The organism is Massilia sp. CFBP9012, assembly GCF_034045115.1.
In the GTDB taxonomy this organism is placed as follows: Bacteria; Pseudomonadota; Gammaproteobacteria; order Burkholderiales; family Burkholderiaceae_D; genus Telluria.
Genome location: NZ_JAXCWM010000004.1, coordinates 1 through 57152, shown reverse-complemented (window position 1 = coordinate 57152; position 57152 = coordinate 1). Strand labels below are relative to the sequence as shown.

53 protein-coding genes and 1 pseudogene (1 of these 54 running past the window's edge) are annotated in these 57152 nt (G+C 68.0%); 22 read left to right on the top strand and 32 right to left on the bottom strand.

The features are described 5' to 3' along the window. Window positions 1–275, top strand: partial view of a serine/threonine-protein kinase gene (locus SOM61_RS07380; RefSeq protein WP_320473475.1) — the 3' portion only. 1132 nt of this gene lie to the left of the window's left edge; the window shows 275 of its 1407 coding nt (coding positions 1133–1407); its start codon lies beyond the left edge, outside the window; the stop codon is at window positions 273–275. A 1-nt stretch (window position 276) separates the two neighbouring features. Here the strand turns inward: SOM61_RS07380 and tagF are convergent, their stop codons facing one another. The 20 genes from tagF to SOM61_RS07280 all read right to left on the bottom strand — a co-directional run bounded on the left by tagF (window position 277) and on the right by SOM61_RS07280 (window position 26362). Continuing rightward, a complete protein-coding gene (tagF, locus tag SOM61_RS07375) occupies window positions 277–882 on the bottom strand; it encodes a type VI secretion system-associated protein TagF (protein ID WP_320473474.1) in 606 nt (201 codons plus the stop codon). Further along, window positions 879–4376, bottom strand: coding sequence for a type VI secretion system membrane subunit TssM (tssM, locus tag SOM61_RS07370; protein WP_320473473.1), 3498 nt, complete (start codon window positions 4374–4376; stop codon window positions 879–881). The genes tagF and tssM overlap by 4 nt, the downstream gene beginning before the upstream one ends. A 7-nt stretch (window positions 4377–4383) precedes the next feature. Further along, the gene (gene icmH, locus SOM61_RS07365) at window positions 4384–5733 is read right to left on the bottom strand and encodes a type IVB secretion system protein IcmH/DotU (RefSeq protein ID WP_320473472.1); all 1350 of its coding nucleotides are present in this window, start codon (window positions 5731–5733) and stop codon (window positions 4384–4386) included. A 1-nt stretch (window position 5734) separates the two neighbouring features. After that, entirely contained in the window at window positions 5735–7075 is a 1341-nt protein-coding gene (gene tssK / locus SOM61_RS07360; protein WP_320473471.1) for a type VI secretion system baseplate subunit TssK, read from the bottom strand. Then, window positions 7072–8421, bottom strand: coding sequence for a type VI secretion system-associated FHA domain protein TagH (tagH, locus tag SOM61_RS07355; RefSeq protein ID WP_320473470.1), 1350 nt, complete (start codon window positions 8419–8421; stop codon window positions 7072–7074). The genes tssK and tagH overlap by 4 nt, the downstream gene beginning before the upstream one ends. Window positions 8422–8515: 94 nt before the next feature. Then, window positions 8516–10498, bottom strand: a complete 1983-nt coding sequence (locus SOM61_RS07350) for a type VI secretion system Vgr family protein (protein WP_320473469.1) — start codon at window positions 10496–10498, stop codon at window positions 8516–8518. Window positions 10499–10657: 159 nt separating this feature from the next. Next, window positions 10658–11617, bottom strand: a complete 960-nt coding sequence (locus SOM61_RS07345) for a hypothetical protein (RefSeq protein ID WP_320473468.1) — start codon at window positions 11615–11617, stop codon at window positions 10658–10660. 162 nt (window positions 11618–11779) lie between these two features. Next, complete coding sequence (locus SOM61_RS07340) at window positions 11780–12952, bottom strand: hypothetical protein (RefSeq protein WP_320473467.1); 1173 nt, start codon at window positions 12950–12952, stop codon at window positions 11780–11782. Between the two features lie 66 nt (window positions 12953–13018). Then, the gene (locus SOM61_RS07335) at window positions 13019–14182 is read right to left on the bottom strand and encodes a hypothetical protein (protein WP_320473466.1); all 1164 of its coding nucleotides are present in this window, start codon (window positions 14180–14182) and stop codon (window positions 13019–13021) included. 3 nt (window positions 14183–14185) lie between these two features. Further along, on the bottom strand, window positions 14186–16939 hold the full coding sequence (gene tssH / locus SOM61_RS07330) for a type VI secretion system ATPase TssH (protein WP_320473465.1): 2754 nt from the start codon (window positions 16937–16939) through the stop codon (window positions 14186–14188). 19 nt (window positions 16940–16958) lie between these two features. Further along, the gene (tssG, locus tag SOM61_RS07325) at window positions 16959–17975 is read right to left on the bottom strand and encodes a type VI secretion system baseplate subunit TssG (protein ID WP_320473464.1); all 1017 of its coding nucleotides are present in this window, start codon (window positions 17973–17975) and stop codon (window positions 16959–16961) included. Next, complete coding sequence (tssF, locus tag SOM61_RS07320; RefSeq protein WP_320473463.1) at window positions 17960–19846, bottom strand: type VI secretion system baseplate subunit TssF; 1887 nt, start codon at window positions 19844–19846, stop codon at window positions 17960–17962. Before tssF ends, tssG begins: the two co-directional genes overlap by 16 nt. Continuing rightward, window positions 19843–20349: a type VI secretion system baseplate subunit TssE gene (gene tssE, locus SOM61_RS07315; protein ID WP_109344718.1), complete on the bottom strand. Its 507-nt coding sequence runs from the start codon at window positions 20347–20349 to the stop codon at window positions 19843–19845. The genes tssF and tssE overlap by 4 nt, the downstream gene beginning before the upstream one ends. Window positions 20350–20355: 6 nt before the next feature. Beyond that, window positions 20356–20847, bottom strand: coding sequence for an Hcp family type VI secretion system effector (locus SOM61_RS07310; RefSeq protein WP_109344719.1), 492 nt, complete (start codon window positions 20845–20847; stop codon window positions 20356–20358). Between the two features lie 110 nt (window positions 20848–20957). Further along, complete coding sequence (tssC, locus tag SOM61_RS07305) at window positions 20958–22463, bottom strand: type VI secretion system contractile sheath large subunit (RefSeq protein ID WP_320473462.1); 1506 nt, start codon at window positions 22461–22463, stop codon at window positions 20958–20960. Window positions 22464–22466: 3 nt separating this feature from the next. After that, window positions 22467–23009 (bottom strand): type VI secretion system contractile sheath small subunit, encoded by a 543-nt coding sequence (tssB, locus tag SOM61_RS07300; protein WP_320473461.1) that lies wholly within the window; start codon window positions 23007–23009, stop codon window positions 22467–22469. Window positions 23010–23104: 95 nt separating this feature from the next. Then, complete coding sequence (gene tssA / locus SOM61_RS07295; RefSeq protein ID WP_320473460.1) at window positions 23105–24130, bottom strand: type VI secretion system protein TssA; 1026 nt, start codon at window positions 24128–24130, stop codon at window positions 23105–23107. 68 nt (window positions 24131–24198) lie between these two features. Further along, window positions 24199–25059, bottom strand: a complete 861-nt coding sequence (locus SOM61_RS07290; protein ID WP_320473459.1) for a PP2C family protein-serine/threonine phosphatase — start codon at window positions 25057–25059, stop codon at window positions 24199–24201. Next, window positions 25041–25760, bottom strand: coding sequence for an anti-sigma factor (locus tag SOM61_RS07285; RefSeq protein ID WP_320473458.1), 720 nt, complete (start codon window positions 25758–25760; stop codon window positions 25041–25043). Before SOM61_RS07285 ends, SOM61_RS07290 begins: the two co-directional genes overlap by 19 nt. Further along, window positions 25757–26362: a sigma-70 family RNA polymerase sigma factor gene (locus SOM61_RS07280; protein ID WP_320473457.1), complete on the bottom strand. Its 606-nt coding sequence runs from the start codon at window positions 26360–26362 to the stop codon at window positions 25757–25759. The genes SOM61_RS07285 and SOM61_RS07280 overlap by 4 nt, the downstream gene beginning before the upstream one ends. Window positions 26363–26644: 282 nt before the next feature. Between SOM61_RS07280 and SOM61_RS07275 the strand changes: the two genes are divergently transcribed. Then, a complete protein-coding gene (locus tag SOM61_RS07275) occupies window positions 26645–27403 on the top strand; it encodes an RNA polymerase sigma factor (protein WP_320473456.1) in 759 nt (252 codons plus the stop codon). On the opposite strand, the gene SOM61_RS07270 is transcribed toward SOM61_RS07275, so the two are convergent. The 3 genes from SOM61_RS07270 to SOM61_RS07260 form a co-directional block, all read right to left on the bottom strand. Beyond that, complete coding sequence (locus SOM61_RS07270) at window positions 27360–28331, bottom strand: LysR family transcriptional regulator (protein ID WP_320473455.1); 972 nt, start codon at window positions 28329–28331, stop codon at window positions 27360–27362. The two genes, SOM61_RS07275 and SOM61_RS07270, sit on opposite strands and share 44 nt — an antisense overlap. A gap of 85 nt (window positions 28332–28416) precedes the next feature. Further along, a complete protein-coding gene (locus SOM61_RS07265; RefSeq protein WP_320473454.1) occupies window positions 28417–29208 on the bottom strand; it encodes an SDR family oxidoreductase in 792 nt (263 codons plus the stop codon). Then, a complete protein-coding gene (locus tag SOM61_RS07260; protein ID WP_320473453.1) occupies window positions 29205–29540 on the bottom strand; it encodes a nuclear transport factor 2 family protein in 336 nt (111 codons plus the stop codon). The genes SOM61_RS07265 and SOM61_RS07260 overlap by 4 nt, the downstream gene beginning before the upstream one ends. 119 nt (window positions 29541–29659) lie before the next feature. On the opposite strand from SOM61_RS07260, the gene SOM61_RS07255 reads away from it, so the two are divergent. Continuing rightward, a complete protein-coding gene (locus tag SOM61_RS07255; protein WP_320473452.1) occupies window positions 29660–30583 on the top strand; it encodes a LysR family transcriptional regulator in 924 nt (307 codons plus the stop codon). Between the two features lie 10 nt (window positions 30584–30593). On the opposite strand, the gene SOM61_RS07250 is transcribed toward SOM61_RS07255, so the two are convergent. After that, window positions 30594–31376 (bottom strand): alpha/beta fold hydrolase, encoded by a 783-nt coding sequence (locus SOM61_RS07250; RefSeq protein WP_320473451.1) that lies wholly within the window; start codon window positions 31374–31376, stop codon window positions 30594–30596. A 196-nt stretch (window positions 31377–31572) separates the two neighbouring features. Further along, window positions 31573–32670: an NAD(P)/FAD-dependent oxidoreductase gene (locus tag SOM61_RS07245; RefSeq protein ID WP_320473450.1), complete on the bottom strand. Its 1098-nt coding sequence runs from the start codon at window positions 32668–32670 to the stop codon at window positions 31573–31575. Between the two features lie 335 nt (window positions 32671–33005). Between SOM61_RS07245 and SOM61_RS07240 the strand changes: the two genes are divergently transcribed. The 9 genes from SOM61_RS07240 (at window position 33006) to SOM61_RS07200 (ending at window position 42198) form a co-directional block, all read left to right on the top strand. Then, window positions 33006–33683 (top strand): WbqC family protein, encoded by a 678-nt coding sequence (locus SOM61_RS07240; protein WP_320473449.1) that lies wholly within the window; start codon window positions 33006–33008, stop codon window positions 33681–33683. A 1-nt stretch (window position 33684) separates the two neighbouring features. Continuing rightward, entirely contained in the window at window positions 33685–34647 is a 963-nt protein-coding gene (locus tag SOM61_RS07235) for a glycoside hydrolase family protein (RefSeq protein ID WP_320473448.1), read from the top strand. A 4-nt stretch (window positions 34648–34651) separates the two neighbouring features. Continuing rightward, window positions 34652–35608: a glycoside hydrolase family protein gene (locus tag SOM61_RS07230; RefSeq protein WP_320473447.1), complete on the top strand. Its 957-nt coding sequence runs from the start codon at window positions 34652–34654 to the stop codon at window positions 35606–35608. Beyond that, a complete protein-coding gene (locus SOM61_RS07225) occupies window positions 35605–36042 on the top strand; it encodes a GNAT family N-acetyltransferase (RefSeq protein ID WP_320473446.1) in 438 nt (145 codons plus the stop codon). Before SOM61_RS07230 ends, SOM61_RS07225 begins: the two co-directional genes overlap by 4 nt. Continuing rightward, window positions 36039–36791 (top strand): class I SAM-dependent methyltransferase, encoded by a 753-nt coding sequence (locus tag SOM61_RS07220; RefSeq protein ID WP_320473445.1) that lies wholly within the window; start codon window positions 36039–36041, stop codon window positions 36789–36791. The genes SOM61_RS07225 and SOM61_RS07220 overlap by 4 nt, the downstream gene beginning before the upstream one ends. Before the next feature lie 9 nt (window positions 36792–36800). Beyond that, the gene (locus SOM61_RS07215; protein WP_320473444.1) at window positions 36801–39002 is read left to right on the top strand and encodes a tetratricopeptide repeat protein; all 2202 of its coding nucleotides are present in this window, start codon (window positions 36801–36803) and stop codon (window positions 39000–39002) included. Beyond that, window positions 38999–40186 (top strand): DegT/DnrJ/EryC1/StrS family aminotransferase, encoded by a 1188-nt coding sequence (locus SOM61_RS07210; protein WP_320473443.1) that lies wholly within the window; start codon window positions 38999–39001, stop codon window positions 40184–40186. The genes SOM61_RS07215 and SOM61_RS07210 overlap by 4 nt, the downstream gene beginning before the upstream one ends. 197 nt (window positions 40187–40383) lie before the next feature. Then, a complete protein-coding gene (locus SOM61_RS07205) occupies window positions 40384–41235 on the top strand; it encodes a flagellin N-terminal helical domain-containing protein (RefSeq protein ID WP_320473442.1) in 852 nt (283 codons plus the stop codon). Window positions 41236–41322: 87 nt separating this feature from the next. Beyond that, window positions 41323–42198: a hypothetical protein gene (locus SOM61_RS07200; RefSeq protein ID WP_320473441.1), complete on the top strand. Its 876-nt coding sequence runs from the start codon at window positions 41323–41325 to the stop codon at window positions 42196–42198. Here the strand turns inward: SOM61_RS07200 and SOM61_RS07195 are convergent. From SOM61_RS07195 to SOM61_RS07165, 7 genes are read right to left on the bottom strand one after another with little or no spacing between them, the layout of a single operon-like run. Next, window positions 42195–44297: a flagellar biosynthesis protein FlhA gene (locus SOM61_RS07195; protein ID WP_320473440.1), complete on the bottom strand. Its 2103-nt coding sequence runs from the start codon at window positions 44295–44297 to the stop codon at window positions 42195–42197. The two genes, SOM61_RS07200 and SOM61_RS07195, sit on opposite strands and share 4 nt — an antisense overlap. Beyond that, the gene (gene flhB, locus SOM61_RS07190; protein ID WP_320473439.1) at window positions 44294–45430 is read right to left on the bottom strand and encodes a flagellar type III secretion system protein FlhB; all 1137 of its coding nucleotides are present in this window, start codon (window positions 45428–45430) and stop codon (window positions 44294–44296) included. The genes SOM61_RS07195 and flhB overlap by 4 nt, the downstream gene beginning before the upstream one ends. Then, a complete protein-coding gene (gene fliR, locus SOM61_RS07185; RefSeq protein WP_320473438.1) occupies window positions 45420–46211 on the bottom strand; it encodes a flagellar biosynthetic protein FliR in 792 nt (263 codons plus the stop codon). Before fliR ends, flhB begins: the two co-directional genes overlap by 11 nt. Beyond that, window positions 46212–46481, bottom strand: coding sequence for a flagellar biosynthesis protein FliQ (gene fliQ / locus SOM61_RS07180; protein ID WP_320473437.1), 270 nt, complete (start codon window positions 46479–46481; stop codon window positions 46212–46214). Between the two features lie 21 nt (window positions 46482–46502). Continuing rightward, a complete protein-coding gene (gene fliP / locus SOM61_RS07175; protein WP_320473436.1) occupies window positions 46503–47264 on the bottom strand; it encodes a flagellar type III secretion system pore protein FliP in 762 nt (253 codons plus the stop codon). Continuing rightward, entirely contained in the window at window positions 47261–47611 is a 351-nt protein-coding gene (locus SOM61_RS07170) for a FliM/FliN family flagellar motor switch protein (protein ID WP_123069102.1), read from the bottom strand. The genes fliP and SOM61_RS07170 overlap by 4 nt, the downstream gene beginning before the upstream one ends. 5 nt (window positions 47612–47616) lie before the next feature. Beyond that, entirely contained in the window at window positions 47617–48537 is a 921-nt protein-coding gene (locus tag SOM61_RS07165) for a FliM/FliN family flagellar motor C-terminal domain-containing protein (protein ID WP_320473435.1), read from the bottom strand. Between the two features lie 329 nt (window positions 48538–48866). On the opposite strand from SOM61_RS07165, the gene fliE reads away from it, so the two are divergent. The 10 genes and pseudogenes from fliE to SOM61_RS07115 all read left to right on the top strand — a co-directional run. Continuing rightward, window positions 48867–49220, top strand: coding sequence for a flagellar hook-basal body complex protein FliE (fliE, locus tag SOM61_RS07160; protein ID WP_320473434.1), 354 nt, complete (start codon window positions 48867–48869; stop codon window positions 49218–49220). 22 nt (window positions 49221–49242) lie between these two features. Further along, window positions 49243–50943, top strand: a complete 1701-nt coding sequence (fliF, locus tag SOM61_RS07155) for a flagellar basal-body MS-ring/collar protein FliF (RefSeq protein ID WP_320473433.1) — start codon at window positions 49243–49245, stop codon at window positions 50941–50943. Next, on the top strand, window positions 50927–51952 hold the full coding sequence (locus tag SOM61_RS07150) for a FliG C-terminal domain-containing protein (protein WP_123070441.1): 1026 nt from the start codon (window positions 50927–50929) through the stop codon (window positions 51950–51952). The genes fliF and SOM61_RS07150 overlap by 17 nt, the downstream gene beginning before the upstream one ends. After that, entirely contained in the window at window positions 51949–52623 is a 675-nt protein-coding gene (gene fliH / locus SOM61_RS07145; protein ID WP_320473432.1) for a flagellar assembly protein FliH, read from the top strand. The genes SOM61_RS07150 and fliH overlap by 4 nt, the downstream gene beginning before the upstream one ends. Beyond that, entirely contained in the window at window positions 52620–53936 is a 1317-nt protein-coding gene (gene fliI, locus SOM61_RS07140; protein WP_320473431.1) for a flagellar protein export ATPase FliI, read from the top strand. The genes fliH and fliI overlap by 4 nt, the downstream gene beginning before the upstream one ends. Next, on the top strand, window positions 53933–54424 hold the full coding sequence (locus tag SOM61_RS07135; RefSeq protein WP_320473430.1) for a flagellar export protein FliJ: 492 nt from the start codon (window positions 53933–53935) through the stop codon (window positions 54422–54424). The genes fliI and SOM61_RS07135 overlap by 4 nt, the downstream gene beginning before the upstream one ends. 32 nt (window positions 54425–54456) lie before the next feature. Next, entirely contained in the window at window positions 54457–55851 is a 1395-nt protein-coding gene (gene fliD, locus SOM61_RS07130) for a flagellar filament capping protein FliD (protein ID WP_320473429.1), read from the top strand. 15 nt (window positions 55852–55866) lie between these two features. Next, window positions 55867–56256: a flagellar export chaperone FliS gene (gene fliS, locus SOM61_RS07125; protein WP_320473428.1), complete on the top strand. Its 390-nt coding sequence runs from the start codon at window positions 55867–55869 to the stop codon at window positions 56254–56256. Next, window positions 56249–56566, top strand: coding sequence for a hypothetical protein (locus SOM61_RS07120; RefSeq protein ID WP_320473427.1), 318 nt, complete (start codon window positions 56249–56251; stop codon window positions 56564–56566). Before fliS ends, SOM61_RS07120 begins: the two co-directional genes overlap by 8 nt. Before the next feature lie 8 nt (window positions 56567–56574). After that, window positions 56575–57152: pseudogene (locus SOM61_RS07115) on the top strand (hypothetical protein); the annotation flags it as partial.

Here is a 57152-nt window from a genome sequence, read left to right as displayed (position 1 = left end):
AGAGCACGCCGGAGTCCGGTGCGGACGGCCCGGTACAGGCGCCTCAGGAAACCGGGAATATCGCGCCTGCGCCTCTGGATCCCGCTTTCGGCAGCGCGCTCGCGCATCTGCTGGCGCTGGAGATCGGGCCGATCGCCGCCATCGTCGTCAAGCGCGCGCTGCCCCGGGCCGCCGATCGCCCGGCGCTGGTCGACCTGGTGGCGGGGCAGATCGAGGCGCCCGTTGCGCGCGCGCGTTTCCTCGATGCGGCGCGCGCTCTGGCCGACGCGCCCTGAGTCAGTCGCACGCCTGCGCGAGCATCGCGCCCAGGGTCGGCGCATCAGGCAAGGCATGGAGCAGCATCAGCAGCGGTTCCACCCCAGGCTCGCCCTCGGTCCAGAACACGGCCCGGCACGCACGGGCTTCGGGAAACGCCGATGCAGCCCCGGATGTCTCTCGCGGCGGTCCACCCACGCGCACCAGGGCCGGCTCGAGCTCCTCCAGCGCCAGGTCGCCCCACATCGCGCACACGGCCAGGTCGGCCAGCCGGTCGAACCAGTCCATGCCTGCTGTCGCCAGGTCGAGCAGGCAGGCCGCCGCGTGGTCGTGCGGCGCCGCCAGCGTCAGCGGAAAATGGCGCCCGACCCGGTCGAGGCTCGGCAGCAGCACGCCGGCCATCCCGGCTCGGCCGCACACGCCGGGGGCCAGCACGAAGCGCCATAGCGGCGCGTGCAGGTAGCGCTCGGGCCAGGCCGCGCCAAGGCGCAGGCGGCCTTCGCGTATCCCCTGCTGCAGCCAGGTGTCCCAGGCCGCGATGAAGTCCGGCGGCAGGCGGCGCTGGACGAAGTCGCCATGGCTGGCCAGCTTGCCGAACAGGCCCGGCGCGGCCAGCTTGCCTTTCACAGCGCAGCCGGGCAGCCAAAGCCTGTGACCTCGCGCCGGAACGGATTGATCACGCTGCCCGCGGTCAGCTCCCAGCTCGCCTTACGGCCGTCCAGGCTCAGGCCGAGGCGGTAGCGCTCGGGCTGCAGCGGCTCGAGCACGCCACGGTCGACCGTGCGCAGCCAGGCCCAGGGACCGTCGCTGCGCAGGTCGGCCTGGGTTCCCGGCGCCGACAGCCGCACCTGGCCATTGCCTTTGCCGCTGGGGAGCAGCAGGGATACCGCCTGGCCGTCGGCGGCCACTTGCTGGCCGTCGATCTCGAGCCGGGCCCCAGACAGGGCAGTATCGGCCGAGAGTGGCCGCAGCGTGAAACGCAAGGTGGGCTGGCGCGCCCCGCCGGCGAAGAACATGTCGCGCAGGCGCGCGCCGCGCTGGAAGGCGTCGAGCGCTCCCTGCGAGGCGCCGGCCAGGTCACCGGCCGCGCGCCAGCGCCAGCGCGCGCCGCCCATGTCGACGAAGGTGGCCAGGTGGCGCGTGAAGAAATCGTCCATCAGGCCGCCGGGCGCGAAGAACTTGCCGAAATCGTCGGCGGTGGCGTCCCGCGCGCTGGCGCGGTCGAGCGGATAGCGCCCGGCGATGGCGTCGCGGCAGAACTGCGCCGGTCCGGCATTCCACAGCGCGTTCAGGCGCGCGCGCTCGCCGCCCTGGGCCAGGCCGGCGCCGGCGTCGTGGACGCCCTTGAACATGGCCGGCAGCGGCGCCGATTGCCCTTCCCCGGCGCGCTTGAGGCGCACCAGGGCGTCCTGGGCCGGCGCCGGGGCGCCGCTGCGGCGCGCGCCCTCGGCGGCATCGAAGTACAGCGCGGCGTCCCTGACCAGGGCCAGCATCTGCTCGAGCTGGGTCGGCGCCGGGCCCTTGACGAGCCGGTGCAGCGGCGCGAAGTGGCTGTCGACCGGATGCTGCTGTTGCTGTTGCTGCAGCGGCGGCGCCTGCTGGGCGCCGAACACCGCCTCCAGCTGGCGCCGCGCGCGGCCGACCTTGTCCTGCACCAGCTTGCCAACGCCGGGCGGCAGGCCGTCGGCCTTCACCGCGGCCAACGCCGTCTCGCGCGCGGCGCCGGCCAGCAGCACACGCAAGGCCGAATCGGCGCCGCCCAGCGCATTGCTGACCCGCGCCGCGTCGTCGAGACTGGCCAGCGGCGCCAGCCGCAGGTCGCCCAGGAAGGCATCCCAGGCACGGATGTAGTCGGCGAAGTACAGCTGCAGCACCGCCTCGCGCGCCGCCGCCACGCCCTCCGGGCCGCCATTGGCTTCGCGCCGCGCCAGCACCCAGTCGTCGCCGGCGATGTCGGCCACCGCCAGCCAGCTCAGTTGGGCGAAGCGGCGGTAGCCGGCCACGCTGTACAAACCATTCACGCCGCGTCCCAGCGGCTCGCCGCTGGCGCGCGCCAACACGCCCGAGGCATCGCGCCCGAGCGCGCGGCTGACGCTGAACTCGGGCAGCGCCTCCTGCATTACCTGGCGCTTGGCCACGCCATAGATACGGTCCGACAGCGACATGCCGGCCAGCGCCTGGCGCGCCTGCTCCACCAGCGCCGCGTCCAGCTGCACCGGTTCGGGCGTGTCTCCCTGTTCCAGCAGCGCCTCGAGGTGCGCCGCCAGTTGCGCGCGCTCGGCCGCGGCGGCCCCCGCCAGGCTGCGCTCCCACTCGAATTCGACCCAGGCCTGGACCGCGGCGGGCTCGAAGTGCTGGCGCTGGCCCAGCATCAGGTAGACCCGCAGGGTTTCGTACAGCAGGTCCTGGCCGCCGGCGTCGCCCCGGCGCAGCACGTTTTCCATGCGCGCCACGATGCGCGTCTCGAGGGTCGTGCGCAGCAGGCGCCGGTAGGCGGCCTGCGCGCCATCGCCCAGCTTCTCGCCCTGGTACAGGCCCATGCGCTCGAGCAGCGCCACGTCGCGCTCGCGCTGGGCATAGCCGGCGGGCAGTGCGCGCGCCGCGTCCAGCAACGGCAGCACGCCCAGCTCGTCGCCGACGAGCGGCGCGGCCGCGGCCTGGCGCGCCAGCGCGGCGACCGCCGCATCCGATTCCTCGACCAGGCGCGTGTTGCGCACGTAGCTGATGGAGAGCGCCGTGGCCAGCAGCAGCGCCAGCGCCGCGCCGCCAGCCAGCACGCCCCATTGCAGCAGGCGGCGCCGGCGCTCGGCGCGCGGATTGAGGCCGGCCAGCCCCGCCTCGCGGAAGATCACGTCGCGCATCAGGCGCGTCAGGAAATAGCTGCGCCCGCTCTCCGGCCGGGGCGGCAGCGCGCGGTCACGCAGGCCGAACGACGCCGCCAGCGACGACATCACCCGCTCGATCGGTGTTCCTTCTTGCGTGCCGCTGGTGAAGTAGACGCCGCGCAGCAGCGCCGGCTGCTCGAAGCGGTTGGCCGAGAACACCGCCTGCAGGAAGTTCTCCAGCGCGTCTTCCAGCGCCGCGAACTGGCGCGGGAAGCCATGGATCAGGGCGCGCCGCCCGAGGTCGCGTTCCTGCTGCAAGCGTTCCAGCATGCGCAGCTGCAGCTGGGTTTCGAGCGCCCGGAATTCGGCCGGGAAGGCCGCCAGGGCCGGCGCAGGGGCAGCGCTGTCGGCCAGCGAGAACGTCATGCCCCAGACCTGGGCCCGCTCCTCGCGTCCGAGCGGCTCGAAGAATTCGGTGAAGCCGGCCAGCAGGTCGCTCTTGGTGACGATGACGTACACCGGGAACGCCAGGCCCAGGCGTTCCTGCAGTTCCTGGATACGGGCGCGCACCGCGCGCGCCTGGGCTTCGCGCGCGGCGCGCGGCTGCAGCAGCAGGTCGGCCACGCTGATGGTGACGATGACGCCGTTGATCGGGCGCCGCGGACGGTGCTTGCGCAACAGGCCCAGGAAGCCTCCCCAGGCCGCGCGGTCGACCTCAAGCTGGCTATCCTGGGTCGTGTAGCGTCCGGCGGTGTCGAGCAGCACCGCTTCGTCGGTGAACCACCAATCGCAGTGGCGGGTGCCGCCGATGCCGCCGATGGCTTCCGGCCCGAGCGTCTCGGCCAGCGGAAACTCGAGCCCGGAGCGGGTCAGCGCCGTGGTCTTGCCGCTGCCCGGCGCGCCGACGAACACATACCAGGGCAGCTCGTACAGGTAGCGGCCGCGCATGCGCCAGCCGGGGTTGGCGGTGCGCAGCACGGCCAGTGCGGCGCGCATGCGCTGGCCGAGCGCGGCCAGGTCGGCCGCCGCCGGGTCGGACTCGGCAGCGGACGACGCCGCCGGCGCCGGGGGCGCGATGCCGTCCATCAGCGCGCGGTGACGGCGCCGCGCCAGCCACAGGCGGGCGGCGAACCAGGCCGCCGCCAGCGTCATCAGGAGCGCGATCAGCATCCAGCGCAGGGCGGCGCCCGCTTCGAGCAGTGGCGCCCAGAACCAGATCAGGATGGCCAGCAGGACCAGCGCAATCAAGGTGGGTATCCACGGCTTGCGCAGCCAGTGGGGGATAAAACGGTTCATGGATCTCTCAATCAAGTCCGGCCGGCTGGCGCGGTGAAATGGATGCCGCCGGCGCCATGACGACGATGTCGACGCGCCGGTTGCGCGCGCGGTTGGCGGGGCCGTCGTTGGGCGCCACCGGCTCGGTGTCGGCGCGGCCCTCGCTGGCGAAGCGTCCGTCGCCTCCGGCGCGTTGCGCCAGCAGCGCCGCGACGGTGCGCGCCCGCGCCTTCGACAGGTCGAAGTTGGACGGCAGCCGCGCCGACAGCGAGGGCCGGGTGTCGTCGGTATGACCGATCACCACCACCCTGCCCGGTTGCGTGCGCAGCACGTCGCCGATGCGCTCGAGCACCGGCAGCAGGCGTTTCGATACCTCGTCGCTGCCGGAAGCGAAACCACCGTCGCCGCGCAGGGTCAGCACCGCGCGCTCGGCATTGCCGCTCACGCTGACCTGGCCGGCGGCGATCTCCAGCGCCAGCGCGGTTGCCAGCGGCGTCGGGCCGGGCGCCGGCGCGGGCGCGGCCACCACACGGGCAGGCGGCGCCGCGCGCAGCGCCGCCATGCGGGCGTAGACCGGATCGGAAGCACGGTTGAGCAGCGCGCCATAGGTGAGCTGGAGCAGCAGCAAGACCACGCCGGCGCACACCGCCATCACCCACGGCGGCCAGATCAGCATGCGCGGCTGCGCCCGTTCGTGTCCGCGCCAGTGCGGCGACAGGTCGTGCTCGCGCTGGCCGCGCTGCTGGTCGATCAGCGCCAGCAGGCGCTCGCGCAGCAAGGCGAGCTGCTCGTGGCCGCGCTCCAGCACCCGGTAGCGTCCTTCCAGGCCCAGCGCCAGGCACAGGTACATCAGTTGCAGCACGTCCAGGTGGCGCCGCGGGTCGGCGCTCAGGCGCTGCAGGACCAGGAAAAATTTCTCGCCGCCCCAGGCCTCGTTGTGGAACTCCACCAGCAGGCTGCGCCCGCCCCACACCCCGCCCCCCCAGGGCGTGCTGGAGATGGTCTCGTCGACCAGGGTGCACAGCGCATAGCGCGCGGCGGCGATGGTCTCGGCGTCGATGCGGGCGTCGCGGGCATCGCTTTCGAAACGACGCACGGCCTCGCTCAGCTGCGCGCGCAGCGCCGCCAGGTCGGGCGCGGTGGCGAGCATGCGCAGCGGCACGACGAGTTCCAGCAGCGGCGCGGCGGCGCGCGCCAGCGGGTTCAGGCCGACGCCGGGCGGCGCCGGTGCGAGCGTCCGGCCTGGCGGCGCGGAGGCGAAGGTGGATGCAGCGGGTGTGGGCACGGTCGCCGGCTGCAGTGGCCGGCGGCTCGGCCGCGGGACCAGCAGGGTGCGGTCCGGGTCCTGCCCGGCGTCGTGGGATTCGTGTGGATTCATGTCAGGAAGCCTGGAGACGGATCGCCCAGAACTGCATCTGCAATCCCGGGAAGCTGCCCGCGATGTGCATGGCGAAGCCGGCGGAATTGGACAACTGCTGCCAGTAGTCGCTGGCGCGATCGAGTTCGAAGTACGTGTAGCCGGCCAGGTAGGGCAGCTGGCGCGGCGCCACCGGCAGCGGGCGCAGCGCGATGCCGGGCAGCTGCAGGTTGACCAGGTCGCGGATCGTCTCCACCGAGCCGATCTTGACCTGCGGCGGGAAGCTGCCGCGCACCACGTCGGGCGCCAGCTGCGCCTGCACCGCGAGCACGAAAGTGGCCGCATGCAGCAGCGTGCGGTCGGGCAGCACCGCCACCCGGATGCCGAACTGGCGCTCTTCGAGCGGGATCGGCACCGCATGCGGATCCATCACCGACGACAGCGAGCGGCGCAGGTCGAGCACCAGCGGCGCGAAGCTATCGTCGAGCGCATCGTGGCGGTAGACCGGATACGGGCCTGGCCGCTTGTCGGCGCGGGTGAAGGTGGCCAGTTCTCCGGCCAGGCGCACCAGTTCGCGGTATAGCGCTTCCGGGTGCAGGCCGCTCATGCCGGCCAGGTGCGCCACCAGCGGCTGGCTGCGGTTGAGCAGCTGCAGCAGCAGGAAGTCGGCGATATCGGCGGCGCCGGCGCCGGACGGCTGGGCCAGGCGCGCGGCCAGGGCTTCGCCGCGCTGGTGCAGCAGGCCAAGCAGCTCATCGAGAAAGCCCTTCAATGCGGGCGCCGCGCGCACATCGAGCGCCGGCGGGCAATAGGCGGGATCGAGCACGACCCGGTTGTCGGCGCGGCGTTCGATGACGCGCGCCACGCCCAGCGTGACCCAGGCGTCGGCCACCTCGCTCGCCAGCGCCAAACGCAGGCGCAGTTTGCCGACGGTCATGAGCGCGCTGCTGTCCAGGCCATTGCTGTCCCAGGCTTCGTATTCGCGGCTCCCATGGCGGGCGAAGTTGTCGAGACCGGGACGGTCGTCGACTTCGGGCATGCCATGGCGCCGCACCGGCAGCGCAAGCACCACCGTGACGTCGCGCGCATCGGGCGGGATGTCAATTGGCAGCGGCAACTCGTCCTCGCTCGGCGCACCGATCGGCGTGCCGTCGGGCAGCACGGCGCTGAAGGCCTGCAAGGCCAGCTTGCCCAGCGCCAGCTGCTGCTGGTCGATCTCGAGCCGCGACACGCCCCAGGCATAGGGCCGCAGCGCGCCGACGCGCGCCTCGAGCTGGGTCGCCAGGTAACGGTCGTGCTGCTGGAGGTGCTGGGGCTGCAGCAGCATCCCCTCGGACCAGACTACTTTACTTTGCCACGTCATGGAGTTTCTGAGGAATCAGGGGTTGAAGACGGTTGCCCGGCGCGCAGGCGCTCGACCTGCTGCGCATAGGCGCTGGAGAATTTTTCGCCGAACAGGCGCTGCAAGTCTTCGTCGGCGTCGCGCGCCAGCTCGCCGTACAGCTCGACCAGGCGGTCCCACATGCGCGCCTTGCGGCCGGCCGGCAGCAACCGGTCGAAGCGTCCCGGCTCGCTCAGGCGTCCCTCGACACGCGCGGGGTCGAAGCGCTGCACCACGGCGCCGAGCGCCGCGCGCATGCCGGCGATCACGGCCAGTTCATGCGCCTTGAGGTCGTCGAAGGCGCCCTGCACCGCCGCCTGCGGCGCCAGGTAGCCGGGCATCCCGGCGCCCAGCATCTGGCCCAGCGCGCTGCCGGCATCGGGAAAGAACTTGAGCGGATTGTTGGCGCGCGGGGCGATCATCGTCATGTCGATATGGCTTTCACGCTTGGTCAGCGCGCGCGCCACCAGCACGTCCATCGTGCCGGCGGTGAGGCCGCGCAGCAGTTCGCCGGCCAGCCGGGCCAGGTCTTCCGGCGCATGGCTGGTGCGCAGCTGGGGCAGGCCCAGGCCGTCGAGCAGGGCTTGCAGCACGGCGCTCTCGGCGGCCGGCGCTGCGGCGGGCGGCGGCTCGATGGCCGCGGGTGGCGGCACGGGTGGCGGCGGCGGCGGTGGCGGCGGTGGCGCGGCCCGCTGCAGGTCCGCCAGCGGATCGTAGTCGGCCGGGATGGCGGCGAACACCGGCGGCGGCGCGAACGCCTGCCGCTCCGGTGGCACATGGTCATGCTCGGCGGCGGGCCTGGCGCCATGCGCGGCCCTCCCTGCCATGCCGGACAGGCCCAGGCCCAGCGGATCGTCGCCGCCCGCAGCGGCGGCGCCATCGAGGATGCGGGCGCCGGCCAGGCTGTCCGGCTGGCTGGGCTCGAACGGCGCTTGCGGCCACAGCGGCGCCGGAGCGGGAGTGGAAGACGTCATGGGCGCGGGCGCCATCATCGTGGCATCCTCCGCGACCGCCCCTTCCAGCACGGCCTGCAGCACATAGTCGCCGACCACGATACGGTCGCCGTCGTCCAGCGCGACCTCGGAACCGGCGCCCAGCGGACGGTCGTTGACGATGCTCGGGTTGCTCCCCGTATCGGTCAGGTAGTAGCGGCCATCACGCAGGGTCACGCTGGCGTGGCTGCGCGACACGTACTTGTCCGGGTCTTCCAGCACCAGCTGGTTGCCGGGGGCGCGCCCGACCATGCCGCCCTCGGCGCCGAACTCGGCCTGGATCGGCTCGGGCGGCGGCTGGTCGCGGTAGCTCAGCACGTGCAGTCGCAGTTTCATGTCATTTCCTTGGGTTCAGGGCCGGGTGCAAGAGACTTACGCGAGGAATCGCGTGTTGGACGCAGGTCGCGCCGTCCTCCCGAGGAAGCGATGCTCAGCTCTTGCCGTCGTCGGCTTCGCGCGGCGCCACCGGCGGCGGCCCTGGCCGGATGGTGGCGGCCAGCACCGCCGCGTTCACCGCGGTGGATGCCGACGGCATCGGCAGTGGCATGGTCGAGCCGACGATCACCGCCGGCCCCACGCTGAGGAAGGCGGCGCCGGCCTTCAGCGTGATGTTGGCGCCGGCCTCGATGACCACGTTCATGCCGGCCTTGATGTGCACGGTCTGGCCGGCATACAGCGCCGACTTCATGCCGCCCTCGACCACCATATTCAGGGCCGCCTCCTGCGTCGCCGAGCCGCCGGTCTCTTCACGGCGGTCGCCGCCGATCTTGTAATGGCGGTCGCCGTCGACCTGCTCGATGCTGTCCTTGCCTACCCTGGTGTGGTGGTCGCCGCCGACCCAGGCCAGGGCGTCGCCCTTGATGCGTTGCTCCAGGTCGCGCGCCGCGTGCATATAGAACTGCTCGGCACCCTTCTTGTCGTCGAAGCGCAGTTCATTGAAGTTAGCGCCGCCCTTCGAGCTGTTCGACTTGATGGTCGACCTGGTCTGTTTTGCGGGCAGCGCGTGCGGCGGCATGGCGTCGCCGTTGTACACGCAACCCGTCACCAGGGGCCGGTCAGGGTCGCCCTCGAGGAAGCTGACCACGACCTCCATGCCGACGCGCGGCACGAACATCATGCCCCAGCCCTTGCCGGCCCAACCCTGCTGCACGCGCACCCAGCACGAGCTGGTCTCGTCCGACGCGCCGTCGCGGTCCCAGTGGAACTGCACCTTGATGCGGCCATACTGGTCGGTCCAGATTTCTTCGCCGCTTTTGCCCACCACCATGGCGGTTTGCGGCCCCTGCATCACGGGCTTCTTGGCGCCGGCCGGGGCGCGGTAGGCGTGCTCCTTGCCGATCGCCTCGAACACGCAGCGGAAATCCATGCCTTCGTTCGACCCATCGGTGCGGTAGTCGTTGCCGGTGACTTCGGTTTGTGCGCCCGTAATCAGGAAGGCGCGGTTCTGGTCGCTGCGCGGATGCTCGGCCAGCGTGAACAGCGCGCCGGCCGTCAGTCCGCGCGCATTGCCGGCGGCCTCGATGCGCTCGCCCTGGCCGTGCAGCGCCTCGATGCGCGCGCGTGCAAAGCCATTGCCGGTGCCGGCGGCGACGTAGCGACCGGGATAATCGTAGTGCTCGTAGCGCCGCTGGTCGAACGGCGCCGGAATGGTCGCCTTGACCATCAGCGCGCCGCTGGTGCTGGCCGAGGCTTTTTCGAAATCGAAGTCGTTGAGCGTGACGACGCTGGGCTGGATCTCGCCGCCGGGAGCGAAGCGGGTCACGGTCTCCTTGAGCGGATCGCGCCCCTCCTCTTCGTCACGAAACAGGATGGTTTCGTAGCCGCCCACGGTCTGGTGCGCGCCATAGCCGTCGGCCAGCACCAGTGTATGCGCGCCATCCCGGTGCGCGAAGTAGAAATAGATGCCTTCTTCTTCCAGCAGGCGGCAGACGAAATTGAAGTCGCTTTCCCGGTACTGCACGCAGTAGGTGCGCGGCGCCGGTGTGGATGACAGCAGCCCGTCTTTCAGCGAGACCAGCCCGCCGTACTCGGCCACCACCGCCTTGACGATCTCGAGCGCACTCTTGTCCTGGAAGATGCGGCAATTGGTGGCGCGCGTGAGCAGCCACAGGGCCGGATGCACGACCGCCTGGTAGGACGGCTTGTCGTCGCGCCAGCCCTGGTAGGAGAACTGGGTGACGATGCCGTGGAAGTGGCGCTGCCCCCCTTCGGCCAGGTCGACGCTGACTGTCAGGTCGGTGCCGAGGACGTCGGCGATGCGGATGTCGCCGCGCTCCGAGGCGAGCTCGATCCGAAACTCCGACAGCCGGCCCAGCGCTTCGCTGCAGTGCATACGCTTGAACAGGAGGACGTCGGCGCCGAGGACGGTCTTGACGGAGACCTCGCGTTGGGTTTGGGTGGGCAGGATGGACATGGGTTGCGGCTGGGTGTCGAGATTCTTCGCTTCGTGGTGCGGACAAGTTTTCTGGCTCGCGCAACTCAAGCGCGATCTAGACAAATACGCGGTTCGGCACGCGATGGATGCACCGAACCCTGGACAATTCCTGCACCGCGCAAGGACGGCGCAACCGCATTAGCTGGCCGGCTTTGTATAGACGGCTTCCTCGCAGAACAGGCGATAGTTGTCGGCATTCTTCGTCGCCAGCGTCGGCTCCACCTGACCGAGCGTCGCACAGGCCAGGGTGCCGTACCCGACCTTGCGTTCTTTCTCCTTTTTCGGCAGCGCCTTCCCCGAATGCTGGTAGACGGTATCGGGAAGCATGACGTCGAGCGTTTTTCCAAGACGGTGCGACAACTCATGAACGACTGCGCCACCGCGCGTGACGTCCATCCTGCTCACCGACGCATCATGCACACGCACCATGCACTTGCGCGTATTCTCATTGAAGAACATGGCGCCGAAGCCGATCGACTGGTGCGTAGCTCCCTGCGGAGCCGACCACCCCCATTCCGCCGACATACGGACTTCGCTGGCCATCTGATCGCCTGCAAACTCACGAAGGCGGGTTGTCCAGGCACCGGCAGCACCAGCGCCGATTCCCTCGTAACAGATGCCAACGAGGGTAGAATTGGCGTTGGTCAGTATCGTACGCAAGCGCTCCGCCACGATACCGGCCTGGCCGACCCCGAACCACCGCTCGACGAGCGTACGCGATGCCCCCGCGCGCTGCTGCGCGATCATCGCCGTACGCAGCCCGCAACGCATGGCTTCCATGGCTTCGCGCCAGGCCGCCATGGTCCATGCGCGCTCGTTCGAGGATGCGAAAGCCCAGAAGCTTGGCCGGAGAAAGACCCCTCTTGAGGGTTGTGCGGGTGCGTTGAACGTCATGACGAATTCCCGGCACGCCTGCTCATCGAAGCTCGCGCTCGCATTTGCCCCGCTCAGTCTTTGCAACAACTCGACCGCGCGGCGCCAGTCGGCAATCTCGGGTCGCTGGGCGCCTCCGCCATACGTCTCCACCTTGCGCATGCTGAACGCCAACAGCCCATAGTCGAGACGCAGATTGAGCGCAAAGATCTCCGGCTCGCGCATGACGGTGAGCCGGCACGCAGCCCAGTCTGCCGTTTCGCACGATAGACGACTGATCGTCGCCAAGGCCCGGCCTATGTATCGATATCCCAATCCAAAACTCCTTGTATTGGCCATCGGCGCGTGCCGATGCTGTGCCTGAAGCACGATCTGGGTGCCCGCATCTCAGAATCGGGGAAAGGACTTGGGCACGCTACGCATGCCGCGCGCCAGTTCGTAGCGCCGCCAGGCTTCCTGGTTCGAGACGACTGGATCTCCCCTGTAGTCATTCATGCGCCAGTCGCCGTCCCAGGGTGCGGTGACTCGCCGGCCATTGACGTAAAACTTGACGACGTTTGAAAGGGGGAACTCCGTACTTTTCCAATAGCGGTGACAAAACACCAGCTCCGATGTCGTGATCGCGAGGAACTCGCTGTCGCCGGCGAGCGGTTGCTTCATCGCCACCCTCCCAAGATCCCCGAGGCGATCGAGCACAAAATGGACCTTGGCATTGACTGCTGTATATCCAGACAAAGACGCCACCATGGCGATGCCACCCTTGCACGCCCGGCGCACGCTCTTGACCATGCGCGCATGCGCCCATAGATGCTGTTCGATACGCCTGTCCCTCGGATTGTCTATCTCGTTCATTCGCTGGACCCGATCCGCCGATACCTGCCTGTCCTTCCTCAGTCTTGCCGTGTCCATCTCGAGCGCGGTCACAGGATTCAGTCGCGATGCCATCAAGCTCGTGACATGCGCCTGTCGGGTGCCCTGAAGGATCGGCGGGCGGTGGGGCGCGAGCACACCGGGATTGGCGATGCTGTCCTGGATGACTGTCTCCGCCCGCGCCGCGGTCGTTCCCAGGACACCTCTGCCGTTCCACTGCCGGCCAAACGCCGCGCCATTACCGATCTTCGCGGTGTTATTGAGATCGTCGCAGATGCGTGCGCCCTGCCCGACATATGGCGCCCCTCCGCGCGCCAGGGCGGCGCCATAAAGCAGATCCATGAAATCGCCAGGCAGCATTTGCGCATACTCCTGTGCGAACGTAGTACCGAAGTCAGCCGCCGGATCGAGCACCGCCTCGATATCGCCGCCCGGTATGAGGTCCGGATAGTGGAAGGCAATATAGTCGATCACTTTCCGGTACTTCTGGCGCTTTTCGGGCGAGATGCGCGCGATCGACTGGATCACCTCGCGCGGCCGCACCGCAGTGCCGGCGACCACGTCGCGCAAGGGCTGCAGCTCGCTGGTGAAGACGCGATTACCGAATACCGCGCCCGCATCGCGCGCCAGGCGATCGAACTCCTCCATGGAAAAACGGAGCTCTGCGCCCCCGATATTCAAGCGTGCCATCGTGTGAGTTCCTGTTAGTGAATTGGACGCAGCGGCCTGCGCATCGACGATCGATTCCGCCAGGCCTCATGGGCCCATCACCGTCGGCCAATGCGGCACGCCGGGGGCCGTCAGCTTGGGCGGGCTCGTTGTCAGGACCGGGGTGGCATCGCCCGGCTCCTTGCCGTGCGCATGGTAAATGGCCGACGCCCGGAAATATTTCTGGTTGGCCCTGATATCCGCAGCGGCGAGCGCGTTGTTCAGCACCACGCCTTGATATTCCAGGAAGCTGAGCACACGGTAGAACTCGTTTCTTCCACTTTTGTAATGCCCGGTCTTGCTGGTGATGTAGCGCAGCCTCCCAGCAATGCAACACAGTTCGCCACCGCATTGCACGGGGCCTCCGGCGAAGAAGCTGGAATGATGAAACATGTTCACGATATGGGAATTGGCATACAGGCGATTGTCGAAACCGAGCACAAAGATCGCCCACCCGTGTCCGGAAAAAGCCGTCTCGCGACTGCTGGTGTCGAACAGATTGCCGCTGGCGTCATGGATCCGACCGTTCTGGATCGTCAGGGCATACGATTCCCGTTGCGTTTCATCGCAATACGTCACGCCATGCCTCAACGCATCGACATTCGCACTGTTGCCGCCGCCAAGATACATCCCGGTCGGGTCATCTTCCATATTGATCAGGAAGACACGGTCCACGAACGCGCCGATGCTGAGCAATCCGCCGTGGGCACGGTAGACCTGGTACCGTAGCTCCGCCGTCCCGGCAATCGTCGGCCCCCAATGCCTGGCCTGCATTTCGCGTGCATAGTGGCTATCGAGGCTGTTGCCGATCCTGGGTACGTCGCGTGCGCCAGCGCCATGGCGTTGCAGTAGTTCTCGTCCAAACGCCAACTGCGGCACAGGAATAGTCGCGACTGCGTCGCCAGAAGACGATTGCTCGTTCCTGAACAAGTCATTGGTAATCTGGACGAACACTGGCTTTGTGCTATCGAGGACAGAGAGGATTGTCGCCTGACTGGCACGTTCCCGGCGAGCATTCGCGGTCAACCAGGAGATGCATCCGCGTCTCAGGCGTCTTACTGCGTCGAGCTTTGCGGGCAGGTCATGCGCTGCATTCTGTACTGCCCGAAGTGCACCCTTGATTTCTTGAAAATCCGACTTTGTCTTGAAGATGCGCCCGACTCCACTTCGTCCAGTCAGCGAATCGAATTGCGCGACGGTAGGTATATTCATGTTTTACTCACTGATTGAAGCCGCCGGGCCATCGTTCGACGCTTGCGGCTGATTCACTGCAAGCCGGGGACGCGCACCGCCATCGACGACATACGAGAACTCGCCGTTGCAGACATCGATGCGCACACCGCCGATCGTACAGTCCTGGATCATCGACGAGAGGAATACACTCGACATATCCGGCAGCATCGTATTGGTCAGGATCGCGTCGATCATGCGTCCACCGGACTCGCTCTCGGTACAGCGCGACACCACCAGCTCGACCACATCGTCGCCATATGCGAACGGAATCCTGTAGCGGGCCTCGATCCGCCCCTTGATACGCTCCAGTTGCAGCCGCACGATCTGCCCCAGCATCGCATCCGTCAGCGGGTAATACGGAATCGTCACCAGCCGCCCCAGCAGCGCCGGCGGAAACACCTCCAGCAGCGGCTTGCGCAGGGCGCCAGCCATGCTGTCGGGATCCGGCACTTGCTCCGGCGTGCTGCACAGGCGCGAGATCAATTCGGTGCCGGTATTGGTGGTCAGGATGATGAGCGTGTTCTTGAAGTCGATGAACCGCCCTTCCCCATCTTCCATATAACCCTTGTCGAACACCTGGAAGAACATCTCGTGCACGTCGGGATGCGCTTTCTCCACTTCGTCGAGCAGCACCACCGAATAGGGACGGCGGCGCACAGCCTCGGTCAGCACCCCGCCTTCGCCGTAGCCGACATAACCCGGCGGCGCGCCTTTCAGGGTCGATACCGTGTGCGCTTCCTGGAACTCGCTCATATTGATCGTGATGAGGTTCTGCTCGCCTCCATACAGCGCTTCGGCCAGCGCCAGCGCGGTCTCGGTCTTGCCCACGCCCGAGGTGCCGGCCAGCAGGAACACGCCCACCGGCTTGTTCGGGTTGTCCAGGCCCGCGCGCGCGGTCTGGATGCGGCGCGCGATCATCTCCATCGCATGGTCCTGGCCGATCACGCGCCGGGCCAGGATGGGGCCGATGTTCAGGATCGTCTCCATCTCGTTGCGCGCCATGCGGCCGACCGGGATGCCGGTCCAGTCGCCGACCACCGCCGCCACTGCCTGGTAGTCGACCGTCGGCAGGATGAGCGGCGTCTCGCCCTGGAGTTCGGCCAACTGCGCCTGCACCACGCTCAGCCGCTTTTTCAACAGGCTGCGCCGCTCTTCGTCCTGCGCCACGACATTGCCGTCGACCGGCAAGGCGCCATCGCGCAGCCGGGCGCGCAGCGCCAGCAGCTCGTCGACCAGTTCGCGTTCCCCGGCCCAGCGCCGCTCGAGCGCAGCCAGCCGCTCGTGCTCCTGGCCCAGCGCGACCTCGGCCTCGCGGGCACGCGCGCCGACCTCGAAGCCGATCGCGCCTTCGCGCCGGATGATGCCCATCTCGACCTCCAGCGCCTCGATGCGCTTGCGGCTGTCGTCGACTTCGGCCGGGGTGGCGTGCAGGCTCACCGCCACGCGCGCGCAGGCGGTGTCGAGCAGGCTCACGGCCTTGTCGGGCAGCTGGCGCGCCGGGATGTAGCGATGCGACAGCTTCACCGCCGCCTCCAATGCCTCGTCCAGGATCTGCACCCGGTGGTGCTGTTCCATGGTCGAGGCCACGCCGCGCATCATGCGGATCGCCCGTTCCTCGTCCGGCTCATCGACCTGGATGCTCTGGAAGCGGCGAGTCAGCGCCGGGTCTTTCTCGATGTGCTTCTTGTATTCGGCGAACGTGGTGGCGCCGATGGTGCGCAGGGTGCCGCGCGCCAGCGCGGGTTTTAGCAGGTTGGCGGCGTCGCCGGTGCCGGCCGCGCCGCCGGCGCCGACCAGGGTATGGGTCTCGTCGATGAACAGGATCACCGGCTTCTCGCTGGCCTGGACGTCGTCGATCACCGACCGCAGGCGCTGCTCGAATTCGCCCTTCATGCTGGCGCCAGCCTGCAACAGGCCGACGTCCAGCGCCAGCAGGCGCACCTCCGTCAGGCTCGGCGGCACGTCGCCGCGCGCGATGCGCTGGGCGAAGCCCTCGACCACCGCGGTCTTGCCCACGCCCGCCTCGCCGATCATGATCGGATTGTTCTGGCGGCGCCGCATGAGGATGTCGACCATCTGCCGGATCTCGTCGTCGCGCCCGACGATCGGGTCCATCGTGCCGCTCCTGGCCTGCTCGGTCAGGTCGGTCGTGAATTTCTTGAGCGCTTCCTGCCTGCCCATCTGGGCCGGGGCGAGCGCGCCCGATGCTTCGCCCGGGGCGCCGGATGCCTCGAAGCCGTCGCTGGCGCCCAGATTCGCTTCGGGCGACTCCGTCAACAGCGACGCGAAGCGCTCGGACAGGTCGTCGGCCTTGATGCGTTCGAACTGGCGGCTGACCGCGTATAGCGCGTTGCGCAGGTTCGCGGTCTTGAGCATGCCGAACAGCAGGTGGCCGCTGCGCACCTGGGATTCGCCGAACATCAGGGTGGCATACACCCAGGCCCGCTCGACGGTCTCTTCCAGCTGCGACGACAGGTCGGTGACCGACGTCGCGCCGCGCGGCAGGCGGTCGAGCGCGGCCGTCAGGTCGCGCGCCAGCACGGCGGCATCGAGTTCATAGTGGCGCACCAGGCGGTGCACGTCGGAATCCTGCAACTGCAGGATCTGGTGCAGCCAGTGCACCATCTCGACGTAGGGATTGGCGCGCAGTTTGCAGAACACCGTGCTGCCTTCGATCGCGCGGTAGCACAGGGCATTGAGTTTTCCAAACAGCGCGACACGGCTGATTTCGGCCATATTCGTTTCTTTCGCAAGGTCAGCCCGCGTGGGCCGGATTGATCAATAGCTGGCGGGCGTCGCGCTCGGCCGGGCCGCTGGCGAGCCAGGTGCTCCAGCCGAGCTGCCTGCCGCCCAGCGCAAGCCGCGGTACTTCTTCACGCCTGAGCACCAGGCGCAGGTCCCAGTCGAGCGCCAGGCCGGCATAGCTGTGTACCCAGTCGACCAGGCGGCGCAGGCTGGCGCCGCCCGGCAGCATGCGCTGGTAGCCGGCGTAATCGAGCGGCCCGATCACCAGGCGGAACTTGTGCTGGCGGTCCCAGACCCGGGTGCCGAGCACCGTGGACGCGCCGAGGCGGTTGCCGCGCTCGCGCGCGCCCATGCGACTCTGGACCTCGGACGGGATCGGCATCCAGTGGCCGACGAATTGCTCGAGTTCGACCGGCGCCCCGAAGTAGGCCCGCAGGATTGCCACCAGCCCCGAGGCCGGGCGGCGCCCATTGGCCATCAGGCCGGCGAAGTGCAGCTTGGCGAAGTCGCCGATGTCGTCGCGCTCGCGCAGCGCCGGCGTGCCGATGCCGAACAGGCTGCCGACGTAGTCGCCGAAACGGTCGCCGTCTGGCCGGTCCAGGCTGATTGCCGGATCGGCGCTGGCGCGGGCGCGGTAGAACAGCGACACCATCCGGTGGTGGAACACGTCCAGGAACGCGACCAGGGTGGGGTCGCCGTGGTTGCGCATGCGCTCGCGGGCATATTCCGTGATGTGCAGCGGCAGCGGTCCGTTGGCGCCGAGCAGGCCCATGAAGTTCACCGTCAGGCGCGGGCGCGTGCCGGCATTGCGCCCTTCCCCGGCCGGCGTCACGCCAGCCAGCGCGCCTGGCTCGAAGCCGAGCGACGGATCCTGGCCGAAGCGCACGGCGTCGTCACGTGGCCGCAGCGAGGCCCCGATGCGCGGCTGGTCCGGGTGGGCGTTCTCCAGCAGGCGCAAGGCCTGGTAGAAGTCCATGCCGGCCCCGCGCCGCTCGATACGTCGTTGCGTCTCTACAGGATCGCGCATGCGCCTCCCCGCGCCGGCCAGCGCATGATTTCACCGCGCCCATGGGTGCGCACCACGGTCTCGGTGAAGGCATTGATGGACACGTACTGGGCAAAGAAATGGCTCAGCACCGCACCCAGCACGAAGGCGCCCGCGCCCTCGAACGCGGCGTCGTCCATGGTGACCGTGATCTCCAGGCCGCGGCCAAACGCGATCGGTCCGGATCCGGGCAAGCGCCGGGTCACCCTGCGCGCCGCCACCGAGCGCACGCCCTCGACCTGGCGCAGGCTGCCCAGGTCGAGCGGATGGCAGTACAGGGCCAGCAGCTCACGCAGCGCGCCCGCACCCTGTTCCGGGTCGGTGTCGACCAGCGACAGGTAGTTGAGCGACAGCTGGTTGATCAGGCGCCAGGCCGCGCCGCCTTCCGCGAACGAGGGAAACGGCTGGCTCGGCCCGCCCAGCACCCGCACCGCCCGCACCGGACCGCCCTGCTCCAGGATGAAGTCGGTCTTGCCCACACCCAGCGGCATCGACAGCGGCAGGTCGCGATTGGTGCACCACAGGGTCAGGCCGAGCTGGCGCAGGTCGTGGCGGTACGGTGCCTCACGCGCGTCGACCAGGGAAATATAGGTCTCGCTGCCGACGTAGGACGAGCGCGGCCCGCGCTGGCGCTGGCCCGGCGACAGCACGCGCGGCTCGCGTCGGACCTGAAAATAGGCTTGGCCCGCGCCGCCCGCCCCATGTGCGCCGAGGTCATGCGCGCTATACAGCGGCCGGAACTCCTGCTCGGCCTGCGCGCCGCTGCCATGGCCCGTCACGCGCTCGACCTGGTGCACCTCGAAGTCGAGCGGGCGGGTGCGATCGGGCAGCACATGGTATTCAGCGCGTTCCTGCGTCAGGTCGATGCGGTCGGCGCGGCGCTGGAACAGGTTCACGACCGGGGTGCAGTTCAACGCGACATGGCTGGCGTCGAGCACCTGCTCCAGGCGCGTGTCGCCGTGCGCGAGCAGCACGACGATCTCGAGTTCCGCTTCGGCGCAGGCCGCAATGGCCGGGGACAGGCCGGAAAGCTCGACGAACAGGAAGCGCTGGGCGAACGCAAAATACTCCTGCAGCAGCCGATAGCCCTGGAAGTTGCGCTGGCCGCTGGGCAGCAGCGCATCGCCTTCGTCGAAGCCGCGCGGCTGCAACGCCGTCTTCGGCAGCCGCAGGTGGCCGCCCCGGCGGCTGCCCGGCATCACCAGCACACCCTCGGCCGCGCCCAGCAGCTTTTCATAGATCCGGCCCGGCAGGTCGTCGCCGCCGCGCAGGTGCAGCGCCAGGCCATCCAGGCCGAGCGCGCTGAATGGAGCGTCGTTGGTGGTGCGCAGGCGCAGGCGCAGGCCGGCGCGAACATTCGGCGGCAGGCGCGCCTCGACGCCTTCGAGGGCGCCGGCAAGGGGAAACAGGCGCGCCTCGACCAGCTCGATCGGCCACAGCGTGACCGGATGCGCGCTGCGGTATTCGCAGGCGGTGGCGTCGTCCTTGCCCAGCACGCTGCGCATGGCCGCGCCGCGCGGCAGGTGAAAGCCCGCATCGAGCGCCGGGTCAGCCGGGTCGGGCTGCAACTGCACGATCGCCATCGACGGCGTCGGCGCCAGGAAGTGCGGGTAGACCAGCTCCGACAGGTGCTGGGTAAAGCGCGGGTACTCGGCGTCGATCTTCATCTGCACCCGCGCCGCCATGAAGGCAAAACCTTCAAGCAGGCGCTCGACGTAGGGATCGGCGCACTCGAAACCCTCCAGGCCCAGGCGACCGGCGATCTTCGGATACTGGGCCGCGAACTCGCCGCCCATCTCGCGCAGGTGCTGCAGTTCCTGGCTGTAGTAGCGCAGCAGGCGTGGATTGCTCATGGTCGCAGCGCACCACGGTCGAGCAGGGTGAGCTGGCGCAGGTCCAGATCGAGCTCGGTCTTGAGGTACAGGTGTTCCGGATACGGCTGGGCCCACAGATCGGCTTCGATCTCGAACGTGATCTTGCTGATCGCCTCCGGCGCGGCCACGGCCTTGACCGACACCGAAGCGCGGATCAGGCGCGGCTCGAAGTCCCAGATAGCCTGGCGGATCGCGCGCTCGAGGTCGGCCGTGCTCATACCAGCCTGCGACACGCCGGCGATGTCCGGCAAGCCGTAGTTGAGCACCGAGCCGGCCAGGTGCGGCAGGCGCGGCATGGCGCCGCCCGCCTCCAGGTTGGTGGTGTTGAGCAGCCAGGCCAGGTCGCGCAGGACGCCCGCGCGCAGGCCGCGCTCGGACAGCACGCGGCGTTCGCGCGTCTCCACCGCCTGGTCCGGCTCGTGGTCGGTCAGGCGGTCCAGCAGCGACGGTTGCAGCCGCTCGCGCGGCGCCAGTTCGGCCATGGCGGATCAGCCTTCGGCTTTATTGCCCGCGATGTTGTAGGTGAAGGTCTTGTCGCCGGCCACCGTGCCCTTGTCATCCTGCGGGGTGTAGGCGACTTCGACCTTGGCGAAGTTGAGCGTGACGTTCTCGGTCAGGCGGTCCTCGCCGCCGCTGCCGCCGGTGGAGATCGAGGTTACCAGCACCTGTGTCATCGTAATGGTCAGATAGGTCTGCTGGCCCTTGCCGGCCTTGCGCACCGTCAGCACGGCTTTGGGGATATGCTCGCCCGTGGCCAGCGTTTTCATGAGCGCATTGGTGGCGCTGTCGATGTACTTGGTAAACGACAGGTCCTGGAAACTGGCCTTGCCGCCGCCGCCGCCGCCGCCCATATGGGTGGTGCCCGACTGGGTCATGCCCCAGCTCCAGGCCAGCACGTCCATATCGCCTTTCGCTTTGCGCTCATCGTCGATCGTTTCGCCCTTGATCGGGTCCAAATTCATGAACATATCTACAGCCATGTCGCTTCTCCTGTAATGCCGGGGCGCCTGGCCCTGGCGGGTTTGTATTGCCTGGATAGGCGCGGACTTCCGGTCCGCGCATTTGAATCAACAAAATCAGTCAAGAAAAATCAGCCGACGGACGACGGCAGCTTGGAGACCAGGCGCAGCGACACGGTCAGGCCTTCGAGCTGGTAATGCGGGCGCAGGAAGAACTGGGCGTTGTAGTAGCCCGGGTTGCCCTCGACTTCCTGCAGCATCACCTCGGCCGCGGCCAGCGGTTTCTTGGCCTTGGTCGTCTCGCTCGAGCTGGCCGGATCGCCGTCCACGTACTGCATGATCCAGCGCGTCAGCCAGCGCTCCATGTCGTCGCGCTCCTTGAACGAGCCGATCTTGTCGCGCACGATGCACTTGAGGTAGTGGGCGAAGCGGCAGGTCGCAAACAGGTAAGGCAGGCGCGCGGCGAGGTTGGCGTTGGCGGTGGCGTCCGGGTCGTCGTACTCGGCCGGCTTGTGCATCGACTGCGCGCCGATGAAGGCGGCCAGGTCGCTGTTCTTCTTGTGCACCAGCGGCATGAAGCCGTTCTTGGCCAGCTCGGCCTCGCGCCGGTCGCTGATCGCGATCTCGGTCGGGCAAGTCATGTCGACCCCGCCGTCGTCGGTCGGGAAGGTGTACACCGGCAGGTTCTCGACCGCGCCGCCCGATTCGATGCCGCGGATCCGCGAGCACCAGCCGTAGTGCTTGAACGAGCGGTTGATGTTCACCGCCATCGCATAGGCCGCATTGGCCCAGGTGAAGTCACGCGCGCCCGGCGCATCGGTGGTCTCTTCGAAATCGAATTCCTCGACCGGGTTGGTCTTGGCGCCGTAAGGCGCGCGTGCCAGGAAGCGCGGCATCGCCAGGCCGACGTAGCGCGAATCCTCGGATTCGCGGAACGAGCGCCAGGCGGCGTGTTCCGGCGTCTGGAACAGTTTGGTGAGATCGCGCGGATTGGCCAGCTCCTGCCACGAGTCCATCAGCATCACGCCCGGATCGGCCGCGCTGATCAGCGGCGCATGGGCGGCGGCCGACACCTGCGCCATCTGAGTGAGCAGCTCGACGTCGGGCGCGCTGTTGCCGAAATAGTAGTCGGCCACGAAGGCGCCATACGGCTCGCCGCCGAACTGGCCGTATTCTTCTTCGTACAGCTTCTTGAACACCGGGCTCTGGTCCCAGGCCACGCCCTTGTACTTGCGCAGCGTCTTGTGCAACTCAGTCTTGGAGACGTTCATGACGCGGATCTTGAGCATCTCGTCGGTCTCGGTATTGCTGACCAGGTGGTGCAGGCCGCGCCAGGCGCTTTCCACCGCCTGGAATTTACTGTCATGCAGGATGTGGTTGATCTGCTCGGTGAGCTTCCTGTCGATCCCGGCGATCAGGGCCTCGATCGTGGCCAGCACGTCGCCGCCGACGACCGTGGCGTCCTGCAAGGCCTGCTGGGCCAGGGTGCGCACGGCATTCTCGACCGCATAGCGCGCCTTGTCGGTGCGCGGCTTGAATTCCTGCTGCAGCAGTGTCGCGAAATCGCTTGCGGCAAGCGTGCCCTCCAGCACGGGCTGATTCTCGGACTGATTCAATTCTTGGGTTGCATTGGCCATCGTTTATCCTTGTGGCTGTTGGTCGGCGTCGGCTGCCGGCGCGCCGGCGTCTTCCGGCTTGGGTGCGGCCGACAGCGCCTGCATCAGGGCCGGATCGCCCATCAGTTTCGCCATCAGATCTTCGGCGCCGGTCTTGCCGTCCATATAGGTCATCAGGTTGACCAGCTGGCTGCGCGCTTCCAGCATGGTGCGCAACGAATCGACCTTGCGCGCGATCGCGCCGGGCGTGAAATCTTCCAGGCTCTCGAAGGTCATCTCGATCGCGATATTGCCCTCGCCAGTGAGCGTGTTGGGCACCGTCGTCACCACGCGCGGCTTCATCGACTTGAGGCGGTCATCGAAGTTGTCGATGTCGATTTCCAGGAATTTGCGCTCGGCCACCGGCGGCAGCGCCTCGGCCGGCGTGCCCGACAGGTCGGAGAACACGCCCATCACGAAGGGCAGTTGCACCTTCTTTTCGGCGCCATAGACTTCGACGTCATACTCGATCTGCACCCGCGGCGCACGGTTGCGTGCGATGAACTTCTGACTGCTTTCTTTAGCCACGATAAGACTCCATTTTCAAAGGTGGGATATTCCCGGCGGCGCCGCAGCGCCGGTTGATCGGGATGGCCGCATCGCCTGGATGCGGCCCCGCTGTTCTATGAATCGCGCCGGACGCCGCTGATCTGCGTCAGCTGGTTGAGTCCATCCGGGGCGAGCTCCTCCAGCAATTCAACAAAATTCATGTCGACCAGTCCCCTGGCCCGCTGCAGCAGCAAGGGCACGGGGCTCGACGGTTCGGCGCGCGCATACCAGGCGCACAGGCGGTCCAGCAGCCGGACCACATCGGCGCGGTCCGCGATCTCGCCTTCGCGCTGCGCCGGCATACCGCCCCCATCGACCGCCTCGGCCTGCCCCTGCAGGTCGGCCATGACGGTGGTGACAATCAGGTGCGGACGCACCTGCGCGGCCGCGCGCGACAGCATGGCCGCGAGAGGTGTCAGGTCGATGCCCGCACCGGCCCCCAGGTGCTGCGCCAGCGTCGCTTCGATGGCTTGCACACTGGCGTACGCCGTGTCGAGCGCCGCGCAGGTAGTGGCGAGTTGGTCTTGTGGCGCCGCGCCGAAGGCGGCCAGGATCGTTGCCGGGGCCACTCCGGAGGCGCCGCCCGCGCCATCGTGCTCGCCGGCCTCGCTATCGCGCAGGCTGAAGGCGCCGATGGCGCGCACCTCGACCAGCGGCATGTCGCGCAGCTGGCGCAGCATGCCGCCAGATTCCACCAGCGCCGCCAATGTGTTCAGGCGAAGGGTCGGATCGTTGTCGTCGTCCGCGTCGAGCTGCGGATGCAGGTGCTCCCATTGCGTGGCCAGCAGCGCCGCCAGCAGCGACAGTCCTGCGGCGAGCCCGGGTGCGCCGTCCTGCCCGAGCAGCGCGCGCGTCAGGCCGACGACCACGCGCAGGTCGCGCGTGCGCCCCATCAGCTCGAGCGCCAGCGCACGCGCCGTCTTCCAGTCCGGTCCCGTGGCCGGCGTGATCGTGCTGCCGTACTGAACTTCGGGCTTGCCGTTCAGCGCTGCCTCGAGCGCCAGGAATTGCGGGTCGTATTCCAGGTTCTCGCCGCAAGGCAGCAAGTCGTCGAGTGGCGCGGCAAGGTCCGCGAGAGAGGTCGATAGCAGGTCGTTCATGGCGCTTCCATTGATTGGAACGAGGCGGGAGCTGTCATCACGCTCCCGCGCTCGTCGTTCAGGAAGACTTACGCAAGGCCGGACGCACTGGACGCGGACAGGTCCGCCTTTTTTTCTTCGATGGCCGGCGCGACGGCGAAGCGCGCCAGCAGCACCGTGACGTTGTCGCGGCTGGCGTGGCGCCGGCTCAGGCCAAGCAGGCCGGCGCAGGCTGCGTGCAGCGCATCTTCGCGGCGCAGAAGCGCCGCGATCTCGGCATGCGGCACCCAGCCATGCAGGCCGTCGCTGCACAGCAGCAGCAGGTCGCCGGCGCGAACCTCGTGGTAATCGAAGTCGGGGGCGACGGCGGGCGCCGGACCGATCGCCTGCAGCAGCAGGTTACGCGGCGGCAGTTCGCCGGGCGCGCCCGATTCCAGCGCCAGCTGGTAGGCGGTCTGGTCGCGCGTCAGCTGGACCAGCGTGCCGTCGCGATAGCGGTACAAGCGGCTGTCGCCCACATGGAACGAGAGCACGGCGCCCAGCGCCGGCAGGAACTGCAGGCCGGTCAGGGTGCTGCCCATGCCGTCGCCGTCGGCATGGCCGCGGGCGCGGTTTTCTTCGTACAGCAGCGCATTGGCGCAATCGACCGCGCGCCGCAGGCGCACGGTGCCGTTCCAGCGCAGGTCGAGGTCGGTGGCGTCGGGATCGCCCTCCTCTCCCGTCGTCGCCGAGCGCTCGTGACCCTCGGCGAGGCTGGCGGCCAGCGCCGCCAGCGCGCCGCTGCTGGCGACCTCGCCCGCCATATGGCCACCCATGCCATCGGCCACGGCGACCAGGCCGAGGGCGTCGTCGACCACGAAGCGGTCTTCGTTACGCGTGCGCACCTCGCCGGCCTCGCTCATGCCGCAGGCCTGCATCGCCAGGCGCGTGTTCACCAGAACCTGACGCATGGGCCGCTCAATACATAAGGGCCGGTGGGCTGCGCCGCCGCGGGGTCTTCCTCGAAGCTCACCGCCAGCCGCGCTATGCCGGCAAACACGTCCTCGGCCGGCCCGCCGAGCGGAATCGGCGCGCTGGCCCCGACCGCGACGTTCGCGATCGGCACCGGCGCGCCGTGCGCGGGCAGCGCCCACAGGCGCGCCACCCGCCCCGGCGGGATCGCCAGCGGCGCCAGCAGCCTGATGGTCATCGTCTCGCCGTGCCGGTGCGAACCCACGGTCAGGCGGCTCTTGCCGCCCTCGTCCTGCAGGATGCCGACGTAGCTGGCGGGCAGCGCCGCCGACATATGGTGCATGCCGAACATGTGCGCGTTGTGCGAGACGAAGGCGGTGGCCACCACGGCGCCGAGGGCGAAGCCGAGCACGGGCCGGAACCACTTGCGCAGCCGGTCCAGGATCCGCGGCGCCGGTTGCGCATCGCCATCGGGCTGGATGTGTCCCGAGATCCGCGTCCACAAGGCCGGTGGCGGCGCCACGGCGGGGATGCTGCCGTACAGCGGCGCCAGGCGGTTGTGCCAGTCGGCCACCGCGCGCTGGACCACGGTCGACTGGCCCTGCAGGCGTGTGAAACGGCGCCGCGCGCCCGCGCCCATGGTCCCCAGCACATAGGCGCCGGCCAGCTTGTCCAGCAATTCGGGCCGTTCGTAGTTCACGACGCCCTCCCGGTCGCGGGCTGCTGCTGCGCTTCGATGCATTTCCTGAGCCGCTCGAGTCCGCGCCGCACCCAGGCCTTGGCCGTCCCCAGCGGCACCCGCAGGTGTTCGGCCAGTTCGGAATGCGACAGGCCGTCGTAGAAGGCCAGCGCCAGCGACTGGCGCTGCGGCGCGTCCAGCAGCGCCACGCAGCGCTTCAGGACCATCGCCTCGGTGGCGGCGCTGAACAGCTCGTGCGGATCGGCGTGTTCGGCGATCGCCTCGACCTGCCCTTCCGCGCCCGCATCGACAGAGTCGGTACTTTCCGTCTCGCGCTTGAACTTGCGCAGGTGGTCGAGCGCCTTGTTGCGCACCACGCTGATCAGCCAGGTCATGGGAGAAGACAGGGTGGCCGCGTAGGTGCCGGCCTGCTGCCAGACGTTGATATAGGCTTCCTGCAGGATTTCCTCGGCGGTGGCCGCGGTGCGCAGGTAGCGCAGGGAGACCCCGTACAGATGAGAGCTGGTCAGGTCGTAGAGTTCCTTGAACGCCTGCTGGTCGCGCAGCGCGACGCGGGCGAGCAGGTTGACCAGGCGCTGGTTTTCCGGTGTGTGGTTGAGCATGTGCTTGCTTGGGTAAGGGATCGGTTGGCGGTCGCCTCCAGCGCGCCGGGCCATCGGCCCGGCGGTTTGACGTCGGCATGCGTCTAGCTACGTAGGAATCGCGCGCCTGGATGCGCAGTTCGACTTGTCCCTCCATGTTCGTGCACCATGCAATTTGTATTGACGAATTGTAACGACACTTGTGCTTTTATTAGCCTATCCCTATCGAATAACTAAACACGATAGCTTGGCATAAGGAGATACGATTGGCCGTGACTTTTGGTTTCCTGCACGATCCTGTCCATGAACCTTGCACACGATCGACACAGTCACCTGGCGGGCCTGATCACCGCCGCGGCAACCGGAGACCACACGGCCTTCGGCGAATTGCACGCCCTGACCCATGACTACCTGTATCACACGGCCCTGCGCCTGTTACGGCTGCCAAGCCTGGCGGAAGACGTGCTGCAGGACGCCTACCTCAGCATCTGGCTGCATGCGAAATCCTTCCGTCCCGGCCAGGCCAGCCCGATGACCTGGCTGATCGCGATCGTCAGGAACCGTGCCTTCAGCATCCTGCGCAGCAACCGCAACGGCATCGCCTCGCTGATGTCGGAAGAAGATCCGGCGCTGCTGGCCGAAGTGGAGCAAAGGGATGGTCTCGACCTCGATCCCGGGGCCCAGGTCTTCGACGCGGTGGCGCGCATGCGCCTGGAACAGGCGATGGCGCGGCTCGAGCCGGCCCAGCGCCAGAGCATCGCACTGGCCTTCGGGCAGGAATTGACGCATGCCGAGATCGCATGCCATCTTGGGGTGCCGCTGGGAACGGCGAAAAGCTGGTTGCGGCGCGGCCTGGAACGGCTGCGCGTATGTATGGAGGAAACCGGGGACGTCCAGCCGAACGTACAGACGGCGACGCGCCGGCGCGCGATGGTCGATCTGCGCTCGGACCTGCGTCCGGCGCCGCGCCGGCGTGGCGTCAAGGCGCCGCCGGTCAAGGGGCGGCCTGGAGTGAAGCTCAGGCGCCCCGCTGGTCCCACGCTCGCGGGCTACCTTCCATGACTTCCTGCATCTGGGTGCGCAGCCACAGCAAGCCCGGATCGCCGTCGCTGCTCGGATGCCATGCCATGCACAGCGTATAGGTCAGGAAGGGAAACGCCAGGTCGACCACGTCGACGCAGGAATCGTTATAGGGTGCGATGAAGGCCGGCACGGTGCACACCAGGTCGCTCTGGCCGACGATCGCCGCGACGGCGCTGAAATCGCGCACCGCCATCATCGTATGGCGCGAATGGCCCAGCCGGTACAGCTGTTCGTCCATGAAGCCGTGCAGATTGCTGTCGCGCGCCACGTTCACGTGATCCAGCTTGCAGTATTCGCCCAGGGGCACCGGGATCTTGCCGCGCGGATGGCCCTTGCGCTGCACCATCACGTAGGGCGTCGTCATCAGCTCGCGGCTCAGGAGGCCCGAGGGCAGCAGGCAGGCCGTGCTGAAGCACAGGTCCACATCGCCTTTTTCGAGCTTGCTCGCCAGGTCGCTCTCGGCCGGCGCGGCCAAGGTCAGGCGCAAGCCCTTGTTGCCGACCGCCTGCATGCGTTGCGCCAGGCCCGGCAGGATCACGGCGGCGCCCGTGTTGTTGGCAACGATATTGAAGGTGCGCGCCGCGGTCTCGGGGTCGAATTCGTCGGTATCGAAACGCACCGCCGCGTTCAGTCCCGCCAGCGCGGGCTGCAGCCGGCGGTGCAGCTTGAGCGCGAACGGCGACGGCGCCAGGCCGCGCCCGCTCTCGGCCGGCACCAGCAGCGGATCGTTGAACAGCTGACGCAGGCGCGACAGCTGCGCCGACAGCGCCGGCTGGCTCACGTGCAGGCGCGCCGCGGCGCGGGTGACGTTGCACTCCTCGAGCAGCACGTTCAGGGACAGCAGCAGGGGCAGGTCGGCGCCGCGCAAGGACGGCGCGACGCGCGAAAGGAATAGTGGCTTGTTCATGGCGTTGATCTTTCTGGAAGTCCGCAGGAGGCCCTCGCGCCTCCTGCAAACGTTTTCATTAGGTTGACGTCATAGGGTCACGACGTCATACGGTGGGAATGGTGCCGCCGTCGATGACGAATTCGGCGCCGTGGACCGAGGCCGCCAGCGGCGACAATAAAAAGGCGACCAGTTCGGCGACTTCCTCGGGTTTGCCGGGGCGTCCGATCGGGATGCCGCCGAGCGACTCCATCACCCGTTGGCGGGCGGCCTCGACACCGCCGCCGCCGTGCTCCGCCAGGCGCTCGAGGAAGGCCTGGGTAGCCTTGGTTTCGATGAAGCCGGGTGCGACGGCGTTGACGCGGATGCCGCGCGGCCCGAATTCATTGGCCAGCGACTTGCTGTAGCTGGCCAGGGCGGCCTTCGCCGCGGCGTAGGCGACCGTCGATTCATACAGGGGCAGGCGGCGCTGGATCGAGGTGATGTGCACGATGGCGCCCGCGCCCCGCTCCACCATCGCCGGCAGGAAGGCGCGGTCGACCCGCACCGCGCTCATCAGGTTGAGCTGGAGCGCTTCGTCCCACATCGCATCGGTCAGGGCCAGCGCGCCTCCGCCTGGCGCCGACGATCCGCCGACGTTATTGACCAGCAAGTCGAGGTGGCCGAACTCGCCCTGGACGGTGTCCACCAGGCGGCGCACGCCGTCGACGCTGGCCAGGTCGGCTTCCACGTAGCGCACCGATGCCACCGGATCCTCCGGCAGCTTGCGCGCCGGAGCAATCACCGTCGCGCCGCGCGCGGCCAGCACACGCACGATGGCTTCGCCCATGCCCTTGGTGCCGCCGGTGACCAGCGCCCGTTTGCCTTCGAAGGCATAGTTGTTCATGGCGTTATTCATGGCTTGACCTCCAGCGAAGCGATGCTGTTGGACTGCAGGGCGAAGTGGAAGGCGAGCGTGATCGGGCTGCCAGGGAAGTTGCCGCTCACTTCGGCGCGCAGGGCGTAGCCCTCGTCCTTGCCGTCGATACGGTCGAGGCCGAGCGGGACCATGGTGGCGCCGTACCGGCGCGCCGAGTCCTCGGCCCAGGCGGCGATGTCCGCGCGGCCGCGGCGCAGGTGGCCTTCGTCGTGCACGGTGGCGTCAGGCAGGAAAGCGGCGGCCACGCGCTGGGCATCCTGCGCGTTGGAGGCCTCGACATAGGCCGAAATGGCGGAAGGCAAATTGATCATTCTGGGTTCTCCTTGAAAGTAGGTACTTCCAGTGTAGAGTCCACCACTATGGTGAAAAAGATCCAAAAAAGATATGCTCAATAAACCTAAAGTTCGTAATCAATTGTCCAAATACTCCCGTGAGTTCTCTTGAACTGATCCGCCTCTTCCTTGCCGTCGCCGAGCACCGCAGCTTCACGCTGGCCGCAAGGCGCCTGAACGTCAGCCCCACGGCGGTCAGCAAGGGCGTGCGTGCGCTGGAAGCCAGGCACGGGGTGCCGCTGTTTACCCGCACCACCCGCAGCGTGTCGCTCACCGACGCCGGCGCCGGCCTGCTCGCCGTCCTGAAACCGGCGGTGACCCAGATCGAGGACGCCTTCTCGGAACTGGAACAATTCCAGCGCCGCCCCGCCGGCCGCATCCGCATGACCGCCCCGCGCGCCCTCGGACGCCTGGTGGCGGGGGTGCTGGTGCCGCGCATGCGCGCCAGCCATCCCGACATCAGCTTCGACCTGTCGCTCGATGACGGCCTGGTCGACCTGGTAGCCGCCGGCTTCGACGCCGGCATCCGCCTCGGCCAGGCGATCGCCCAGGACATGGTGGCCATCCGCCTCAGCCGCCCGCTGTCCTGGTCGATCGTCGCGGCGCCCGCCTACTTCGAGCGGCATGGCGTGCCCTTTCACCCGCGCGAACTGCTGCAGCACCGCACCATCCGCTACCGCTTCACGACCTCCGGCGTCTTGCCGCCGTGGAACTTTCGCGACCACGAGGGTGATGCCGACTACCAGCTCGACCTTGATGCCGCCCTGTGCGCCAACGACACCGGCATGATCGCCGAGCTGGCGCGCCAGGGTCTGGGCATCGCCCGCCTGCCCGACATCGAGATCGCCGATGACCTGCGCCATGGCCGCCTGGTGCGGGTGCTCGCTCCCTACGTGCCGGCGACGTCCGGCCTCTACCTCTACTTCCCGATGCGCAGCCAGCACCAGTCCAAGATGCGGGCCCTGGTCGACGAGGCGTCGCGGGTGGCCGGCGAAGGCCTGCTCGACGTCTCGTTCGACTAGCGGCCTGCGCTTAGTTGGCGCCGGTGGCGGCCACCGCATCCAGGATCACCTTGGCGACATCGGCTGGACGCGACTGCTGCGGCACGTGGCTGGCCGGCAGCTCGGTGACCTTGGCGCCGATTTTTTTCGCCATCGCGCGCTGCAGGCCGGGATCGATCATGCGGTCGCGGGCGCTGACGATGAACCATGACGGCTTGCCGCTCCAGGCCGCATTGGCGACCTTGTCGCTGAAGGCCTTGGCCTGGATCGGGCCCTGGGTCGCGGTCATCACGGCGGCCTGCGCGGCCGGCACGTCCTGGGCGAAGTCTTCGCGCATCGCGGCTTCAGGCAGGCTCAGGAAACCTTCTTTGTCGGCCACGAAACGCTTGCTGCCGGGGGCGGCCGGGTAGCCTTCGCCCGTTTCGGCGGTCGATTTGCCGGCGTCCGGCGCGAATGCCGCCACGTACACCAGGCTGCCCACCTTGTCGTGCTGGCCGGCCTCGGTGATCACGGTGCCGCCCCAGGAGTGCCCGACCAGCACGACCTTGCCTGGCTGGGTCTCGATCGCGCGCTTGGCGGCGGCGACGTCGTCGGCCAGCGAGGTCAGCGGGTTCTGGACCGCGGTGACCTTCACGCCCTTGGCTTGCAGCAACGGGATGACCTTGGCCCAGTCCGAGCCGTCGGCGAAGGCGCCGTGCACGATCACGACGGAGGGCTTGGCGCTCGCCTTGGCGTCGGCGGCGTGGACGTTGGCGCCGATGGCGGCCAGGGAGGCGGCGATGGCCAGGGTGCGCAGGTGGCGTTTGACGGTCATGATGTTCTCCTAAAGGTGTTGTTGGGTAAGTGAATCCAGTATAGGGAAGGCCAACTCGCCACGGTATCGGTCGATTGACCGAGGCGACCGATGTTCCAGGAGGCCATCTGCGCCGCCCACTGCGCCCCCATTTCGGCTCGTCAATTTTCAACATACGGCGCCACGACCGAACTGGATGCACCAACAAACACTTTTTTCAGTCAAACACCGGCGTCTCCACGCCCAGCAATTTGTGGATCTTGGGCGACGTCGTCGTATACAACATATGCACTTTCTTGTCGGGGAAGACGTAGGCCGCGGCGCCGAAGGCCGCCAGCGCCGCCTCGTGGAAGCCCGACAGGATCAGTTTTTTCTTGCCGGGATAGGTATTGATGTCGCCGACGGCGAAGATGCCCGGCTCGCTGGTCTCGAAGCTCGCGACGTCGCGCACCCGCAACTGGCGCATCTCCATGTCCAGGCCCCAGTCGACGATCGGCCCCAGCATCGGCAGCAGGCCGAAGAACACCATCAGGACGTCGACCGGCACGCGCCGGGTCACGCCGTCGGCGCCCGCCACCTTCACTTCGGACAGCCGGCCGCCCTGGACGTCGAACCCCGTGAGCTGCCCCGGGATGAACTGCATCGCGTGCGCTTCGCACAACGCCTTCATCTTCGCGATCGAGGCCGGCGCGGCGCGAAAACTGTCGCTGCGGTGCACCAGTACGACCGATTCGGCCTTGCCCACGAAGTCGAGCGCCCAGTCCAGCGCCGAGTCCCCGCCGCCGCAGATCACCAGTTGCCGGCCGTGGAAGCGCTCCGGGTGCTTGACCCGGTAGAACAGCTGGCTGCCCTCGAAGCGGTCGATGCCGGCCACCTTCAGCTTGCGTGGCTGGAAGGCGCCGACGCCGGCCGCGATGATGACGGTCTTTGCGATGAAGCGCGTGCCGAGCGAGGTCTCGAGGTCGAAGCGGCGGTCGGCGCGCCGCTGCACCAGCGTGACTTCCTGGCCCAGGTGGAAGACCGGTTGGAACGGCGCGATCTGGCGCAGCAGATTGTCGGTCAGTTCGCGCCCGGTGAGCACCGGGGCGGCCGGGATATCGTAGATGGGCTTGTCCGGATACAGCTCCATGCATTGCCCGCCCACCGCACCGAGCGAATCGATCACGTGGGCCTTGATGTCGAGCAGCCCCAGCTCGAAGACCTGGAACAGGCCCACCGGGCCGGCGCCGACGATGACGGCGTCGGCCTCGATGGCGCCATGTTCGGCCTGGAATTCGGGCCGGGCGAGGCGCGGGATGTCGTGGGGTGTGTTCATGTGGATGTCCTTGATGGAAGAGCCGGCGAGCGGCGACAGGCCATTTATAATTCCTCAAGCTCACTTGAGGTCAAGTGTCGCGTCTGACCATGGACCGGCGTGCAGCACGCATCCGGACGCACTGATTTGCCACAATGTTATTTTGCCAACGGGAAATATTTTGCTCTGGAGGTATATGGCGGCGAGCATCCAGACGTTACAATCTGTAGGTGGCTACCCATGATTTCCCTATGACAGAACAGCAGGCCCCGCCGTCTTCCGGCGTATCCGGAAGCGCGGAAGGACCGCTGCCGGGCGCCGCCCGGACAGCCCTGGCGCATCCTGTTGTGGCAATCATGCAACCTTACTTCCTGCCCTATATCGGTTACTTCCAGCTGATCGCCGCCGCCGATGAGTTCGTCGTTTACGACAATATCAAGTACACCAAGAAGGGCTGGATCAATCGCAACCGCATGCTGAGTAATGGCACGGACGTCATGTTCTCGTTGCCATTGAAGAATGCCCCCGACCACCTGGACGTGGTCGCACGCGAACTGGCCCCCGGCCCCCACCGCTGGCTGGCCCAGCTCAAGGGCGCCTACCGGCATGCGCCGCACTATGCCGCGACCGTGCCGTTGCTGGAGGCGATCGCCGCCTGCCCCGAGACGAACCTGTTCCGCTTCCTGCACCACGCCCTCCTGCAATGCTGCGCCCACCTGGCGATCGACACGCCGATCCGCGTCTCGTCCGGGGTGGCCATCGACCACGGACTGGCGGCCCAGGACAAGGTACTGGCGCTGTGCCAAGCACTGGGCGCGCGCAGCTACCTCAATCCGATCGGCGGCACCGAACTGTATGCGCACGCCGAGTTTGCCGCGCGCGGCATCGACCTGCACTTCTTGCGCGCGCGGCCGCTGGCCTACCCGCAATCCGGCGCGCCCTTCGTTGCCTGGCTGTCGATCGTGGATGTCCTGATGTTCAACCCGCTGGAAACTGTGCGCGCCTGGGTGCGCGGCCACCATGAGCTGCTCTGATATGTTTATCTGGAAGAAACTGGGGAAGGTCTTCACCCCGCAGGAAGTGCCCGGCCGCGACTGGCTGCGCGAGTTCGCCCAGGCCCCGGCGACCCTGGTGTTCGACGACTACGTGCGGGTGTACTTCTCGTGCCGCCCCGGTCCCGACGCCAACGGCCAGTACGTCAGTTATTCGGCCTGGGTCGATCTCGACCGGCGCGACCTCACGCGTGTGCTGCGCGTGGCCGAGCAGCCGATCCTGCCCCTGGGCGGCCTGGGGGAGTTCGACGAATTCGGCACCTATCCGGTGTCGGTGGTGCGCGACGGCGACCTGGTGCGCGCCTACTACGCCGGCTGGACCCGCTGCGAATCCGTTCCCTTCAACGTCGCCATCGGCATGGCCACCAGCAGCGACGGCGGCGCCACCTTCAGCAAGGCCGGTCGCGGTCCGGTGCTGTCCTATACCCGGCATGAACCGTTCGTGCTCAGCGGCCCCAAGATCCGCCGCTTCGACGGCGGCTGGCAGCTGTTCTACATCGCCGGACGCAAGTGGAAGCTGGTCGACGGCCGCGCCGAACCCGTCTACAAGATTCGCATGGCCACGTCGGGCGACGGCCTGCACTGGCTGCCCGCCAACCGCGACCTGATCGAGAGCCGGGTCGAGCCGGACGAAGCCCAGGCCAGCCCGGACGTGATCCACGCGAACGGCAAATACCATATGTTCTTCTGCTACCGCTACAGCAGCAATTACCGGGGCAAGGAATTCGGCTACCGCATCGGCTATGCATCCAGCCTTGACCTCGTCACCTGGACGCGCGACGATGCGAAGGCTGGCCTGGACGTCTCGGCCAGCGGCTGGGACGACGAGATGGTGAGCTATCCCCACGTGTTCGAGCTCGATGGCCGCACCTATATGGCCTACCTCGGCAACGGCGTGGGCCGCTTCGGCTTCGGCCTGGCCGTCCTCGACGGCGAACTGGAGTGATGCGATGAAGTGGCACAAAATCGGCAAGATCTTCGACCCGTCGCAGCATGCGCTGCCGAACGGCTGCGAGTCGTTCGCCCAGTCGCCGCAGGCGCTGGTGTGCGACGACCACGTGCGCATCTATTTTTCGACCCGCGCGCGCGACGCCAGCGGCAAGTTCCTGAGCCATGTCGCGTATGTCGACATGGACCGCGGGCTCGAGCGCATCCTGCGCGTGGCCGACCATACGGTGCTGCCGCTGGGCGAACTGGGCGCCTTCGACGAACACGGCATCTTCCCCATCAATCCGGTGCGCCATGGCGACCGCGTGCTGGCCTATACCACCGGCTGGAACCGCCGCGTGTCGGTCTCGGTCGACACCGCGATCGGCCTGGCGGTCAGCACCGATGGCGGGCGCACCTTCGCGCGCGAGGGCGCCGGACCGGTGCTGGCCCAGTCGCTGCACGAGCCATGCCTGGTGGGCGACGGCTTCGTGCAAGTGATCGAAGGCGTGTTCCACATGTGGTACATCTTCGGCACCGGCTGGAAGCGTTACTCTCCCGACGCCGCGCCCGACCGCACCTACAAGATCGGCCACGCGACCTCGGGCGACGGCGTGCACTGGACCAAGGAAGAAGCGCGCCAGATCGTGGCCAACCGCCTGGGTCCGGACGAGAGCCAGGCCCTGCCCACGGTGACCGAGATCGACGGCCGCCATCATATGTTCTTCTGCTACCGGCAATCGTCCGACTTCCGCACCAACTCCGGACGCGGCTACCGCATCGGCCATGCCTGGAGCGACGACCTGCACAACTGGACCCGCGACGACGACCAGATCCCGCTCGCCGCCGAACCGGGCGCCTGGGACGGCGACATGCAGTGCTACCCGCATGTGTTCAAGGTCGACGACCGCATCTGCCTGCTCTATAACGGCAACGAGTTCGGACGCCATGGCTTCGGCCTGGCGCTGCTGGAACGATGAGCGCCAGCGCCGAACAGGTCGCGCAGCTGCTGCGCGCGTGCGACGCCGGCTTCGTGCCGCCGCTGTCGGCGCGCGTGGACATCGACGCCTACGCCGCCAAGCTGGCCGCGCAGGCGACCCTGGTCGAGGCCTGGGACGGCGACGTCCTGGCCGGGCTGGTCGCGATCTATTGCAACAACCACGATACCGGCATCGCCTACGTCTCCAACGTCAGCGTCGCCCCCGCCCACACGCGGCGCGGCATCGCCGGCCGCCTGCTGCGCGAGGCGCTGGCGCGCGCCCGGGCGGCCGGCATGCGTGGCGCAGCGCTGGCCGTCCACGGCGCCAACGCCGCGGCGCTGGCGCTGTACCGCCAACATGGCTTCACGCCGGCCGGCGAATCCGGCCCCGACCTGCACATGGAACTGGCATTCACTTCGGAGCATCCACAATGAACGACTCCCGCGACTACAACGCCGAGGCCAAGGACGCCCTCGGCCACCGCTACGCCTACGGCTTCGATTTCGACGTCATGCACCCTTATTTCATCCGCAGCTTCGTGCCGTTCTTCCGGCCCGGCAGCCTGCTGGAACTGGGCTGCTTCCAGGGCGCGCTGACGCGCCGCCTGCTCGAGCACTTCGACGACGTCACCTGCGTCGAGGCCTCGAGCGAGGCGCTGCGCGAAGCGCGCGCCGTGGTCGGCGATCGCGCCGAGCTGGTGCACGCCCGCTTCGAGGACGTGACGCTGCCGCGCCGCTACGACAATATCGTCCTGACCCATGTGCTGGAACACCTGGACGATCCGGTCGGCCTGCTGCGCCGGGTCAACGACGAATGGCTGGCGCCGGGCGGACGGCTGTTCCTGGTCTGCCCCAACGCCAACGCGCCGTCGCGCCAGATCGCGGTCAAGATGGGCCTGATCACGCACAACGCCGCCGTCACGCCGGCCGAGGCCGAGCACGGCCACCGCATCACCTACAGCCTCGACACACTCGAACGCGATGCGAGCGCCGCCGGCCTGGCGGTGCGCCACCGCTCCGGCATCTTCTTCAAGGCCCTGGCCAACTTCCAGTGGGACCGCCTGCTGCAGACCGACATCATCTCTCCGGCCTACCTGGACGGCTGCTACGCCCTCGGCCAGCAATACCCGGACCTGTGCTCCAGCATCTTCCTGCTGTGCGAAGCCGGCCCGGCACAACGATAGAGCCTTTTCATGAACAATCCCACCTTCTCCAGTCCGGCCCAGGAAATCGAGCAACGCCGGCGCGCCGTGCGCGCCAGCCCGCGCAACGCCCAGGCCCAGGCCCTGCTCGGCATGGCGCTGCAAAAGCACGGGCACTATGCCGAAGCGGTGCCGGTCCAGAAACGCGCGCTGGCGCTCGATCCCAAGCTGTTCGCCCTGCACGGCGTGATGGCGGCGGCGCAGTTCGAGCTGGGCGACTTCCAGGGGGCGGCCGACAGCTACCGGCGCGCCCTGGCCAAACAGCCGAACGACGCCGCGTTGCAACGCGGCCTGAGCGAGGCGCTGCGCATGTCCGGCCAGCTCGTCAGCGCGGTCGACAGCGCCCAGCGCGCGGTCGACTTGGCGCCGCAGGACGTCGAGTCCCTGCTGGCGCTGGCCCAGGCGCGCCACGTGGCGTCCGACTTCGCGGCCGCCGCCGACGGCTTCCGCCAGGTCACCGAGCTGGCGCCCGATCATCTCGGCGCCTGGATCGACCGCGGCCAGGCCGAGCACCGCGCGCGCCGCTTCGACGATGCCCTGCGCAGCTTCGCACGCGCGCTCGAACTCGATCCCGACAACGTCCAGGCGCTGTCGCGCCAGGGCCTGTGCCTGCGCGACCTCCGGCGCAACGAGGCGGCCGAGGCCAGCCTGCGCCGAGCGCTCGAGCTGGAGCCCGGCAACGCCGCGCACTGGTGCGAAGTCGGCGTCACCCTGCAGCAGATGAGCCGGGCCTCGGACGCGCGTCCCTTCTTCGAGCGCAGCCTCGAACTCGATCCCGACCGCATCGCCACCCTGTTCTCGCTGACCCACCATTACTTCGAGGCCGGGCGCTGGGAAGATGCGCTGCGCCTGGTGCGCCGCACGATGACGCTGTCGCCGTCGGCCACCGCCCACAGCACCCTGCTGTTCATTCTCAGCCACGCCACCCTCGACGGCGAGGAGCTTCAGCGCGAGCACTTCGCCTTCGGCGAGATGTGGGAAACCCCGCTGCGCGCCGGCTGGAAGCCGCACCCCAACGAGCGCAACCCCGCGCGCAAGGTGCGGGTCGGCTTCGTCTCGGCCGACTTGCGCCACCACGCCGTCACCCGCTTCGTCGAGCCGATCTTCGGCATGCTGCGCCACAGCGACCAGCTCGAGTTCTACGTCTACAGCAACAGCAAGGAAGAAGACGCCGTGACCGAGCGCCTGCGCACCTATATGCCGAACTGGCGCTCGATCGCGGGCGAGAGCGACGAGCGCGCCGAAGCGATGATTCGCGCCGACGCGATCGACATCCTGGTCGACCTGTCCGGCCACTCGGCGTCCAACCGCCTGTCGCTGTTCGCGTGCAAGCCGGCGCCGATCCAGTGCAGCTGGATCGGCTACGCCGGCACCACCGGCCTGCAGGCCATGGATTACTACATCAGCGACCAGTTCCACCTGCCCGAGGGACGCTACGACGACCAGTTCACCGAGCAGATCGTGCGCCTGCCGCTGAGCGCGCCGTTCCTGCCGCCGAACGCGGCGCCGGACGTCAATCCGCTGCCGGCGCTGGCCAACGGCTACATCACCTTCGGCAGCTTCCACCGCGCCAGCAAGATCAGCCGGCCGACGGTAGCGCTGTGGGCCAGCCTGCTGCGCGGCGTGCCGGACTCGAAGCTGCTGCTGGGCGGCCAGTCCGGCGGCAGCGAGACGGGCCTCCTGGCCTGGTTCGCCGAAGAAGGCATCGCGCCCGAGCGCATCCTCGTGCGTCCGCGCGTGCCGACCTATGAATACATGGCCCAGCACCATGAGGTCGACGTCTGCCTGAGCCCCTTCCCGTATTCCGGATCGACCACCATCTGCTACGCGCTGTGGATGGGGATCCCGACCCTCGTCACCGTCGGCCCGACCAATCCGAGCCACTCGGCGGTGTGCTACCTGGCCCACCTGGGCCTGTCGTCCTTCCTGGCCAACGACGACACCAGCTTCGTCGCACTGGGGAACTTCTTGCGGGATAACAGCGGCACCCTGTCGGCGCTGCGCGGCAGCATGCGCGAACGCTTCACCAACTCGGTGGTCGGCTATCCCGGCGTGGCCGCGGCCGGCATCGAGTCCGCGCTGCGCCGCATGTGGCTGCGCTGGTGCGACGGCGAGGCGCCAAGCCCCTTGCGGGTGCGCCTGTCCGACCTGGGCGGCGGCGAGCAAAACGCGACCGAAGAGGCCAGCGCATGAAGCCGATCCGCACCAGCGCCGACCTGGCGATCAACGGCGCCGCGCCGGCCTTCGACGAGCTGCTGCACGTCGGGCGCCCGAACATCGGCGACAAACAGGCCTTTCTGGCCTATGTGGACCAGATCTTCGAGCGCCGCTGGCTCAGTAACGACGGCCCGCTGCTCCAGGAATTCGAGGCGCGCGTGGCCGCCCACCTCGGGGTGCGCCACTGCGTGGCCATGTGCAACGGCACCATCGCGCTCGAGATCGCGATCCGCGCCACCGGCATGGAGGGCGAAGTCATCGTGCCCTCCTACACCTTCGTGGCCACCGCCCATGCGCTGCAATGGCAGGGCATCACGCCGGTGTTCGCCGACATCGACCCGGCCACCCACACGCTGGACCCGGAAGCGGTGCGCAGCATGATCACGCCGCGCACCACCGGCATCATCGGCGTGCACCTGTGGGGCCGCGCCGCCCCGGTCGAGGCGCTGCAGGCGCTGGCCGACGAATATGACCTGCGGCTGCTGTACGACTCGGCCCACGCCTTCTCGTGCAGCCATGGCGGCCGCATGATCGGCAACTTCGGCGATTGCGAGGTGCTCAGCTTCCACGCCACCAAGTTCTTCAACAGCTTCGAGGGCGGCGCGGTCGTCACCAACGACGACGAACTGGCCAATCGCATGCGCCTGATGCGCAACTTCGGTTTCTCGGGCCTGGACCAGGTCAGCCATCCGGGCACCAACGGCAAGATGATCGAGATCGCCGCCGCCATGGGCCTGGTCAACCTGGACGCGATCGACCGCGTGATCGACGCCAACCGCGCCAACCACGACGCTTACCGCGCGGCGCTGGCCGGCATCCCGGGCGTGAAGCTGATCGACTACGACCCGGACGAGCGCAACAACTACCAGTACGTGATCGCCGAAGTGGCCCCCGAGTGCGCGGCCACGCGCGATGCGATCGTCGACGCCCTGCGCGCCGAGCACATCATGGCGCGGCGCTATTTCTGGCCCGGCTGCCATCGCATGGAGCCCTACCGCTCGCTGTTCCCGCACGCCGGCCTGGTGCTGCCGGCCACCGAGCGGGTCGCGGCCAGCGTCATGGTGCTGCCGACCGGCGAAACGATGGACGCCGAACGCATCGCGACCGTGGCCCAGGTGATCCGGACCGTGGTCGGCAGCGCCGCCGGACACCATGCTTGACGAGCTAACTGCTTGATTCGAAAGAAAACTGGGGGCGCTGCGGCGCCCCTTGTCATGGGCAACGACGGAAATCGACAAAGAAAATAAAAAAATTTCCGTACGGCACTTAATGCCGCCGACGGCACGGTCGCCTTGTACTGATGAGATCGAGTAAAACGCTCGATTGACCCAGTCACCCACACCAGGAGTTTTAAAAAATGCTGAGCCTGCATACCAACGTCGCCGCCCTGTCGGCGCAGAATTCGATCTCGAAAACCCAACAAAACCTGTCGACCTCGCAGACCCGCCTGTCGACCGGCTACCGCATCAACTCGGCAATGGACGACGCTGCCGGCCTGCAGATCGCTTCGCGCCTGAAAGCCCAGACCTCGGGCATGACCGTTGCAATGCGCAACACCTCGAACTCGACCTCGATGCTGCAGACCGCCGAAGGCGCGCTGGACGAAGTCTCGAACATGCTGATCCGCATGAAAGACCTGGCAACCCAGGCCGCCGATGCATCGTCGACCGACGACGACAAGACCGCCATGCAGTCGGAATACGACGCACTGGGCCTGGAACTGGCCAACGTCCTGAAGAACACCACCTTCGGCGGCTCGACCCTGCTGGTCGGCGGCACCGTCGACGGCGCGATGACCTTCCAGATCGGCGCATCGTCGAGCGAAACCATGGAAATCGACCTGTCGGGCGACATGAGCACCCTGGCATCGGACGTGTCGGCCGTCAGCGCCAACTACAGCGCCGCCACCACCGGCACCGAACTGACCTCGTCGGCCAACGCCACCATCGGTTCGCTGGAAGACGCACTGGCGTCGGTCAACAAAGTCCGTTCGGGCCTGGGCGCTGCCGCCAACCGTCTGGAACACGTGTACAACAACTTGGCCAACATCAGCACCAACACCAAGGCTGCAACCGGCCAGATCATGGACGTCGACTTCGCCAGCGAAAGCGCCAACATGACCTCGAACCAGATGCTGCTGCAAGCCTCGACCGCCATGCTGAAGCAAGCCAACAGCCAGTCGTCGATGGTCATGTCGCTGCTGCAATAATGGCCGCACACCCGGACCTCACTCCGGGTTAAGCTACAAAGGCCAGCCCCGCGGTTGGCCTTTTTTTATTCCTGACCGGGATCGACCATGGCCAGCATCACCTTTCCTCCGCTTCCTCCGCCGCCCGCGACGCCGCTGCAGGTCGGCGCGGTGGCGCCCGCCGCCGCCGCCGCCCTGCTGGCCGGCGGCGCCAACACGCCGGCGCTGCCGTTCTCGCAGCCGCTGGCCAATGCGGCCGGCGCGCCGCCCCAGGCCGCGCCGGAAAGCGGCGCCGATGGCGCGGCAATGCGTCCCGACCAGGTCTTGATGGCGCGCCAGCTGGCCTACCCGAACCAGGATGCGGCCGGCCTGGCGCGCGCCTGGCGCGCCCAGGTGCGCAACCACGGCAGCCAGCTGACCAGCCGCGCGCTGGCGGCCAGCGCCGGCCAGCTGTCGCCGGCCCAGATGATGGCGGCCCAGCAGGGTCAGGTGTTGCGCCAGCCGGAGTTGCTGGCCGCGCACCAGGACGCCTGGCGCTTCACGGTGCACGCCCACGGCAGCCCGGCCCAGCACCTGGAAGTCATGGCCGAGGACGCGGACCAGCCGCCCGGCCGTCGGCGCCGCCCGCGCGCCGCGCTGCGCCTCGAGCTGCAGCTGGCTGACGGCTCGGTCGTGGTGATCCAGGTCGAGCCGCTGCCGCAAGGGGTGTCTATCGAGATCTGCGCACCCGACGCGCGCGCGCTGACGCGCCTGCGCTGGCTGCAGCCGGAACTGGAAACGGTATTGGACAAGGCCGGGGTGAAGGTGCTGCGCTGGCAGTACCGCGACCGCCTGCCGGCCGGGGCCAGCCACGCCATGATCGCCAACGCCGAAGCGGCGGCGCAGGCGCTGACGCCGGCCGTATTCAGGACGGTGGCCGAACTGGCGCTGCTGTTGCCGGCACAGCCGGCGCCACCAGCGTCAGAACAGCGCGACGGCGCTTAGCCCACGGTCCCGACGATCGACACGTCGCGGTTCTCGGGAATCTCGTTATACGACAGCACGTGCAGCCCCGGTGCGAACAGGCGCGCATAGCGCGCCAGCAGCGGGCGCACCTGCGGCAGCACCAGCAATAGCGGCGGCGTGTGCTGCTGCTTCATCTGCTCGCGCGCCACCGGCATATTAATCTGAAGTTGCGACAGCAGCTGCGGATCGATCGGGTAATTGTCGAGCACCACCTTGCCGCCGCCGGCCTGGCGCGCCTGGTTCAGGGAACCGAGCAGCATGTTTTCCAGCTCGGCCGACAGGTTAAACGCCGGCATGTCCTTCTTCTTGCCGAACAGGGTCGAGACGATCTGGCGCCGCAGCGCGCAGCGCACCTCGGCCGCCAGCAGGATTGGATCCTTGGTCGTCTCCGAGCTGTCGAGCAGGGTGGTGGCGATCACCACGATGTCCTTGAGCGACACGCCCTCGGCCAGCAGCACGCGGAACACGCGCAGCAATTGCGTATGGGTCAGCGCCTTGTCCAGCGCCGCCGCCAGCTTGGGCGAGAGTGCGGTCAGGCGTTCCAGGATGGCCGGCACGTCCTCGTGGCGGAACAGCTCGTGCAGGTATTCGCGCACCACCTTCGAGACGTGGGTCGCGATCGCGCTCGGCACCTCGACCACCTGGTAGCCCAGGCCCAGCGCATGCGCCTTCTGGTCGGGCGCGATCCAGGTGATCGCCATGCCGTAGGCCGGCTCGATGCCGGGCACGCCATCGAGCTCACCGTACACGTTCGGCGACGGGATCGCCAGCAGGTGGTCGGGCATCACCTCGGCCTCGGCCACCACCGTGCCCGACAGGCTGATCGCATACTGGGTGGGACGCAGCGCCAGGTCGTCGCGCACCCCGATTGCCGGCAGCAGCATGCCCATCTGCTCCGACAGGCTCTGGCGCACGCCCTTGACGCGCTTGTTGAGCGGCTCGCCCTGGGCGCGGTCGAGCATGCCCACCAGCTTGTAGCCCACCGCCACCGTCACCGGCTGCACCACCGGCAGGGCCTGCCAGTCGAGGTCGACCACGCGTTCTTCGAGCAGCGCGGCCTCGATCTTGGCCACCCCGGCATTGTCGGGCGCCAGCACCCGCTGGCCGACCTTCCAGCCGGCGAAGGCCAGCACCATGGCCGCCACCGCGAAGAACAGCCACGGCATGCCCGGCACCACCGCCATCAGCAGCATCACGCCGGCGGCCGAATACAGTACGCCCGGCTGGGCCAGCACCTGGTGGCCGACCTGCTGTTCGAGGTCGCCCGATTCGCCGATGCGGGTGACCAGGATGGCGGCCGCGGCCGACAGCATCAGCGCCGGGATCTGGGCCACCAGGCCGTCACCGATGGTCAGCAGCGCATACACGCGGAAGGCGTCGCCCAGGGCCAGGTCGTACATCAGCGCGCCGATCGCGACGCCGCCCACCAGGTTGATGATCAGGATCAGGATCGACGCGATCGCATCGCCGCGCACGAACTTCGAGGCGCCGTCCATCGCGCCGTAGAAGTCGGCTTCGGCGGCGACGTCCTTGCGCCGCGTGGTGGCCTGCTCCTGGTTGATCAGGCCCGCGTTCAGGTCGGCGTCGATCGCCATCTGCTTGCCCGGCAGCGCATCGAGCGTGAAGCGCGCCGAGACTTCCGAGATCCGCTCCGCGCCCTTGGTCACGACGATGAAGTTCACGATCATCAGGATGATGAAGATCACCAGGCCGACCACGAAGTTGCCGCCGATGACGACGTTACCGAAGGCTTCGATCACCTGGCCGGCGGCATGCGTGCCTTCGTGGCCATGCAGTAGCACGACGCGGGTGGAAGCGACGCTCAGCGCCAGGCGCATCAGGGTGGCGCCCAGGATCACGGTCGGGAACACCGAGAAATCGAGCGGCCGCTTGGCCGTCACCGCGACCAGGATCACGATCAGCGACAGCACGATATTGAAGGTGAACAGCACGTCCAGCAGCACCGGCGGCAGCGGCAGCATGATCATGCCCAAGAGCGCGATCAGGAACACCGGCGCCGCGAACTTGTGCCGTCGCAGCTCGCCGACGAAGGCGTTGAAGGTATTCGTGAAGTTCATGCTCTTGCCTCGCTCAGGTGAGGTGGAACGTCCACCTCGTTGGGGAACCGCGGGGGCGCCTGGCGCCGGCCCGTACGGAACGCATTCAGTTGCAGGACGTAGTTCAGCACCTGCGACACCGCCTGGTACAGCTGTGCCGGAATCTGCTGCTGCACCTGGCTGGTGTTGTAGATCGCGCGCGCCAGCGGCGGCAGGACAAGGGTCTCGACGTTGTTCTCCCTGGCCACCTGGCGGATGTAGAGCGCCATCTCGTCGACGCCCTTGGCCACCACGAACGGCGCCTCGGCGCGCCCGGTATCGTACTTCAGCGCCACCGCATAGTGCTCGGGGTTGACGATCACCACGTCGGCGGTCGGCACCGTGCTGCGCACGCTGCGCCGCGCCAGCTGCTGCTGCAGCTGGCGGATGCGCTGCTTGACCTCGGGCCGGCCCTCGTTGCTCTTGTGTTCATCCTTGATGTCCTGCTTGCTCATCCGCTGGTTGCGCATGAACAGGTAGTGCTGCACCGGCACGTCGATCACCGCGAACACCACGAACACCGCCACCAGCGCCATCAGGGCGTCGAAGGCCAGGCCGGCGCCAGTCGCCAGGGCGTCGGCCAGCGGCATGCGCTGCAGCTCGACGTAGGCCTTCATGCTGGCGCGCGAGACCATCCACAGCACCACGCCCAGCATCACGGCCTTGGCGAACGAGGTCAGGAAACCGACCCAGTGCTTCTGGCTGAACAGGTTGCCCAGGTTGGTGATGGGGCTGAAGCGGCTGAACTTCGGCTGCAGGTTCTTGCCGCTGGCGATGAAGCCGCCCGGCACCGCGCCGGCCAGGATGATCGCGAACGGCACCGCCAGCAGCGGCAACACCATCTGCACCAGCAGCATCACTGCGGCGCCGAACACGGTCGACAGGGCGTTCTCCATGGCGCCCTCGGCGCCCAGCGGCACGAACACCAGCCGGAACAGGTGGCGCATGTCTTCCAGGTAGGTCGGCGCCATCAGCGCGAACAGCTTGAGGCTGATCAGGATGCCGACCGCGGTCGCCAGGTCGCGCGAACGCACCACCTGCCCTTCCTGGCGCGCCTTCTTCAGCTTCTGGGCTGAGGGCTTTTCGGTCTTGTCGCCGCTGCTGTTATCCGCCACGGGCCATCCTCATCTGCTCGTTGATCATCTCGAGCACCTGGTTGGTCATCGCGACGTAGTGCTCGGGGATGAAGCGCACCAGCTGCACCAGCATCAAGAGGCCAAAGATCGTCACCAGGGCGAAGCCCAGCGAGAACAGGTTCAGGCTGGGCGCGACCCGGTTCAGGAAGCCGAAACCCATCTGCACCACGATGGTGGAAAACACGATAGGCAGCGCCAGCAGTATCGCGGCCGAGAACACCCAGCCGACGTTCAGCGCCACCGCCTCGAGCAGCATGGGCTGGAAGCCCGAACCGACCGGCCAGGCATGGAAGCTCTGGCCCAGCACCGCCACCAGCACCAGGTGGCCGTCGATGGCGAAGAACACCAGCATCGCCACCAGCGACATCAGGCCCGAGATCACGTCCGAGACCTGACCGTTGATCGGATCGTTCATCTGGGCCATCGAAAAGCCGATCTGGCTCGAGGCCAAAAAGCCCAGCATGGTCACCGCCGCCATCGCGAACTGCAGGGCCAGGCCCAGCACGCCGCCGATCACGGCCTGCTCGAACATCGCGACCACGCCGGCCAGCGAGAACGGATCGGGCATGGCGCCGCCCACGCGGGTGGTCAGGGGCAGCATCAGGAACGACAGCACCAGCGCCAGCAGCGCGCGCACCGGCATCGGGACCGCGCCGTCGCCCAGCACCGGGGCGGTGACCATCATCGCCATGATGCGGCAGAAAGGCCACCATAGGGCGCCAATCAGCGGTACTAGGTATCCGAACAGCTCGATGCCCATTCAACCCACCAGGGTCGCGGCGCGCTGGAACACCGACACGCAGTAATCCATCAGCTTGGAGGTCATCCAGTGGCCGGCCAGGATCACCGCCAGCAAGGTCACCAGCAGGCGCGGCAGGAAGCTCAGGGTCTGCTCGTTGATCTGGGTCGCGGCCTGGAACAGCGCCACCACCAGGCCCATCAGCAGACCCGGGATGACCAGCACCATCACCAGCAGCATCACGATCTGCAGGGCCTCGACCACCAGGTCGACGGCGATATCGGGACTCATGTCTCGTTTCTCCCGGATCCGCTAATAGCCGTGGATACTGCCGACCAGGGTGCTGACGGTGAGCGTCCAGCCATCGACCAGCACGAACAGCAGCAGCTTGAAGGGCAGCGAAATCACCAGCGGCGACAGCATCATCATGCCCATCGCCATCAGCACCGAGGCCACCACCAGGTCGATGATCAGGAACGGGATGAACAGCATGGCCCCGATCTGGAACGCGGTCTTCAGTTCGGACAGCACGAAGGCCGCCAGCTTGACCGGGAAACTGTGCGCCTGCGGCTGGGCGTGCAGCGGCTCGCCCGCCAGGCGCGCGACCTGGGTCAGCGAGGCCTTGCTGGTCTGGGCCAGCATGAAGCGCGAGATCGGACCTTCGGCGATGCGCAGCGCCTGCTCGAGGCCGATCCGGTCCTGGTCGTAGGGAAGGAAAGCGTCTTTCCAGACCTGCTCGCCGACCGGACGCATCACCAGGATGGTCAGGATCAGGGCGATGCCGGTGATGATCCGGGTCGGCAGGCCCTGCTGCAGGCCGAGGGCCTGGCGCAGCAGCGACAGCACGATGACGAAGCGGGTAAAGCAGGTCATCATCATGATCATCACGGGCAGCAGCCCGAGCAGGGTCATGATGACCAGGATCTGCGACTTGACGCTCATCCCGGAACTGGCGGCGTCGGCGCCGGGAATCACCCCGGCCAGCAGGTCCTGGTTCTGGGCCAGCGCCGGCGCCGAGGCCAGCAGGCCATACAGCAGCAGCGCGCCAGCGGCTGCGCGCGCGCCGCGCGTCATGGCGCGAGCATGTCCAGGTTCAGGCCGTCCAGGTCGATCACCTTCAGGCCGTACTGCTCGCCCGCGACCACCACCTCGGCGCGCCCGATCGGGGTGCCGTTGACCTTGATCACCAGCGGCTCGCCGGCCAGCGAATCGAGCGGCAGCACCGACGACGGCTGGATCTCCATCAGTTCCTGCAGCGAGACCCGGGCCGACCCGACCTCGAGGGTCAGGGTCACCGGGATACGCCGCATCATCTGCGGCAGCTGGCGTGCGCCAGTGCGCCCGGCCGTGGAGGTCGCCTGCTCGGCGGCGTCCAGATCATCGATGATCACGTCGCCAGCCAGTTGCTCGTTGAGGTTCATGTCCATTATTCGGCGTCTTCAAATGAGGTTAAACACAGCTTGCCCTTGTGCTCGGCCACCGCGGCCGTGAACAGGCGGGAATCGTCCAGCAAGACATCGGCGCGGCCGACCGAGACCGGGATCACGTCGCCGACCTTCAGGCCGAACAGCGTGGCCAGGGTCACTTCCTTGCTCACCAGGCGGCCTTCCAGCTTCACCTGCAGGTGCGTGGCCAGCGGCTCGCGCGCCATGCGCACGGCGCCGCGCATGCCATTGCGGTCGGCCATCAGGCCTTGCAGCACGTGGGCCATCAGGCCGTGGTCGGGACTGATCCACAACTGTCCTTCCGGCGCCGCCACGCTGGGGTCGTCGGTATCGCGCCGGCCATACTGGGCGCGCAGCACGACGCGGATCACCCAGCCGGCCTTGCCAGGGGCGCCCGCCGGCACGATCGAGGTCCCGGTTTTCGCCAGTTGTGGCGCGGCCGCCACAGCGGCGCCCGCCGCCAGCAGCCCTTCGGCCACCTTCTCGTCGAGCAGCGCCGCCAGTTGCTGGGCCAGGGTCGCGCCCAGCCGCTCCTCGGTCGCGGTCACGCGCTCGAGGCCGGGGTCGCGCTGCGGTGCAGCGTTCGGGCCCTGGGTGCGGCGCGCATAACGGCCTTCGAGCAGGCCCAGCAGCAAGCTGCGCTCGAATGCGACCGCGGCCAGGCCGTAAGGACCGTTCACGCCCAGCCAGCGCAGGCTGCGGTCGTCCGGAGCGCGCTCGAAGGCGAGGCTCTCGAGGCGGAACGCGCCCCAGTAGCGGCGGCCTCCGGGCGATGCCATCGCCCCCCCCAGCGCTTCGGCCAGGCGCGCCGCGAAGGACGGCAGCAGGTGTACCGGACGTCCCAGCAGGCAGGGGTCAAGCACCTGGAAATCGCGTGCACGATCTGGTTGATTAATCGACATGTTTGTTGACTGAAAATTACGTTTCGATGACAGCTTTTCATTCCCCACAGCAACAATTATACAGGGAACTCACCCGCCGAGACTTTGACATTCTTCTTTGATTTCCAACTTGCCCTACGGTAATATCATACTGTCGCACCGCAACAACTGACCCCGCTTCCTCTGGGGGTAACGGCAAAAACAGTAGCGTGACGGAAGTCAGACGGCAAAAACAAACGTTCGTTCGTTGATCGGTTTTCAAGTTTTTCTTACTAAGAACCGTTGTAAAAAGACGAAAAACGGTACCTATATGTCGCTCTCCAACAACAACGTTTTAAATGGGAACCACGATGGCAACTGAACTTGCCGGCCTGATCCGGGCCGACCTGGCGCAACTGACCAACGACGCGAACCGCCTGGCGATCGCCCCCGGCGCCAATTCCTTCGCCGAGCTGGGAGCCCACGGGGCCCAGGCCGACGCAGGCTTCTCGTTCACCCAGGTCATGAAGCAGGCCCTGGACAACGTCAACGCCCAGGACCAGGCCGCCGGCGCCCAGGTGGCCGCGGTCGAAACCGGCAAAAGCGACGACCTGGTCGGCGCCATGCTGGCGAGCCAGCAGGCAAGCCTGTCGTTTTCGATGCTGATGCAGGTTCGCAACAAGGTCATGACGGCGGTCGACGAACTGATCAAGCTCCCGGTCTGAACCATTCGAAAAGCGACATCCCGTGATCTCCTCCCTCAAGTCCGCCGTCGGCGGCAAGCTGGCCCTGCCCTCGCTGCCGCCGGCGCTGCGCAACAACCTGCCGCTGATGCTCGGCCTGGCCGTGGCGCTCACCGCCGCCATCATGATGTACCTGTGGCAGGACCAGTCCAGCTACAAGCCGGTGTTCGGCGCGCGCGAGAAAGTCGCCGCCGCCGACATGATGACGGTGCTCGAAGCCGAGCAGATTCCGTATCGTGTCCACCCCGACAGCGGCCAGGTGATGGTGCCGGCGTCGGCACTGGGCAAGGTGCGCATGCTGCTGGCCGCCAAGGGCGTGACCGCCCAGCTGCCGGCAGGCCTGGAACTGATGGACCGCTCCGACCCGCTGGGCGTGTCGCAATTCGTGCAGGACGTGCGCTTCCGGCGCGGCCTGGAAGGCGAGCTGGCGCAAAGCATCCTGACCATGGACGCCATCGCTTCCGCCCGGGTTCACCTGGCGATTGCCAAGACCAGCTCCTTCGTCACCGCCAATACCGACGGCAACTCGGCCTCGGTGATGGTCAGCGTCAAGCCGGGCCGTGCGCTGTCGAACGAGCAGGTGGCCGCCGTCGTCAACCTGGTCTCGGGCAGCGTGGCGGGCCTGAAGCCCCAGCGTGTGTCGCTGGTCGACCAGGCCGGCAACCTGCTGTCGGCGCGGGTCGACCTGGCCGACGGCTTCGAGGGCGCGACCCAGGGCGACGCCGCCTCCAGGCGCTACACCGACGAAGTGCGCGCCAACGTCAACGACCTGCTGGCGCCGATCCTCGGCGTGGACAACTACAAGCTCAGCGTCACCGCCGCGGTCGACAACGACCGCATCGAGGAGACCCAGGAAAAATACGGCGAAGCGCCGAAGGTCACCAGCGAAGCGATGCGCGAGGAGATGGAAAAGAACCGCATGGCGCTGGGCGTGCCGGGCACGCTGTCGAACCGTCCGCCGGTGCCGGCCACCCCGGGCGCCGAGGGCGACGCGCCGCAAGAGAACAACGACGACGGCAGCGCGCGCAAGAACGCCACCACCCGCCAGTACGCCTATGACCGCGCGATCACCCAGATCAAGCGCGAGCGCGGCCGCCTGAAGAAGCTGTCGGTGGCGGTGGTGCTGAACAACGCCAGCGCCGCCAACGGCCAGGCCTGGACCCCGGCCGAGCTGGCCAATATCGAGAAGATCCTGGCCGGCGGCCTGGGCATCGACGCCGCGCGCGGCGACGTGCTGGCCGTGTCGAGCCTGAAATTCCCGGCCGCGCCGGTGGCCCAGGAATGGTGGCAGGAACGCGACAACGTGGTCGACATGACCACCTACGCCCTGTGGGCGCTGGGTGCCCTGCTGGCCTACTTCCTGCTGGCCCGCCCGCTGCTGCGCGCCGTCACCACCCGCCTGGCGCCGCAACAACCGCCGCTGGCGCCGGCGACGCCGGCCCTGCCGGGCAGCGGCGCTGCCGCCGCCGATGCGGCCGATGCGGCGCCGGCCGGTGTGGCCGCCCTCGGCGCGCCGGACGGCGTGGCCACGGCCGCCCGCCCCGGCGCCGTGGTGCCGCTGCTGGAAAACTACGACCTGCCGCCGAGCGGTTCGGCGGTCGACGTCATGGTCGACCACTTGAAAGTCCTGGCTGGCAAGGAGCCTGAGCGCGTTGCCGAAGTCGTCAAACAATGGGTACAGAAAAAACATGGCCGACCAGAATAATTTTGAGGGCGACGATGACGTCGCCCTGACCTCGGTCGAACAGGCCGCGATCGTGCTGCTGTCGATCGGCGAGGAGCAGGCGGCCGCCGTGCTGCGCTGCCTCGAGCGCGACGAGCTGATGGAACTGACCCAGGTGATGTCGCGCATGAGCGGCATCAAGGTCGATGCCGTCCGGTCGGCGCTCCAGTCCTTCTTCGACGACTACCGCCAGCAAAGCGGCCTGCACGGCGCCTCGCGCAGCTACCTCAAGCGCTCGCTCGACCTGGCGCTGGGCAGCGACATCGCCAACAGCGTGCTCAACACGATCTATGGCGACGCGATCCGTCCGATGATGGCGCGCCTGCAGTACGCGTCGCCGCGCTGGCTGGCCGAATTCGTCTCCTCCGAGCACGTGCAGATGCAGGCCGTGTTCCTGGCCTTTCTGCCGCCGGCGCTGGCGTCCCAGATCCTGGAAGCGCTGCCGGTCGAGGGACGCGAACTGGTTCTGCTGAACATGGCGCGCCTCGACGAGATCGACCGCGACGTGCTGCACGAACTCGAAGAACTGGTCAACCGCTGCCTGGCCGCGCTCGATACGCAAAGCGCCAGCGTCGAGGGCGTGCGCCAGGTCGCCGACATCCTCAACCGCCTGCAGGACAACCGCGCCGGCATGGTCGAGCTGCTGCGCGCCCACGATCCCGAGGTGGTGTCGCAGATCGAGATGTCGATGTACGACTTCTTCATCCTGTCGCGCCAGACCGAGCAAGTCATCACCCGCCTGCTCGACGACGTGCCGCTGGAACAGTGGGCGATCGCGCTCAAGGGCGCCGAAGCGCCGCTGCGCGACGCCATCCTGGCCGCCATGCCGCGCCGCCAGGCCCAGAGCTTCGAAGACCTGATGCGCCGTTCGGGCCCGGTCCCGATGTCGCGCATCGAGCAGACCCGGCGCGAGATCATGGCCACCGTCAAGGAACTGGCCGACGCCGGCGAAATCGACATCCAGCTGTTTGCCGAGGCGACCGCCGAATGAAACCGTTCAGGTCCTTTCACTTCCCGCCGCTGCACCAGGTCAGCAAGGCGCGTCCGGCCGGATCGGACGGCGTCGGCTCGACCGAGGAATGGCAGAGCGCGTTGGCCGACGGCTACCGCCAGGGACAGCGCGAAGGCTATGAGGCGGGCCTGGACCAGGGCCGCGCCGAAGGCTATCCGCGCGGCGAGGCCGAGGGCCGCGAACTCGGACAGGAAGAAGGCCGCGCCGCCGCGCTGGCCCGTTTCGACGAACTGGCGCGCCCGGTCGACGCCATCCTGGACAGCCTGGGACAGCTCAAGGCCGACCTGCGCGCGGCCCAGCGCAACGAAGTGGTCGACCTGGTCGGCAAGATCGCGCGCCAGGTGATCCGCGCCGAGCTGGCGCTGCAGCCGGTCCAGCTGCTGGCCCTGGTTGAAGAAGCGCTGTCGGTGATGCCGCCGTCGCGCGACGAAGTCGAAGTGTTCATGAATCCCGAAGAACTGCGCAGGGTGCAGGAACTCGATCCCAAGCGCGCCCGCGCCTGGACCCTGCTGCCCGACCCTGCCCTGGAACCGGGCGAGTGCCGCGTGCGCTCCGGCGACAATGAAGTCGACGCCGGCTGCCAGGGCCGCCTGAAGGCGGTGATGGAGCAGGTCCACGACCAGCTCATGACCGAAGAGCCGACGCCATGATGGCCCTGGCCGATTCCTTGCGCGCGGTCGACATCGGCGCGGTGCCGGTGGCGACGCCGACCGGGCGCCTCGTCGGCGCCCAGGGGCTGCTGCTGGAGTCGGTCGGCTGCCGCCTGCATACGGGCCAGCGCTGCCGCATCGAGACCGTCGACGGCGAGTGGCTCGACGCGCAAGTGGTGGGCTTCCGCGAAAAAGTGTCATACCTGATGCCGTTCAAGAAGGCGACCGGCCTGTCCACCGGCGCGCGCGTCCTGCCCACGCCGGACAAGAGCGAGCTGATGATCGGCCCCAGCTGGCTGGGCCGCATGGTCAACGGCCTGGGCGAACCGATCGACGGCCTGGGCCGCCTCGGCGGCGACCAGCCATTGTCGACCACCCCGCCGCGCGTCAATCCCCTGAAGAAGGCGCCGGTCGAGGAACCGCTTGACGTCGGCGTGCGTGCCATCAATGCGATGCTCACCATCGGCAAGGGCCAGCGCGTCGGCCTGATGGCCGGTTCCGGGGTCGGCAAGTCGGTGCTGCTGGGCCTGATCACGCGCCAGACCGTGGCCGACGTGATCGTGGTCGGCCTGATCGGCGAACGTAACCGCGAGGTGCGCGAATTCGTCGAGCGCTCGCTCGGCCCCGACGGCCTGAAACGCGCCGTCCTGGTGGTGGCGCCGGCCGACGAAAGCCCCCTGATGCGGGTGATGGCGACCGAGATGTGCCATGCAGTCGCAGCCCATTTCCGCGACCGCGGCCAGAACGTGCTGCTGCTGTGCGATTCGCTGACCCGCTACGCGATGGCGCTGCGCGAAGTGGCGCTGTCCCTGGGCGAACCGCCGGCCACGCGCGGCTATCCGCCGTCGGTGTTCTCGAACATGCCGCAGCTGGTCGAATCGGCCGGGAATGGAGAACAGGCTCGAGGCAGCATGAGCGCCATTTATACGGTGCTGGCCGAAGGCGACGACCAGCAGGACCCGGTGGTCGACTCGGCGCGCGCGATCCTCGACGGCCACATCGTGCTCACGCGCGAGCTGGCCGAGCGCGGCCACTACCCGGCGATCGACGTCGCCCAGTCGATCTCGCGCTGCATGGCGCAAGTGGTGCCGCAGGAACACGCGCTGGCCGCGCGCAAGCTGAAGGCCGCGATGGCGCGCCATGCGCGCGTGCGCGACCTGATCCCGCTCGGCGCCTATGTGCCGGGCGCCGATCCCGAGACCGACCGCGCGGTGCAGCTGCAGCCGCAGATCGAAGCCTTCCTGTGCCAGGGAACGCGTGAGGAAGCCCCCATGGATGGCTGTGTCGATGCCCTGAAAGCGATGATGGAATGAAGCGAGAACACACGATCCGCAGCATCGGCACCCTGGTGCAACTGCGTTCGACCCAGGTTGACCGCCTGCAGGCCGACCTGGCCAGCCAGGAAGCGACCCGGATGCGCTACCAGAACAACCTGGACCGGCTGGCCGCGCTGGCCGAAGGCAGCGGCGCCTCGGGCAATGCGCGTGGCGCGAACGGCGCCAGCGGCACCACATCGCTGCTGTCGCCGGCGCTGGCCCTGAACTGCGGCGCCTACAAGCAGGGCGTGCTGGCGCTGGCCGACAGCCACCGCACCGACCTGTCGCTGCACGAGGCGAATATGGCGGTGGCGCAGGGCCGCCTGAAGGATGCCTGGGTCCGGCGCGAGCTGCTGGGCAAGGTGCTGGTGCGCGAGCAGGATGCGCATGCGGCGGACAAGGAACGCGCCACCAGAAAGCGCGAAGACGATATCGCCACCCAAGCTTGGATGGCCGGAAAAACGGGCGGCCAGGCCGCGGCTTGAGCCAAGCATACGAATAAACCGAGGAGCAATTCATGGCAACAGCAATCAGCGCCCCAACCTACGATCCGATTCCGACCGCGAACGACCTGGCCGACAAGTACATCGCCTCGCGCCAGGCCATCCTGACGGCCCAGAAGTCGGCCGCCAACGCCACCGAGAAGGGCCTGGCCGACCTCAGCTCGGCCCTGTCCGCATTCCAGGCCAGCCTGGCCTCGCTCACCGGTCTGAACAAGACCATGTACGCGCAGTCGGCGGTATTCGGCGACACCACCCTGGGCAGCGCGAGCGCCACCTCGACCGCGGCGGCCGGCACCTATTCCTTCTTCGTCAAGCAGCTGGCCGCACCGAGCCAGGTGTCGTACACCGGCCTGACCGACAGCACGGGCGTGGGCGGCAAGCTGACCGTCAACATGGGCGGCGCCGCAGCCTTCGAAGTAGACATGGCCAGCGCCGACGCCGACGGCAACGGCACCCTGACCCCGCGCGAAATCGCCGCCGCGATCAATGCCGCGGCCAACAACGGCGGCAAGGTTACCGCCTCGATCGTCAACACCAACGGCACCTCGGAACTGGTGCTGACCTCCAAGGAAACCGGCGCCAACACCGCGCTCACGCTCGACACCAGCCTGCTCACCGGTACATCGAGCCTGGCCGCCGCGAATGCCGACCCGGCGCGTCGCCGCGTGCTGTCGCTGGCCCAGGACGCCGAGATCCGAGTCGGTTCCGAGACCGGCACCGTGATCACCCAGGCCACCAATACCTTCACCGCCATCGACGGCGTCAAGATGACCTTCACCAAGGCCCAGGCCAGCGGCGAGGCGCCGGTGACCCTGACCGTGGGACCGGACGACAAGGCCACCACCGCCAATGTGCAGGCCTTCGTCGACGCCTTCAACAAGCTCAGGACCACCCTGACCAAGCTGACCTCGGGCAACGACCCGGCCACCAAGGCGGACGACGGCGCCTTCGCCCGCGACGGCGGCGTGCGCGCGCTGAACGACCGCCTGACCGCCCTCTTGCGTCCTGGCAGCGGCGACTCGCTGGCCACCTTCGGCATCATTGCCAACCGCAGCGGCACGCTCGAGCTGAACGCCGACCGCCTGCTGGCCCAGCTGGCGCGCAACCCGAATGGGCTGGACGCGGTGATCGGCGTGGCCTCGGCCTCGAACCCCACCGGCGTCGCAGGCGAGCTGGACAAGTACCTGAAATCCTGGAGCAACGGCGTGGACGGCCAGATCAAGCAGCGCCGTGAACAGAACGGCAGCCTGCAGACCCGCCTGACGGACAAGCAGTCGCTGCTCGACCAGCAGCACCGCGCCGCCTACGACCGTTACCTGAAACAGTTCACCGACCTGCAGACCATGCAGGGTGTGATGAATTACAACGTGAGCTTGTTCGATGCCCTGTTCGGCAACGACAAGGATTAAGAAAGCCCGACCAACATGTCCTATCAGGAAGCCTACGGCAGCTACCACGCCGTCAATCTGGACGCGCAGACCTCGCGCGCCTCGCCGGTGGAACTGGTGCTGCTGCTCACCGACGGCCTGCTCGACGAACTGGCGCGCGCACGCGCCCACATCGTCGCGCGCCGCTACGAAGCCAAGGCGAAAAGCATCGACAAATGCGTCGAGATCATCAACGGCTTGTCGAGCTCGCTCGACTTCGAGAGTGGCGGCGAGACCGTCGCCAACCTGGCCACCATCTACGAGTTCTGCGCCACGCGCCTGCACGGCGCCAGCATCAAGCTCGATCCGGTCATGGTGGACGAGGTGGTGCAGATCCTGACCACCATCCGCCAGGGCTGGAAAGGCGTACAGGAACGCAATGGATAGGACGCCCGTCATCGAGCGCCTGGCGGCGCGCCTGCGCGACGCCAGCGCACGCGCCGACTGGGACCTGCTGGGACTGGCCGTGCGCGAGCTCGGGCCCCAGGTCCAGGCCCTGGCCGAGCGCGGCGCCTGGAGCGCGCGCGAACGCGCGGCCCTGGCCGGCCTGCGCGCGGCGCACGATGGCGCGGCCCAGGCCAGCGCCGAAGCCGCCGCCGGCCTGCAGGAACTGCTGGGCGACTTGCACGACAACAAGGAAGGCCGCATGGCCTATGCCCTCGCGGGCGAACTCGAACCGGGCAGCATCACACAATGAACTTCTCCATGAATAGCGCGATGAATGCCATGAATGCGGTCGGCAATACCGCCGCCAGGGCCACTGCCAACGGCGCGCCGCTCAACGCTGCTACGGCGGCTACGGCGGACACGGCAGCGCCGATGACGGCGCTGGCGCCGGGCGCCGGCGCGGCCCTGCCGCAGCCGGCCGCCCAGGTGCTGCCGTTCCAGCACTGGATCGCGGCCGACGGCGCCATGCCGGCACCCGACGCGGCCGCGCCCGTTGACGCCGCCGCGCCCGAAGCCACGCCTGGGGACAGCCCGACCGAGCAGCAGGAAGACACCCTCGTCGCCGAGCAGGCCGTGGTCATCGACGCCGCGCTGGCCGCGATGACGCCGCAGGTCGCGCCGGCCGCGCTGCCGGCCATGATGATGGCAATGCCGGGCGCCAAGCCGGCCGCCAACGACGGCAGCACGGCGCCGGCCACCGCTCCCGCCGCTGCCGTGGCCACCGTTACCGATGCGGTCGCGGCGCTCGAGGCCCAGCCGGCGGTCGCCACCCGCGCCGCGCCGGAAGCGCCAGTCGTGCCGCTGGCGGCCGCACCGGCCGCGCCACGCGCCGACGC

Bases quoted from the DNA above. Each gene is read 5' to 3' on its own strand.
- SOM61_RS07165 (WP_320473435.1), bottom strand. From the start codon at position 48,537: ATGTCGATTAATCAACCAGATCGTGCACGCGATTTCCAGGTGCTTGAC.
- tssC (WP_320473462.1), bottom strand. From the start codon at position 22,463: ATGGCCAATGCAACCCAAGAATTGAATCAGTCCGAGAATCAGCCCGTG.
- SOM61_RS07150 (WP_123070441.1), top strand. From the start codon at position 50,927: ATGGCCGACCAGAATAATTTTGAGGGCGACGATGACGTCGCCCTGACC.
- SOM61_RS07275 (WP_320473456.1), top strand. From the start codon at position 26,645: ATGAACCTTGCACACGATCGACACAGTCACCTGGCGGGCCTGATCACC.
- SOM61_RS07205 (WP_320473442.1), top strand. From the start codon at position 40,384: ATGCTGAGCCTGCATACCAACGTCGCCGCCCTGTCGGCGCAGAATTCG.
- SOM61_RS07270 (WP_320473455.1), bottom strand. From the start codon at position 28,331: ATGAACAAGCCACTATTCCTTTCGCGCGTCGCGCCGTCCTTGCGCGGC.
- SOM61_RS07340 (WP_320473467.1), bottom strand. From the start codon at position 12,952: ATGGCACGCTTGAATATCGGGGGCGCAGAGCTCCGTTTTTCCATGGAG.
- SOM61_RS07290 (WP_320473459.1), bottom strand. From the start codon at position 25,059: ATGCGTCAGGTTCTGGTGAACACGCGCCTGGCGATGCAGGCCTGCGGC.
- tagH (WP_320473470.1), bottom strand. From the start codon at position 8,421: ATGAAACTGCGACTGCACGTGCTGAGCTACCGCGACCAGCCGCCGCCC.
- SOM61_RS07260 (WP_320473453.1), bottom strand. From the start codon at position 29,540: ATGATCAATTTGCCTTCCGCCATTTCGGCCTATGTCGAGGCCTCCAAC.
- fliP (WP_320473436.1), bottom strand. From the start codon at position 47,264: ATGACGCGCGGCGCGCGCGCAGCCGCTGGCGCGCTGCTGCTGTATGGC.
- SOM61_RS07235 (WP_320473448.1), top strand. From the start codon at position 33,685: ATGTTTATCTGGAAGAAACTGGGGAAGGTCTTCACCCCGCAGGAAGTG.
- tssA (WP_320473460.1), bottom strand. From the start codon at position 24,130: ATGAACGACCTGCTATCGACCTCTCTCGCGGACCTTGCCGCGCCACTC.
- fliQ (WP_320473437.1), bottom strand. From the start codon at position 46,481: ATGAGTCCCGATATCGCCGTCGACCTGGTGGTCGAGGCCCTGCAGATC.
- SOM61_RS07250 (WP_320473451.1), bottom strand. From the start codon at position 31,376: ATGACCGTCAAACGCCACCTGCGCACCCTGGCCATCGCCGCCTCCCTG.
- fliR (WP_320473438.1), bottom strand. From the start codon at position 46,211: ATGGGCATCGAGCTGTTCGGATACCTAGTACCGCTGATTGGCGCCCTA.
- tssK (WP_320473471.1), bottom strand. From the start codon at position 7,075: ATGACGTGGCAAAGTAAAGTAGTCTGGTCCGAGGGGATGCTGCTGCAG.
- fliD (WP_320473429.1), top strand. From the start codon at position 54,457: ATGGCAACAGCAATCAGCGCCCCAACCTACGATCCGATTCCGACCGCG.
- fliE (WP_320473434.1), top strand. From the start codon at position 48,867: ATGGCAACTGAACTTGCCGGCCTGATCCGGGCCGACCTGGCGCAACTG.
- tssE (WP_109344718.1), bottom strand. From the start codon at position 20,349: ATGGCCGAACTGGCGCCGCGCGAGCGGCTGCAACCGTCGCTGCTGGAC.
- SOM61_RS07310 (WP_109344719.1), bottom strand. From the start codon at position 20,847: ATGGCTGTAGATATGTTCATGAATTTGGACCCGATCAAGGGCGAAACG.
- tssM (WP_320473473.1), bottom strand. From the start codon at position 4,376: ATGAACCGTTTTATCCCCCACTGGCTGCGCAAGCCGTGGATACCCACC.
- SOM61_RS07350 (WP_320473469.1), bottom strand. From the start codon at position 10,498: ATGTCCATCCTGCCCACCCAAACCCAACGCGAGGTCTCCGTCAAGACC.
- fliS (WP_320473428.1), top strand. From the start codon at position 55,867: ATGTCCTATCAGGAAGCCTACGGCAGCTACCACGCCGTCAATCTGGAC.
- SOM61_RS07135 (WP_320473430.1), top strand. From the start codon at position 53,933: ATGAAGCGAGAACACACGATCCGCAGCATCGGCACCCTGGTGCAACTG.
- SOM61_RS07195 (WP_320473440.1), bottom strand. From the start codon at position 44,297: ATGAACTTCACGAATACCTTCAACGCCTTCGTCGGCGAGCTGCGACGG.
- SOM61_RS07170 (WP_123069102.1), bottom strand. From the start codon at position 47,611: ATGAACCTCAACGAGCAACTGGCTGGCGACGTGATCATCGATGATCTG.
- icmH (WP_320473472.1), bottom strand. From the start codon at position 5,733: ATGAATCCACACGAATCCCACGACGCCGGGCAGGACCCGGACCGCACC.
- SOM61_RS07280 (WP_320473457.1), bottom strand. From the start codon at position 26,362: ATGCTCAACCACACACCGGAAAACCAGCGCCTGGTCAACCTGCTCGCC.
- SOM61_RS07245 (WP_320473450.1), bottom strand. From the start codon at position 32,670: ATGAACACACCCCACGACATCCCGCGCCTCGCCCGGCCCGAATTCCAG.
- SOM61_RS07265 (WP_320473454.1), bottom strand. From the start codon at position 29,208: ATGAATAACGCCATGAACAACTATGCCTTCGAAGGCAAACGGGCGCTG.
- fliI (WP_320473431.1), top strand. From the start codon at position 52,620: ATGATGGCCCTGGCCGATTCCTTGCGCGCGGTCGACATCGGCGCGGTG.
- SOM61_RS07335 (WP_320473466.1), bottom strand. From the start codon at position 14,182: ATGAATATACCTACCGTCGCGCAATTCGATTCGCTGACTGGACGAAGT.
- SOM61_RS07215 (WP_320473444.1), top strand. From the start codon at position 36,801: ATGAACAATCCCACCTTCTCCAGTCCGGCCCAGGAAATCGAGCAACGC.
- SOM61_RS07225 (WP_320473446.1), top strand. From the start codon at position 35,605: ATGAGCGCCAGCGCCGAACAGGTCGCGCAGCTGCTGCGCGCGTGCGAC.
- SOM61_RS07230 (WP_320473447.1), top strand. From the start codon at position 34,652: ATGAAGTGGCACAAAATCGGCAAGATCTTCGACCCGTCGCAGCATGCG.
- tssG (WP_320473464.1), bottom strand. From the start codon at position 17,975: ATGCGCGATCCTGTAGAGACGCAACGACGTATCGAGCGGCGCGGGGCC.
- SOM61_RS07200 (WP_320473441.1), top strand. From the start codon at position 41,323: ATGGCCAGCATCACCTTTCCTCCGCTTCCTCCGCCGCCCGCGACGCCG.
- SOM61_RS07345 (WP_320473468.1), bottom strand. From the start codon at position 11,617: ATGCGCGAGCCGGAGATCTTTGCGCTCAATCTGCGTCTCGACTATGGG.
- SOM61_RS07220 (WP_320473445.1), top strand. From the start codon at position 36,039: ATGAACGACTCCCGCGACTACAACGCCGAGGCCAAGGACGCCCTCGGC.
- SOM61_RS07240 (WP_320473449.1), top strand. From the start codon at position 33,006: ATGCAACCTTACTTCCTGCCCTATATCGGTTACTTCCAGCTGATCGCC.
- fliH (WP_320473432.1), top strand. From the start codon at position 51,949: ATGAAACCGTTCAGGTCCTTTCACTTCCCGCCGCTGCACCAGGTCAGC.
- tssF (WP_320473463.1), bottom strand. From the start codon at position 19,846: ATGAGCAATCCACGCCTGCTGCGCTACTACAGCCAGGAACTGCAGCAC.
- SOM61_RS07120 (WP_320473427.1), top strand. From the start codon at position 56,249: ATGGATAGGACGCCCGTCATCGAGCGCCTGGCGGCGCGCCTGCGCGAC.
- SOM61_RS07210 (WP_320473443.1), top strand. From the start codon at position 38,999: ATGAAGCCGATCCGCACCAGCGCCGACCTGGCGATCAACGGCGCCGCG.
- tssH (WP_320473465.1), bottom strand. From the start codon at position 16,939: ATGGCCGAAATCAGCCGTGTCGCGCTGTTTGGAAAACTCAATGCCCTG.